The organism is Serratia sp. CY40230, from assembly GCF_052168835.1.
In the GTDB taxonomy this organism is placed as follows: Bacteria; Pseudomonadota; Gammaproteobacteria; order Enterobacterales; family Enterobacteriaceae; genus Serratia; species Serratia nematodiphila.
Window position 1 is genome coordinate 395,159 of the sequence record NZ_JBJNLX010000004.1, and the last position, 57,671, is coordinate 452,829.

Annotated in this window: 46 protein-coding genes and 1 riboswitch (2 of these 47 running past the window's edge); of the genes, 24 read left to right on the forward strand and 22 right to left on the reverse strand. The window is 60.8% G+C overall.

Going from position 1 to position 57,671, the window contains the following annotated elements; genetic code table 11:
- The 4 genes in view from ileS to ispH are tightly spaced (at most 13 nt apart) and all read left to right on the forward strand, a layout consistent with a single transcriptional unit that may run on beyond the window.
- On the forward strand, window positions 1-2,663 hold the 3' portion of the coding sequence (gene ileS / locus ACJ8IJ_RS16510) for an isoleucine--tRNA ligase (RefSeq protein ID WP_131165205.1). 154 nt of this gene lie to the left of the window's left edge; only the last 2,663 of its 2,817 coding nucleotides appear in the window; the start codon falls outside the window, past its left edge; it ends in the stop codon at window positions 2,661-2,663.
- A 13-nt stretch (window positions 2,664-2,676) separates the two neighbouring features.
- A complete protein-coding gene (gene lspA / locus ACJ8IJ_RS16515) occupies window positions 2,677-3,186 on the forward strand; it encodes a signal peptidase II (RefSeq protein WP_004932951.1) in 510 nt (169 codons plus the stop codon).
- A gap of 1 nt (window position 3,187) precedes the next feature.
- Window positions 3,188-3,658 carry an FKBP-type peptidyl-prolyl cis-trans isomerase gene (gene fkpB / locus ACJ8IJ_RS16520; protein WP_004932949.1) on the forward strand — a complete coding sequence of 157 codons (471 nt, stop codon included), beginning with the start codon at window positions 3,188-3,190 and terminating at the stop codon, window positions 3,656-3,658.
- Window positions 3,639-4,592: a 4-hydroxy-3-methylbut-2-enyl diphosphate reductase gene (ispH, locus tag ACJ8IJ_RS16525; RefSeq protein WP_004932946.1), complete on the forward strand. Its 954-nt coding sequence runs from the start codon at window positions 3,639-3,641 to the stop codon at window positions 4,590-4,592. Before fkpB ends, ispH begins: the two co-directional genes overlap by 20 nt.
- 271 nt (window positions 4,593-4,863) lie before the next feature.
- Here the strand turns inward: ispH and ACJ8IJ_RS16530 are convergent, their stop codons facing one another.
- The gene (locus ACJ8IJ_RS16530) at window positions 4,864-5,790 is read right to left on the reverse strand and encodes a LysR family transcriptional regulator (protein ID WP_004932941.1); all 927 of its coding nucleotides are present in this window, start codon (window positions 5,788-5,790) and stop codon (window positions 4,864-4,866) included.
- Between the two features lie 192 nt (window positions 5,791-5,982).
- Between ACJ8IJ_RS16530 and pvcA the strand changes: the two genes are divergently transcribed.
- The 8 genes from pvcA to kefC all read left to right on the forward strand — a co-directional run bounded on the left by pvcA (window position 5,983) and on the right by kefC (window position 17,715).
- Complete coding sequence (gene pvcA / locus ACJ8IJ_RS16535; RefSeq protein WP_004932937.1) at window positions 5,983-6,951, forward strand: L-tyrosine isonitrile synthase; 969 nt, start codon at window positions 5,983-5,985, stop codon at window positions 6,949-6,951.
- A gap of 96 nt (window positions 6,952-7,047) precedes the next feature.
- Entirely contained in the window at window positions 7,048-7,911 is an 864-nt protein-coding gene (locus ACJ8IJ_RS16540) for a TauD/TfdA dioxygenase family protein (protein ID WP_016929131.1), read from the forward strand.
- Window positions 7,912-7,935: 24 nt separating this feature from the next.
- Window positions 7,936-9,195 (forward strand): glycosyltransferase, encoded by a 1,260-nt coding sequence (locus tag ACJ8IJ_RS16545; protein ID WP_442518855.1) that lies wholly within the window; start codon window positions 7,936-7,938, stop codon window positions 9,193-9,195.
- Window positions 9,196-9,458: 263 nt separating this feature from the next.
- Window positions 9,459-10,280, forward strand: coding sequence for a 4-hydroxy-tetrahydrodipicolinate reductase (dapB, locus tag ACJ8IJ_RS16550; RefSeq protein WP_154870135.1), 822 nt, complete (start codon window positions 9,459-9,461; stop codon window positions 10,278-10,280).
- Window positions 10,281-10,750: 470 nt separating this feature from the next.
- Complete coding sequence (carA, locus tag ACJ8IJ_RS16555; RefSeq protein ID WP_131165207.1) at window positions 10,751-11,899, forward strand: glutamine-hydrolyzing carbamoyl-phosphate synthase small subunit; 1,149 nt, start codon at window positions 10,751-10,753, stop codon at window positions 11,897-11,899.
- A 16-nt stretch (window positions 11,900-11,915) separates the two neighbouring features.
- Window positions 11,916-15,140, forward strand: coding sequence for a carbamoyl-phosphate synthase large subunit (carB, locus tag ACJ8IJ_RS16560; RefSeq protein WP_280630942.1), 3,225 nt, complete (start codon window positions 11,916-11,918; stop codon window positions 15,138-15,140).
- A gap of 171 nt (window positions 15,141-15,311) precedes the next feature.
- Window positions 15,312-15,869 (forward strand): glutathione-regulated potassium-efflux system oxidoreductase KefF, encoded by a 558-nt coding sequence (gene kefF / locus ACJ8IJ_RS16565; protein ID WP_004932911.1) that lies wholly within the window; start codon window positions 15,312-15,314, stop codon window positions 15,867-15,869.
- Window positions 15,862-17,715, forward strand: a complete 1,854-nt coding sequence (kefC, locus tag ACJ8IJ_RS16570; protein WP_021505358.1) for a glutathione-regulated potassium-efflux system protein KefC — start codon at window positions 15,862-15,864, stop codon at window positions 17,713-17,715. Before kefF ends, kefC begins: the two co-directional genes overlap by 8 nt.
- A gap of 35 nt (window positions 17,716-17,750) precedes the next feature.
- Here the strand turns inward: kefC and ACJ8IJ_RS16575 are convergent, their stop codons facing one another.
- Window positions 17,751-18,365: a LysE family translocator gene (locus tag ACJ8IJ_RS16575; protein ID WP_015376619.1), complete on the reverse strand. Its 615-nt coding sequence runs from the start codon at window positions 18,363-18,365 to the stop codon at window positions 17,751-17,753.
- A 128-nt stretch (window positions 18,366-18,493) separates the two neighbouring features.
- On the opposite strand from ACJ8IJ_RS16575, the gene ACJ8IJ_RS16580 reads away from it, so the two are divergent.
- The 4 genes from ACJ8IJ_RS16580 to ACJ8IJ_RS16595 all read left to right on the forward strand — a co-directional run bounded on the left by ACJ8IJ_RS16580 (window position 18,494) and on the right by ACJ8IJ_RS16595 (window position 22,451).
- On the forward strand, window positions 18,494-19,294 hold the full coding sequence (locus tag ACJ8IJ_RS16580; RefSeq protein ID WP_015376620.1) for a threonine/serine ThrE exporter family protein: 801 nt from the start codon (window positions 18,494-18,496) through the stop codon (window positions 19,292-19,294).
- Window positions 19,291-19,755, forward strand: coding sequence for a threonine/serine exporter (locus tag ACJ8IJ_RS16585; protein WP_015376621.1), 465 nt, complete (start codon window positions 19,291-19,293; stop codon window positions 19,753-19,755). The genes ACJ8IJ_RS16580 and ACJ8IJ_RS16585 overlap by 4 nt, the downstream gene beginning before the upstream one ends.
- Before the next feature lie 143 nt (window positions 19,756-19,898).
- Window positions 19,899-20,381, forward strand: a complete 483-nt coding sequence (gene folA / locus ACJ8IJ_RS16590) for a type 3 dihydrofolate reductase (protein WP_016929122.1) — start codon at window positions 19,899-19,901, stop codon at window positions 20,379-20,381.
- A gap of 180 nt (window positions 20,382-20,561) precedes the next feature.
- On the forward strand, window positions 20,562-22,451 hold the full coding sequence (locus tag ACJ8IJ_RS16595) for a PhoX family protein (protein WP_442518822.1): 1,890 nt from the start codon (window positions 20,562-20,564) through the stop codon (window positions 22,449-22,451).
- 48 nt (window positions 22,452-22,499) lie between these two features.
- Here the strand turns inward: ACJ8IJ_RS16595 and apaH are convergent, their stop codons facing one another.
- The 6 genes from apaH to lptD all read right to left on the reverse strand — a co-directional run bounded on the left by apaH (window position 22,500) and on the right by lptD (window position 29,270).
- Window positions 22,500-23,351 carry a bis(5'-nucleosyl)-tetraphosphatase (symmetrical) ApaH gene (apaH, locus tag ACJ8IJ_RS16600; RefSeq protein ID WP_442518823.1) on the reverse strand — a complete coding sequence of 284 codons (852 nt, stop codon included), beginning with the start codon at window positions 23,349-23,351 and terminating at the stop codon, window positions 22,500-22,502.
- A 2-nt stretch (window positions 23,352-23,353) separates the two neighbouring features.
- Complete coding sequence (apaG, locus tag ACJ8IJ_RS16605) at window positions 23,354-23,731, reverse strand: Co2+/Mg2+ efflux protein ApaG (RefSeq protein WP_015376624.1); 378 nt, start codon at window positions 23,729-23,731, stop codon at window positions 23,354-23,356.
- Between the two features lie 12 nt (window positions 23,732-23,743).
- Window positions 23,744-24,562, reverse strand: coding sequence for a 16S rRNA (adenine(1518)-N(6)/adenine(1519)-N(6))-dimethyltransferase RsmA (gene rsmA, locus ACJ8IJ_RS16610; RefSeq protein ID WP_004932881.1), 819 nt, complete (start codon window positions 24,560-24,562; stop codon window positions 23,744-23,746).
- Complete coding sequence (gene pdxA, locus ACJ8IJ_RS16615) at window positions 24,555-25,556, reverse strand: 4-hydroxythreonine-4-phosphate dehydrogenase PdxA (RefSeq protein ID WP_440484869.1); 1,002 nt, start codon at window positions 25,554-25,556, stop codon at window positions 24,555-24,557. The genes rsmA and pdxA overlap by 8 nt, the downstream gene beginning before the upstream one ends.
- Window positions 25,534-26,835 (reverse strand): peptidylprolyl isomerase SurA, encoded by a 1,302-nt coding sequence (gene surA, locus ACJ8IJ_RS16620; RefSeq protein WP_004932876.1) that lies wholly within the window; start codon window positions 26,833-26,835, stop codon window positions 25,534-25,536. The genes pdxA and surA overlap by 23 nt, the downstream gene beginning before the upstream one ends.
- 65 nt (window positions 26,836-26,900) lie before the next feature.
- Window positions 26,901-29,270 (reverse strand): LPS assembly protein LptD, encoded by a 2,370-nt coding sequence (gene lptD, locus ACJ8IJ_RS16625; protein ID WP_004932872.1) that lies wholly within the window; start codon window positions 29,268-29,270, stop codon window positions 26,901-26,903.
- Between the two features lie 228 nt (window positions 29,271-29,498).
- On the opposite strand from lptD, the gene djlA reads away from it, so the two are divergent.
- On the forward strand, window positions 29,499-30,320 hold the full coding sequence (djlA, locus tag ACJ8IJ_RS16630) for a co-chaperone DjlA (RefSeq protein ID WP_015376627.1): 822 nt from the start codon (window positions 29,499-29,501) through the stop codon (window positions 30,318-30,320).
- A 45-nt stretch (window positions 30,321-30,365) separates the two neighbouring features.
- Here djlA and rluA read toward each other — a convergent pair whose 3' ends face one another.
- The 3 genes from rluA to ACJ8IJ_RS16645 form a co-directional block, all read right to left on the reverse strand.
- The gene (gene rluA / locus ACJ8IJ_RS16635; RefSeq protein WP_004932866.1) at window positions 30,366-31,016 is read right to left on the reverse strand and encodes a bifunctional tRNA pseudouridine(32) synthase/23S rRNA pseudouridine(746) synthase RluA; all 651 of its coding nucleotides are present in this window, start codon (window positions 31,014-31,016) and stop codon (window positions 30,366-30,368) included.
- A gap of 57 nt (window positions 31,017-31,073) precedes the next feature.
- Entirely contained in the window at window positions 31,074-33,980 is a 2,907-nt protein-coding gene (gene rapA, locus ACJ8IJ_RS16640) for an RNA polymerase-associated protein RapA (protein WP_442518824.1), read from the reverse strand.
- A 247-nt stretch (window positions 33,981-34,227) separates the two neighbouring features.
- Complete coding sequence (locus ACJ8IJ_RS16645; protein ID WP_442518825.1) at window positions 34,228-36,594, reverse strand: DNA polymerase II; 2,367 nt, start codon at window positions 36,592-36,594, stop codon at window positions 34,228-34,230.
- 214 nt (window positions 36,595-36,808) lie between these two features.
- Between ACJ8IJ_RS16645 and ACJ8IJ_RS16650 the strand changes: the two genes are divergently transcribed.
- Window positions 36,809-37,579, forward strand: a complete 771-nt coding sequence (locus tag ACJ8IJ_RS16650) for a DedA family protein (protein ID WP_004932860.1) — start codon at window positions 36,809-36,811, stop codon at window positions 37,577-37,579.
- A gap of 28 nt (window positions 37,580-37,607) precedes the next feature.
- On the opposite strand, the gene ilvN is transcribed toward ACJ8IJ_RS16650, so the two are convergent.
- The 7 genes from ilvN to sgrR all read right to left on the reverse strand — a co-directional run bounded on the left by ilvN (window position 37,608) and on the right by sgrR (window position 45,048).
- Window positions 37,608-37,901: an acetolactate synthase small subunit gene (ilvN, locus tag ACJ8IJ_RS16655; RefSeq protein WP_004932856.1), complete on the reverse strand. Its 294-nt coding sequence runs from the start codon at window positions 37,899-37,901 to the stop codon at window positions 37,608-37,610.
- Window positions 37,902-37,904: 3 nt separating this feature from the next.
- On the reverse strand, window positions 37,905-39,599 hold the full coding sequence (gene ilvB / locus ACJ8IJ_RS16660) for an acetolactate synthase large subunit (protein WP_440484649.1): 1,695 nt from the start codon (window positions 39,597-39,599) through the stop codon (window positions 37,905-37,907).
- Window positions 39,600-39,710: 111 nt separating this feature from the next.
- Entirely contained in the window at window positions 39,711-39,824 is a 114-nt protein-coding gene (ivbL, locus tag ACJ8IJ_RS16665; protein ID WP_154747116.1) for an ilvB operon leader peptide IvbL, read from the reverse strand.
- 88 nt (window positions 39,825-39,912) lie between these two features.
- Window positions 39,913-40,617 (reverse strand): thiamine ABC transporter ATP-binding protein ThiQ, encoded by a 705-nt coding sequence (thiQ, locus tag ACJ8IJ_RS16670; protein ID WP_197753550.1) that lies wholly within the window; start codon window positions 40,615-40,617, stop codon window positions 39,913-39,915.
- A complete protein-coding gene (gene thiP / locus ACJ8IJ_RS16675) occupies window positions 40,604-42,211 on the reverse strand; it encodes a thiamine/thiamine pyrophosphate ABC transporter permease ThiP (RefSeq protein WP_442518826.1) in 1,608 nt (535 codons plus the stop codon). The genes thiQ and thiP overlap by 14 nt, the downstream gene beginning before the upstream one ends.
- Window positions 42,187-43,173 (reverse strand): thiamine ABC transporter substrate binding subunit, encoded by a 987-nt coding sequence (gene thiB / locus ACJ8IJ_RS16680; RefSeq protein ID WP_004932842.1) that lies wholly within the window; start codon window positions 43,171-43,173, stop codon window positions 42,187-42,189. Before thiB ends, thiP begins: the two co-directional genes overlap by 25 nt.
- Window positions 43,174-43,230: 57 nt before the next feature.
- Window positions 43,231-43,349: riboswitch (TPP riboswitch) on the reverse strand.
- Window positions 43,350-43,386: 37 nt separating this feature from the next.
- Window positions 43,387-45,048, reverse strand: a complete 1,662-nt coding sequence (gene sgrR, locus ACJ8IJ_RS16685; RefSeq protein ID WP_442518827.1) for an HTH-type transcriptional regulator SgrR — start codon at window positions 45,046-45,048, stop codon at window positions 43,387-43,389.
- A gap of 90 nt (window positions 45,049-45,138) precedes the next feature.
- On the opposite strand from sgrR, the gene sgrT reads away from it, so the two are divergent.
- The 3 genes from sgrT to ACJ8IJ_RS16700 all read left to right on the forward strand — a co-directional run bounded on the left by sgrT (window position 45,139) and on the right by ACJ8IJ_RS16700 (window position 48,280).
- The gene (sgrT, locus tag ACJ8IJ_RS16690) at window positions 45,139-45,312 is read left to right on the forward strand and encodes a glucose uptake inhibitor SgrT (protein WP_004932838.1); all 174 of its coding nucleotides are present in this window, start codon (window positions 45,139-45,141) and stop codon (window positions 45,310-45,312) included.
- A gap of 154 nt (window positions 45,313-45,466) precedes the next feature.
- On the forward strand, window positions 45,467-46,663 hold the full coding sequence (locus ACJ8IJ_RS16695) for a sugar efflux transporter (protein ID WP_049188008.1): 1,197 nt from the start codon (window positions 45,467-45,469) through the stop codon (window positions 46,661-46,663).
- A 144-nt stretch (window positions 46,664-46,807) separates the two neighbouring features.
- A complete protein-coding gene (locus ACJ8IJ_RS16700; RefSeq protein WP_350982469.1) occupies window positions 46,808-48,280 on the forward strand; it encodes a DASS family sodium-coupled anion symporter in 1,473 nt (490 codons plus the stop codon).
- Window positions 48,281-48,317: 37 nt separating this feature from the next.
- Here ACJ8IJ_RS16700 and leuD read toward each other — a convergent pair whose 3' ends face one another.
- Genes leuD through leuA form a run of 4 tightly spaced genes read right to left on the reverse strand, consistent with a single transcriptional unit; the run spans window position 48,318 to window position 53,000 of the window.
- Entirely contained in the window at window positions 48,318-48,920 is a 603-nt protein-coding gene (gene leuD, locus ACJ8IJ_RS16705) for a 3-isopropylmalate dehydratase small subunit (RefSeq protein WP_442518828.1), read from the reverse strand.
- Between the two features lie 9 nt (window positions 48,921-48,929).
- A complete protein-coding gene (leuC, locus tag ACJ8IJ_RS16710; protein WP_197753555.1) occupies window positions 48,930-50,330 on the reverse strand; it encodes a 3-isopropylmalate dehydratase large subunit in 1,401 nt (466 codons plus the stop codon).
- 1 nt (window position 50,331) lies between these two features.
- Window positions 50,332-51,423, reverse strand: a complete 1,092-nt coding sequence (gene leuB, locus ACJ8IJ_RS16715; RefSeq protein WP_004932823.1) for a 3-isopropylmalate dehydrogenase — start codon at window positions 51,421-51,423, stop codon at window positions 50,332-50,334.
- A 2-nt stretch (window positions 51,424-51,425) separates the two neighbouring features.
- On the reverse strand, window positions 51,426-53,000 hold the full coding sequence (leuA, locus tag ACJ8IJ_RS16720; protein ID WP_004932820.1) for a 2-isopropylmalate synthase: 1,575 nt from the start codon (window positions 52,998-53,000) through the stop codon (window positions 51,426-51,428).
- 874 nt (window positions 53,001-53,874) lie between these two features.
- On the opposite strand from leuA, the gene leuO reads away from it, so the two are divergent.
- From leuO to ilvI, 3 genes are all read left to right on the forward strand, one after another.
- A complete protein-coding gene (gene leuO, locus ACJ8IJ_RS16725) occupies window positions 53,875-54,822 on the forward strand; it encodes a transcriptional regulator LeuO (RefSeq protein ID WP_004932811.1) in 948 nt (315 codons plus the stop codon).
- A 465-nt stretch (window positions 54,823-55,287) separates the two neighbouring features.
- Window positions 55,288-57,096 (forward strand): AMP-dependent synthetase/ligase, encoded by a 1,809-nt coding sequence (locus tag ACJ8IJ_RS16730; RefSeq protein WP_049188014.1) that lies wholly within the window; start codon window positions 55,288-55,290, stop codon window positions 57,094-57,096.
- Window positions 57,097-57,413: 317 nt separating this feature from the next.
- On the forward strand, window positions 57,414-57,671 hold the start of the coding sequence (gene ilvI / locus ACJ8IJ_RS16735) for an acetolactate synthase 3 large subunit (RefSeq protein ID WP_442518829.1). 1,476 nt of this gene lie beyond the right edge of the window; 258 of the gene's 1,734 nt are visible here — the first part of the coding sequence; the start codon lies at window positions 57,414-57,416; its stop codon lies off the right edge, out of view.

Below are 57,671 nucleotides of genomic sequence, written 5' to 3' on the forward strand. Positions count from 1 at the left end.
TTTTGCATGACGGCCCTCCGTATGCGAACGGCAGCATTCACATTGGTCACTCGGTTAACAAGATTCTCAAAGACATTATCATCAAGTCGAAAGGGATGGCCGGCTTCGACTCGCCTTATGTGCCGGGTTGGGACTGCCACGGCCTGCCGATCGAACTGAAGGTTGAGCAACTGTACGGCAAGCCGGGCGAGAAGCTGACGGCGGCCGAGTTCCGCCAGAAGTGCCGCGAGTACGCGGCCGAGCAGGTTGAAGGCCAGAAGAAGGACTTCATCCGTCTGGGCGTGTTGGGCGACTGGGATCGTCCGTACCTGACGATGGACTTCAAAACCGAAGCCAACATCATCCGCGCGCTGGGCAAGATCATCAGCAACGGCCACCTGCTGAAAGGCGCCAAGCCGGTTCACTGGTGCACCGACTGCGGCTCGTCGCTGGCGGAAGCGGAAGTGGAGTACTACGACAAGACTTCGCCGTCGATCGACGTGAGCTTCCATGCGGCCGACGCGGCTGCCGTGGCGGCCAAGTTCGGCGTGAGCCACTTCAACGGCGCCATCTCGCTGGTTATCTGGACCACCACGCCGTGGACCTTGCCGGCCAACCGCGCGATCTCGCTGCACCCGGACTTCACCTATCAGCTGGTGCAGGTTGACGGCCAGTGCCTGATCCTGGCGGCCGAACTGGTGGAAAGCGTGATGAAACGCGCCGGCATCACCGAGTGGACAGTGCTGGGCAGCTGCAAAGGCGCTGATCTGGAGCTGCTGCGCTTCAAACACCCGTTCATGGACTTCGACGTGCCGGCGATCCTCGGCGAGCACGTGACGCTGGACGCCGGTACCGGTGCGGTGCATACCGCGCCGGGCCACGGCCCGGACGACTTCGTGATCGGCCAGAAATACGGCCTGGAAGTGGCCAACCCGGTAGGGCCGAACGGCTGCTACCTGACCGGCACCTATCCACTGCTGGACGGCAAGTTCGTCTTCAAGGCCAACGATCTGATCGTCGATCTGCTGCGTGAGAAAGGCGCGCTGCTGCACGTCGAGAAGTTCCTGCACAGCTATCCGTGCTGCTGGCGCCACAAGACGCCGATCATCTTCCGCGCCACGCCGCAATGGTTCATCAGCATGGATCAGAAAGGCCTGCGTCAGCAGTCGCTGGAAGAGATCAAGGGCGTGCAGTGGATCCCGGATTGGGGCCAGGCGCGCATCGAAATGATGGTGGCCAACCGCCCGGACTGGTGCATCTCGCGTCAGCGCACCTGGGGCGTGCCGATGTCGCTGTTCGTGCATAAAGAGACCGAACAGCTGCATCCGCGCAGCGTTGAGCTGATGGAAGAAGTGGCCAAGCGCGTCGAGCAAGACGGCATTCAGGCCTGGTGGGATCTGGACGCGGCCGACATCCTCGGCGCGGAAGCCGCCGACTACGTGAAAGTGCCGGATACGCTGGACGTGTGGTTCGATTCCGGTTCCACCCACGCCTCGGTTGTTGACGTGCGCCCTGAATTTAACGGCCACGGCGCCGACATGTATCTGGAAGGCTCCGACCAGCATCGTGGCTGGTTCATGTCCTCGCTGATGATTTCCACCGCGATGAAGGGCAAGGCGCCGTACAAGGAAGTGCTGACCCACGGCTTCACCGTCGACGGCCAGGGCCGCAAGATGTCCAAGTCGATCGGCAACACCGTCAGCCCGCAGGACGTGATGAACAAGCTGGGCGGCGACATTCTGCGTCTGTGGGTGGCGTCGACCGATTACACCGGCGAGATCGCGGTGTCCGACGAGATCCTCAAGCGTTCTGCCGACGCTTATCGCCGCATCCGCAACACCGCGCGCTTCCTGCTGGCCAACCTGAACGGGTTTGAGCCAAGCACCGATTGCGTGGCGCCGGAAGACATGGTGGTGCTGGATCGCTGGGCGGTCGGCCGCGCGCTGGCGGCGCAGCAGGATATCGAGCAGGCTTACGCCAACTACGATTTCCACGAAGTGGTGCAGCGCCTGATGCAGTTCTGCTCGGTCGAGATGGGCTCCTTCTACCTGGATATCATCAAGGATCGTCAGTACACCGCCAAGAGCGACAGCGTCGCTCGCCGCAGCTGCCAGACCGCGCTGTATCACATCGTCGAAGCGCTGGTGCGCTGGATGGCGCCGATCATGTCGTTCACTGCGGACGAGATCTGGGGCTTCATGCCGGGCAAACGCGCGCAGTACGTGTTCACTGAAGAGTGGTACGACGGCCTGTTCGGGCTGGCGGAAGGCGAGGCGATGAACGACGCTTTCTGGGCTGAGCTGCTGAAAGTGCGCGGTGAAGTGAACAAGGTGCTGGAGCAGGCGCGTGCCGACAAACGCCTCGGCGGTTCGCTGGAAGCGGCGGTGACGCTGTATGCCGACAGCGAGTTGGCGGCGCGTCTGAACAGCCTGCAGGATGAGCTGCGCTTTGTGCTGCTGACCTCTGCGGCAAGCGTTGCGCCATTGGCGGAGGCACCAGCCGATGCGCAGGCCTCCGAGCTGCTGAAAGGGCTGAAGATCGCCTTCAGCACAGCGCCGGGTGAGAAGTGCCCGCGCTGCTGGCATTACACCACCGATATCGGTCTGGTGGCGGAGCATGCAGACATCTGCGGCCGCTGTGTGAGCAACGTCGCCGGTGACGGCGAGAAGCGTAACTTTGCCTGAGAACTTGCGCCTGATGAGTAAACCAATTTGTTCGACCGGCCTGCGTTGGCTGTGGGTTGTAGTGGCGGTGCTTGCGCTGGATTTCGGCAGCAAACAGTGGATCCTCGCTAACTTTACGCTGGGCCAGTCCCAGCCGTTGATCCCGTCGTTCAACCTGTTTTACGCGCGCAACTACGGCGCCGCGTTCAGCTTCCTGGCCGACCATGGCGGTTGGCAGCGCTGGTTCTTTGCCGGCATCGCCATCGCCATCGTCGCGGTGCTGCTGGTGATGATGTACCGCAGCACCGCGCAGCAGAAGCTGAACAACATCGCCTACGCCTTTATTATCGGCGGGGCGTTGGGCAACCTGTTCGATCGCCTGTGGCACGGTTTCGTGGTCGACTTCATCGACTTCTACGTCGGTGATTGGCACTACCCGACCTTCAATCTGGCGGACAGCTTTATCTGCGTGGGTGCGGCGATGATCGTGCTGGAAGGTTTCCTGTCGCCGGCGAGCAAAGGCGCAAAGAGTAAAGGTGAGTAATATGACGGCTCAGGTTATCAGTGACAGCGCGGTGCTGGTTCACTTCACGCTGAAACTGGAAGACGGTTCGACCGCCGAATCCACCCGCAGCAGCGGCAAACCGGCGCTGTTCCGCCTGGGTGACGGCAGCCTGTCGGCGCCGCTGGAAGAGCAACTGCTCGGCCTGCGCGCGGGCGACAAATGCGCCTTTACCCTACAGCCGGAAGCGGCGTTCGGCGCGGAGAACCCGGATCTGGTCCAGTTCTTCTCGCGCCGCGACTTCGCGGAAACCGGCGTGCCGGACGTGGGCACCATCATGCTGTTTACCGCCATCGACGGCAGTGAAATGCCGGGCGTGGTGCGCGCGGTGGCGGAAGATTCGATCACCGTCGATTTCAACCATCCGCTGGCGGGCCATCCGGTGACCTTCGACATCGAAGTGCTGGAGATTGATCCGCAGCAGGAGGAGACGCATGCAAATATTGCTGGCTAACCCGCGCGGCTTCTGCGCCGGGGTTGATCGTGCGATCAGCATCGTGGAACGCGCGCTGGAGCTGTATGGTGCGCCGATCTACGTACGGCATGAAGTGGTGCACAACCGCTACGTGGTCGACAGTCTGCGTGAGCGCGGCGCCGTGTTTATCGAAGAGATCGCCGAAGTGCCGGACGGCTCTATCCTGATCTTTTCGGCGCACGGCGTTTCTCAGGCGGTGCGCGCCGAAGCCAAGGCGCGCGATCTGACCATGCTGTTCGACGCCACCTGTCCGCTGGTGACCAAGGTGCATATGGAAGTGGCGCGCGCCAGCCGCCGCGGCACCGAAGCGATTCTGATCGGTCACGCCGGGCACCCGGAGGTGGAAGGCACCATGGGCCAGTACAGCAATCCGCAGGGCGGCATGTACCTGGTCGAGTCGCCGGATGACGTGTGGAAACTGCAGGTGAAAGACGAAAACAACCTGTGCTTCATGACGCAGACCACGCTGTCGGTGGATGATACCTCGGACGTGATCGACGCGCTGCGTCAGCGCTTCCCGAGCATTATCGGTCCGCGCAAGGATGACATTTGCTACGCCACCACCAACCGTCAGGAAGCGGTGCGCAACCTGGCCGGCGATGCGGACGTGGTGCTGGTGGTGGGGTCGAAGAACTCCTCCAACTCTAACCGTCTGGCGGAACTGGCGCAGCGCGTCGGCAAACCGGCTTATCTGATCGATTCGGCGGCGGATATTCAGGAAAGCTGGCTGAGCGAAGCGCGCAATATCGGCGTTACCGCCGGCGCCTCGGCACCGGATGTGCTGGTGCAGGAGGTGATCTCCCGCCTGAAAGCGCTGGGCGGCCTGGACGTGCATGAAATCAGCGGGCGTGAAGAGAACATCGTGTTCGAAGTGCCGAAAGAGCTGCGCGTGGACGTCCGTCAGATTGACTGAGGTGCGTGAGTGAATGACAACGGGGAGCTTAGACTTCCCGTTTTTTTTGGAATGCCAACGGCATTAAAAATAAAATGCTGAGTATATTCAAATTTTCTGCTAACTAAAGTCAAATTTATTCTGAGTATTTGAAATAGCGGTGGCGTCATTAATTATATAGGCTGAATGAAGTCATTAAATAGAATATCATTAGGCTGCAATCTAAATAGGGCCTGGTGTCGTCAACGTGATTACAATAATTACAATAGTAGTCTTGCAGATGTTTCTTATTTTATTCTTGTCGAATCTGTTCTAGGTCGTTTAATCCTTTCTCCTTTAAATAGAGCTTCATATGCTCCAGCAATCGCCGGACTTTTAATGGCTGGATCTCCCGTCGCGGCATAATGGCATAGCAATTAATTTCCGGTAATCGCCAGTCGGGCAATATTTCAATCAGCTCGCCGCTGCGCAACTCTCGCTCGACGTTGGCGAAGAAATTGCGAATGATGCCTTTGCCGGTCAGCGCCAGCTCCTTCATCGCCATGCCGCTGTTGGTGAACAGTCGCCCGGTCATGCGCATGCGGTGCTCGCCGCCGTCGCGATGGATCAGGCGAACAAACTGCGGATTGCCGAGCGGCGTAAAGGTGACCCAATGGTGATGGGTCAGCGCCTGAGGCGAATCCGGCACCCCGTGGTGTGCCAGGTAGGCCGGGGAAGCGCACAGCACTTCGCGGCAGCGCGCCAGCCGCGTTGAGACGTAGCTGGAGTCAGCCAGCGCGCCGCCGCGTATTGCCAGATCGATGCGTTGCGCGATGAGGTCTATTCTCTCATCGTGGATTTCCAACCGCAGCGTGATGCGCGGGTGTTCGTCGAGGAAGCTCTGCAGCGCCGGCACCAGATAATGGGTGGCGAATTCGGTCGAGGTGGCGACGCGCAGTTCACCGACCAGCTCGCCGCGCAGCGCGGCGATCCGCTGTTGCCCGCGCTCGGCGGCGTGGATCATCAGCAGACAATCTTCATAAAAGCACAATCCGGCTTCGGTCAGGCTCAATGAGCGCGTCGATCGCAACAGTAATTGAATGCCCAGATGTTCCTCCAGCTGGCGAATATGCTGGCTGACGGCCGATGTCGTCATGCCCAATTCTTTTGCCGCCATGCTGAATGCACCACAATCGACCACTTTTGAGAAAATGGCCATGCGTTTTAAAATATTGCTCATAGTTTGTTAAGCACAACTTAACCTAGATTGTGAGTTATACGGGCTAATAATATAGCACCATCTTTCCTATATTGCCTGAAGCATATAAACGACGGGCTGATTATTATTTTGCATGCGCTTTATCTCTTTTTTGATAAATCTTATTGCGCTTGCCAATAATACACCCGCGCCACATCGCAACAGGAGCTCATTGTGGATAGCGCACAGAAAAAAGAAGAAATAGCATTAAAAATCCTACGTGAATTATTGCAATATCGACGTCGCCTCATCGCCGACGATGCTTCTCTGGCTGAAGAAGAGCGGCAGGTCACTCAGGTGCAATTGCCGCGCATTCGGGCATTCATTGAAAACGACCAGCGCATCGAATTCGTGCTGCCGGCTTTTCCGACCAAGTCACCCAACGCCAATAAGGTGATAGGCGCGGTGCCGGACATGGCGGAGCGGCTGTCGCTGATCTTCCTCAACTCGCTGTGCCAGCGCATTCAGCTCTATTACCCGCCGGGCGCGCATATCGTTATCTGTTCCGACGGCCACGTGTTCGGCGATCTGATCCGCGTCAGCGACGAAGCGATCAACCATTATCAGCGCGAGATTGAAAGCCTGCTGCATGAAGTAGGCGCGACGCATCTTAGTGTATTCAACCTCGGCGACGTCAAAGGCCTGGCGGAGCATACCGATGACTACGATCTGCTGCGCCGGCTGTTGGTGGACGGCTATGCCGAATCGGAAGAGGCGATCAAGCGCCAGCTGATGCAGGACGAGCAGGGATTAATGCTGTATCGCGCCATCACGCGCTTCTTGTATGAAGACAGCCTCCTGCCGGGCTACAGCGGTTCCAACGCCGCGCTGCAAAAAGACGCCAAACGGCGCGCCTGCGGCGTTATCCAGCGCAGCTGGGCCTGGGGCAACCTGCTGGCCCAGCACTTCCCGGCGGCGATCCGCCTGTCGATTCACCCGCAGCCGGCCGACAGCCTGAAGATAGGCATCCACATGATGCCGACCAAAGACGACTGGCTGACGCCGTGGCATGGCGTGGCAGCCAACGTGAACGGCCAGTTCGTGCTGATGAAGCGTAAAGATGCGCAGAGCCTGGACGGCGAATTGGTTGAGATCCGCGGCACGCCGAGCCATTACCTGATCGAACAACCGCAGATGGCCTGAGGCCGCTGCAGGCTTTTGCGCCCGAAATCCTGGCGGACGCGTTTTTGACGGCACGTTGCCGTGTGAGCAGCACATTCGATGCAAGGAGAATCACCGATGAATAACCAACCGCTTAATTGCCATATTCAACCGAATACCCCGTTTGGCGCGATCCTGACGCCGCAGCATCCGGGGCAAAAGATCGGCGAACTGCCGGTGGCAGCGCTGCGGGCGCTGGCGCAGGAGCATCACTTGCTGGTGCTGCGCGGATTCGACTCCGGTTTCAGCGATGGGGAGGTTCTGACGCGCTACGCCGAGCAGTGGGGCGAGATCATGATGTGGCCGTTTGGCGCGGTGCTGGACGTGAAGGAACATCCGGACGCCAAGGATCATATTTTCGACAGCAGCTACGTCCCGCTGCATTGGGATGGCATGTATAAGCCGACTATTCCCGAGTTCCAGCTGTTCCACTGCGTGGCGGCGCCGTCGCCGGACGAAGGCGGATGCACTACCTTCGTCGACACCACGCGCTTGCTGGCCAATGCGGACGAAGCGTTGTTGGATCAGTGGCTGTCGGTCTCGATCACCTACCGCATCAAGCAGGTGGTGCACTACGGCGGTGAAGTCTGTTCGCCGCTGGTGGTGCAGCACCCGAACGGCAGGGGCTTGATCATGCGCTACAATGAACCGCCGACGGAGGGGAAAAAATTCCTCAATCAACATGCGCTGGAATATCACGGCGTGCCGGAACAACAGCAGGAACAGTTCCACCACACTCTGCAGCAGCATCTGTACGATCCGCGTCACTATTATGCCCACCAATGGCAACAGGGCGACGTGGTGGTGGCGGACAACTTCTCGCTGCTGCATGGGCGTGAGGGCTTCACCGCCCGTTCCGCGCGTCATTTGCAGCGCGTGCATATTCAGAGCAACCCGGTGTGCGCCAATCTGGCGCTGAAGCCGGCTAACGCAGAAGCGTAAAGGAGCATTATGGCAAGGATATTGATGGCGGCAGTCGCCACTCCGGGGCACGTTTACCCGATGTTGGCCATCGCTCGCCACCTGATTGCCCAAGGGCATCAGGTGCGGGTGATGACCGGCGCGCTGTTCCGCGAACGCGCCGAGGCGGTGGGCGCGAGCTTCGTGCCGTTCGACGCGCAGGTGGATTTCGATTACCGCCACCTGGAGCAGCACTTCCCCGAGCGCGCCGCCCTGCCGCCGGGCAATGCACAGATGGCGCTGGCGCTGAAAGATTTCTTCGCCGCGCCGATCCCGCTGCTGGATCGGCAACTGCGTGCGACTATCGCTGCCGAAGACACCGATCTGCTGATGGTGGAGAACTGCTTCTACGGCGTGCTGCCGCTGCTGCAGTCTGCCGAACGGCCGCCGGTCTTCGGTATCGGGGTCACGCCGCTGTCGTATTCCTCGCGCGATGCTATTTTTTATGGTCCGCGCATCCCGCCGGCGCTGCTGCCGCAGGCGCTGACCCGTGAGCAGCTGGTGGATGAAGAAACGCGCGTGCTGCTCGATGAAGTACAGCAGAGCTTCGATGCGGCGCTGGTGCAGGCGGGGGGACGGGCGCTGGATTGCCCGTTCACCGACGCGCTGATCGGCGGCTGCGAGCGTTTCCTGCAGCTGGCTACCACGGCGCTGGAATATGAGCGTGACGATCTGCCGAGCGGCGTGCGCTTCGTCGGCCCGCTGCGCAGCGGCGGCCAGCCGGCGGCGGAAGAAACGCTGTGGGAGGCGGACGATCGTCGGCCGCTGGTGATTGTGACGCAGGGCACGTTGGCCAATGTCGATCTGCAACAGCTGATCGTGCCGACGCTGCAAGCGCTGGCTCATCTGCCGGTGCGGGTGTTGGCCACCACCGGCGGGCGGGCGACGGAAGGACTGATGGACGCGCTGCCGGCCAATGCCAGAGTGCGGGAGTTTATCTCCTTCGAACGCTGGTTGCCGGAGACGGCGCTGCTGATCACCAACGGCGGTTACGGCTCGATCAACTATGCGCTGAACAGCGGCGTGCCGCTGATCGTCGCCGGCACCGGCGAAGACAAACTGGAGGCGGCCGCGCGCGTGGTCGCCGCCGGGTGCGGCATCAGCCTGCACACCAGCACGCCAAGCCCTGAACAGATCCTGGCGGCGGCGACGCGCATTCTGCAGCAGCCGATCTATCGCCAGCGCGCGGCACTGGTGCGTGAGGACTATGCCCGCCACGATGCGCTGACGGCGATCGCCAACGAAGTGGCCGCCATTACCGCCTGACCTCGCTGTGATCCTTTCCCCAGGCGCCGTTTTCGGCGCCTTTTTTCTGCATTTTTTTGCCATGGAAACTGCATGATTATGTACAATCGTCGCAGGCCGCCAAATCGGTTGAATGTTAATCTCACGACAGCGCCGCTGATGAAAGCGGGGGAATATCATAATTTTCTAATTATGAAATGAATCCTCTGGCGGCGCTGCAGCGGGGCAGTTACCCTGAATCGATAGCCTAATGGGATAGGCGTCAAATCAAGAAGAGAGCAAGCATGAGTGATTCACAAATCCGCATTGCGATTGCGGGCGCCGGCGGCCGGATGGGCCGTCAGTTGATCCAGGCGGTGCAGCAGGCGGAAGGCGTGGTGTTGGGCGCGGCGCTGTCGCGCCCGGGTTCAAGCCTGATCGGCGTCGACGCCGGCGAGTTGGCGGGCATTGGCGCGCTGGGCGTCAAGGTAAGCGACAGCCTGGAGAAAGTGGCGAGCGAGTTCGACATTTTGATCGACTTCACCCGCCCGGAAAGCACGCGGAACTACCTGGATTTTTGCGTGGCGCACCACAAGGCGATGGTGATTGGCACCACCGGCTTCGATGACGCCGGCAAGCAGGCGATCCGCGCTGCGGCGCAGCATATCGGCATCGTGTTCGCCGCCAACTTCAGCGTCGGCGTCAACCTGGTGCTGAAACTGCTGGAGAAGGCCGCGCAGGTGATGGGCGACTATACCGATATCGAAATCGTCGAGGCGCACCACCGCCACAAAGTGGATGCGCCGTCGGGCACGGCGTTGGCCATGGGCGAAGCGATCGCCGGCGCGCTGGGGCGCGATCTGAAAAGCTGTGCGGTCTATGCGCGCGAAGGCCATACCGGCGAACGCGATCCCCAAAGCATCGGCTTTGCCACCATTCGCGCCGGCGACATCGTCGGCGAGCACACGGCAATGTTCGCCGACATCGGTGAACGGGTGGAAATTACCCATAAGGCTTCCAGCCGCATGACTTTTGCCAGCGGTGCGGTGCGCGCGGCTGCCTGGCTGCATAACCGGGATAAAGGTTTGTTTGATATGCGCGACGTGTTGAATTTGGACCAGTTATAATTGATTTGCATACCATCGTGATGTGGTTGTATTGATCATAATACTATGATAATCGGGCAATAATTTTATTGTCCTTTTTTTTAACATGATAAATATCGTGTTGATTTTATTTCATTGCTTAAGCTGTTGTTTATCTGTATTTACTTTGCTAATCATCTCCTTTTTTTCCACCCTAGGCTTTTTTAGCGTCTTTTTTGTCCCATTCCGGCGCTATTTTCCGTCATTCTTCCCCGCAACCGTTTTCCAGCCCCGGTTTTCTGTGTTTTTATCGGCGCTCAAGCCGCATGAGCGCCGAGAACTGCAAAAATAAAACAAAAAACGGCAGTTTGGGTAGACAAGCCAGGCACTCATCATTAAAATGCGCCCAATTTGCCAAAAATTGGCCTCGCGGACGGTTTTTGCATTGATTTAGATCGCGATATCTGAATTAATATGCAAATATTGTGATTGATTATTCCTTGGAGGGTGTTTTGATAAAGTCAGCGCTATTGGTTCTGGAAGACGGAACCCAATTCCACGGTCGGGCCATCGGGGCAGAGGGAACGGCAGTGGGGGAAGTGGTCTTCAATACGTCGATGACCGGTTATCAAGAAATCCTCACTGATCCTTCCTATTCCCGCCAGATCGTTACTCTTACTTATCCTCATATCGGCAATGTCGGCACCAATGCTTCCGACGAAGAATCCTCCGCAGTACACGCCCAAGGCCTCGTCATTCGCGACCTCCCGCTGATCGCCAGCAACTACCGCAACGAAGAAAGCCTGTCCGACTACCTCAAGCGTCACAACATCGTGGCGATCGCCGATATCGATACCCGCAAATTGACCCGCCTGCTGCGCGAGAAGGGCGCCCAGAACGGCTGCATCATCGCCGCCGATTCGCCGGACGCCGCGCTGGCCCTGGCCAAGGCGCAAGGTTTCCCGGGGTTGAAGGGCATGGATCTGGCGAAAGAGGTCACCACCCAAGAGGCCTACAGCTGGCAGCAAGGCAGCTGGACGCTTGAAGGCGACCTGCCCGAAGCCAAAACCGCCGCGGAACTGCCGTTCCACGTGGTGGCTTACGACTACGGCGCCAAGCGCAACATCCTGCGCATGCTGGTGGATCGCGGCTGCCGCCTGACCGTGGTGCCGGCGCAGACCCCGGCCGACGAGGTGCTGAAAATGAATCCGGACGGCATTTTCCTGTCCAACGGCCCGGGCGATCCGGAGCCGTGCGACTACGCCATCACCGCCATCAAACAGTTCCTGGAAACCGACATTCCGGTGTTCGGCATCTGCCTGGGCCACCAGCTGCTGGCGCTGGCCAGCGGGGCGAACACCATGAAGATGAAGCTCGGCCACCACGGCGGCAACCACCCGGTGAAGGATCTGGACAACAACACCGTGATGATCACCGCGCAGAACCACGGCTTTGCGGTAGATGAGAACAATCTGCCGGCGAACCTGCGCGTGACGCACAAATCGCTGTTCGACCACACGGTGCAGGGCATTCACCGCACCGACAAAGCGGCGTTCAGCTTCCAGGGCCACCCGGAAGCCAGCCCAGGCCCGCACGACGCCGCGCCGCTGTTCGATCACTTTATCGAACTGATTGAGACTTACCGTTCTAACGCCAAATAATCAGGAGCAGTAAAAAATGCCAAAACGTACAGACATAAAAAGCATCCTGATCCTCGGCGCTGGCCCGATCGTTATCGGCCAGGCGTGTGAGTTCGACTACTCGGGTGCCCAGGCGTGTAAAGCGCTGCGCGAAGAGGGTTACCGCGTCATTCTGGTCAACTCCAACCCGGCGACCATCATGACCGACCCGGAAATGGCCGATGCGACCTACATCGAGCCGATCCACTGGGAAGTGGTGCGCAAGATCATCGAAAAAGAGCGCCCGGATGCGGTGCTGCCGACCATGGGCGGCCAGACGGCGCTGAACTGCGCGCTGGAACTGGAGCGTCAGGGCGTGCTGGCCGAGTTCGGCGTTACCATGATCGGCGCCACCGCCGATGCGATTGACAAGGCCGAAGACCGTCGCCGTTTCGATGTGGCGATGAAGAAAATCGGTCTGGATACCGCGCGTTCCGGCATCGCGCACACCATGGAAGAAGCGCTGGCGGTGGCCGCTGACGTCGGCTTCCCGTGCATCATCCGTCCTTCCTTTACCATGGGCGGCACCGGCGGCGGCATCGCCTACAACCGCGAAGAGTTCGAAGAAATCTGCGAACGCGGCCTGGACCTGTCGCCGACCAACGAGCTGCTGATCGATGAATCGCTGATCGGTTGGAAAGAGTACGAGATGGAAGTGGTGCGTGATAAGAACGACAACTGCATCATCGTCTGCTCCATCGAAAACTTCGACGCCATGGGCATCCACACCGGCGACTCGATCACCGTCGCGCCGGCCCAGACCCTGACCGACAAGGAATACCAAATCATGCGCAACGCCTCGATGGCGGTGCTGCGTGAGATCGGCGTTGAAACCGGCGGCTCCAACGTGCAGTTCTCGGTCAACCCGAAAACCGGCCGCCTGATCGTCATCGAAATGAACCCGCGCGTATCGCGCTCTTCGGCGCTGGCGTCGAAAGCCACCGGCTTCCCCATCGCCAAGATCGCCGCCAAGCTGGCGGTGGGTTACACCCTCGATGAGCTGATGAATGACATCACCGGCGGCCGCACCCCGGCGTCGTTCGAGCCGTCCATCGACTACGTCGTGACCAAGATCCCGCGCTTCAACTTCGAGAAGTTCGCCGGCGCCAACGATCGCCTGACTACCCAGATGAAGTCGGTCGGTGAAGTGATGGCCATCGGCCGCACCCAGCAGGAATCGCTGCAAAAAGCGCTGCGCGGCCTGGAAGTGGGCGCCACCGGTTTCGACCCGAAAGTGAGCCTGGACGATCCGGAAGCGCTGACCAAAATTCGCCGCGAGCTGAAAGACGCCGGTTCCGACCGCATCTGGTACATCGCCGACGCCTTCCGCGCCGGTTTGTCGGTAGACGGCGTGTTCAACCTGACCAACGTCGACCGCTGGTTCCTGGTGCAGATTGAAGAGCTGGTGCGCCTGGAAGAGCAGGTTGCCGACGCGGGCATCAACGGCCTGAACAAAGAGTTCCTGCGCACCCTGAAGCGCAAAGGCTTCGCCGATGCGCGCCTGGCCAAGCTGGCCGGCGTCGCCGAGAGCGAAATTCGCAAGCTGCGCCACAGCTACGGTTTGCACCCGGTGTACAAGCGCGTGGATACCTGCGCGGCGGAATTCGCCACCGACACCGCCTATATGTACTCCACCTATGAAGAAGAGTGCGAGTCCAACCCGACCAACGACCGGCCGAAAGTGATGGTGCTGGGCGGCGGGCCGAACCGTATCGGCCAGGGCATCGAGTTTGACTACTGCTGCGTGCACGCTTCGCTGGCGCTGCGTGAAGACGGCTACGAGACCATCATGGTCAACTGTAACCCGGAAACCGTCTCCACCGACTACGACACCTCAGACCGCCTGTACTTTGAGCCGGTAACGCTGGAAGACGTGCTGGAAATCGTGCGCATCGAGAAGCCGAAGGGCGTGATCGTGCAGTATGGCGGCCAGACTCCGCTGAAGCTGGCGCGCGAGCTGGAAGCCGCAGGCGTGCCGGTTATCGGCACCAGTCCGGACGCCATCGACCGCGCCGAAGACCGCGAGCGCTTCCAGCAGGCGGTCAACCGTCTGGGCCTGAAGCAACCGGCCAACGCCACCGTGACCGCCATCGAACAGGCGGTGGAGAAGGCGGCGGCCATCGGCTATCCGCTGGTGGTGCGTCCTTCCTACGTGCTGGGCGGCCGGGCGATGGAAATCGTTTACGACGAAACCGACCTGCGCCGCTACTTCCAGACCGCGGTCAGCGTATCCAACGATGCGCCGGTGCTGCTGGATCGCTTCCTGGACGACGCGGTGGAAGTGGACGTCGACGCCATCTGCGACGGCGAACGCGTGCTGATTGGCGGCATCATGGAGCACATCGAGCAGGCGGGCGTGCACTCCGGCGACTCCGCGTGTTCGCTGCCGGCGTACACCCTGAGCCAGGAAATTCAGGACGTGATGCGTCGTCAGGTGGAAAAACTGGCGTTCGAGCTGCAGGTGCGCGGCCTGATGAACGTGCAGTTCGCGGTGAAAGACAACGAAGTCTACCTGATTGAAGTCAACCCGCGCGCCGCGCGCACCGTGCCGTTCGTCTCCAAAGCCACCGGCGTGCCGCTGGCCAAGGTGGCCGCGCGCGTGATGGCGGGCAAAACGCTGGTCGAGCAGGGCGTTACCGAAGAGATCATCCCGCCGTACTATTCGGTGAAAGAAGTGGTGCTGCCGTTCAACAAATTCCCGGGCGTCGACCCGATTCTGGGGCCGGAAATGCGCTCTACCGGGGAAGTGATGGGCGTGGGCCGCACCTTCGCGGAAGCCTTCTCCAAAGCGATGCTGGGCAGCAACTCGGGCATGAAGAAGCAGGGCCGCGCGCTGCTGTCGGTGCGTGAAGGCGATAAAGCCCGCGTGGTCGATTTGGCCGCCAGCCTGCTGAAGCAGGGCTTCGAGCTGGACGCCACCCACGGCACCGCGGTGGTGCTGGGCGAAGCGGGCATCAACCCGCGCCTGGTCAACAAGGTGCACGAAGGGCGTCCGCACATTCAGGACCGTATCAAGAACGGCGAGTACACTTACATCGTCAACACTACGGCAGGCCGTCAGGCGATTGAGGACTCCAAGCTGATTCGCCGCAGCGCACTGCAGTACAAGGTGCACTACGACACCACGCTGAACGGCGGCTTCGCCACCGCGATGGCGCTGAAAGCGGATCCGACCGAGCAGGTGACGTCGGTGCAGGAAATGCACGCGCGCATCGGCAAGTAACCGCGCGATAACGCAACGTAAGGGGCGCTGCAGATGCAGCGCCCTTTTTTATTCAGCGAATTTGTCGGCTGGCGTTAAAAATTTCCGCTATCAATCAGTGGGCAAACTGTCACTCTGTGTGATTGGTATATGCTTGGTGTATTGGCAAGGAACGAAGGAACGACGATAACAATGATTCTGATAATTTATGCTCACCCGTATCCCCGGCATTCGCATGCCAATCACCGCCTGCTGCAGGCGGTGAAGGATCTCCCCGAGGTGGAGGTGCGCTCGCTGTATGAGCTGTACCCCGATTTCAATATCGACATCAACGCCGAGCAGCGGGCGGTGGAGCGCGCCGACCTGGTGGTGCTGCAACATCCGATGCAGTGGTACAGCTTCCCGCCGTTGTTGAAGCTGTGGATCGACAAAGTGCTGGAGCACGGCTGGGCCTACGGCCACGACGGCAATGCGCTGGTGGGTAAAGATTGCCTGTGGGCGGTGACCAGCGGCGGTGACGAGCACCACTTCGAGCTGGGCGACTTCCCCAACTTCGCCGCGCTGGCGCAGCCGCTGCAGGCCACGGCGATCTATTGCGGCATGACCTGGCTGCCTTATTTCGCCGTGCACAATACCTTTACCTGCAACGAGCCGGCGCTGCTCGCCGCCGGCGAAGCCTACCGCCAGCGGCTGGTCGACTACCTGATGGAACATGCCGAAGCGGAAACCCGGGAGGCCAGCCATGGATAATCACCACATGATGATCGAAGGGCTGATCTACCTCGGCTCCGCGGCGCTGTTTGTACCGATCGCGGTGCGCCTGGGACTGGGCTCGGTGCTCGGTTACCTGATCGCCGGCTGTATCATTGGCCCCTGGGGGCTGAAGCTGGTGTCGGACGCTGAATCGATCCTGACCTTCGCCGAGATCGGCGTGGTGCTGATGCTGTTTATCATCGGCCTGGAGCTGGATCCTAAACGGCTGTGGACGCTGCGTGCCTCGGTGTTCGGCGGCGGCAGCATTCAGATGGTGGGCTGCGGCCTGGCGCTGAGCGCCTTCTGTTACTTCCTTGGCCTTAACTGGAAGGTGGCGTTGCTGATTGGCCTGACGCTGGCGCTCTCATCCACCGCCATTGCCATGCAGGCGATGAGCGAACGCAATCTGACGCCGTCGCCGATCGGCCGTAGCGCGTTTGCGGTGCTGCTGTTCCAGGATATCGCGGCGATCCCGCTGGTGGCGATGATCCCGCTGCTGGCCAGCAGCGGCGCCACCACCACGCTGGGCGCTTTCATGCTGTCGGCGGCCAAGGTGGTGGGCGCGTTGACGATGGTGGTGTTGCTTGGCCGCTACGTCACCCGCCCGCTGCTGCACTTCGTCGCCCGTTCGGGCATGCGCGAAGTGTTCAGCGCCGTGGCGTTGTTCCTGGTGTTCGGCTTCGGCATCCTGCTGGAGATGGCCGGACTGTCGATGGCGATGGGGGCGTTCCTCGCCGGGGTGCTGTTGGCGAGCTCGGAATACCGCCACGCGCTGGAGAGCGATATTCAGCCGTTCAAGGGATTGCTGCTGGGGCTGTTCTTCATCGGCGTCGGCATGTCGATCGACTTCGGCACGCTGTTCCATCATCCGTTGCTGATCGCCTCGCTGCTGCTGGGCTTTATGCTGATCAAGGCGGCGTTGCTGTGGCTGATTGGGCCGCTGCTCGGCGTGCCGAAGCGCCAGCGCGGCCTGTTCGCCATTCTGCTGGGGCAGGGCAGTGAGTTCGCCTTCGTGATTTTCAGCGCCGCACAGCTGGCCGGCGTCTTGCCGGTTGAATGGGCCAAGTCGCTGACGCTGGCGGTGGCGCTGTCGATGGCGGCCACCCCGCTGCTGTTGGTGATCGCCGCGCAGCTGGAGAAAAATGCGCCGAAAGAGGATCGCCCGGCTGACGTCATTGATGACGAGAATGCCAGCGTGATCATCGCCGGCTTCGGCCGTTTCGGCCAGATCGCCGGTCGTTTGTTATTGGCCAACGGCGTGCACACCGTGGTACTGGATCACGATCCGGACCATATCGAAACGCTGCGCAAATTCGATACCAAGGTGTTCTACGGCGACGCCACGCGCGCCGATCTGCTGGAGGCCGCCGGCGCCGCTCACGCCAAGGTGCTGATCAACGCCATCGACGACGTGGAGGACAGCCTGGCGTTAACCGAGCTGGCCAGGCAGCACTTCCCGCATCTTAAGGTGGTGGCGCGGGCGCGCGACGTCGATCACTGGTATCAGCTGCGGCAGCTGGGGGTGGAAAAACCGGAGCGCGAAACCTTCGAAAGCTCGCTGCGTGTCGGCCGTGAAACGCTGGAGTTGCTGGGGCTGGACGCCTATGAGGCGCGCGAGAAAGCGGACACTTTCCGCCGCTATAACCTGAAGATGCTGGAAGATACGCTGGATAATTACCAGGATACCGAGTTCCGTATCGCCAGCCTGCAGCGGGCCAAGGAGATGCTCAGCGCGGCCATCGAGCAGGATCAGAATCGGCTGGCGCGGGTGCAGCAGACCGGTTGGCGCGGCAGTATCGACGGCAAGGCGCCGGAGGATGAAGTGGTGGAAGCCAAAGGATAAGGGGAGGGGCGCCGTGATGGCGCCCCTTTTTTTGCTTAGCTCAGCGCAACCTTGATGCCCAGCGCGATCAACATGCCGCCCAGCAATTTGTCGACGATCTTCTGCGTCTTTTCCAGCCCGCGGCGCACCGGCCCGCTCTGGATCAAAAATACCAACAGCGGCCACCAGATGACCGACAGGCCGAGAATAATCCCCGCGTACCACAGCTTGTCACCCAGACCGGAATCGATCTGCAGCACCTGGGTGAAGACCGCCAGGAAGAACAGGGTGGCTTTCGGATTCAGCAGGTTGCACAGGTAGCCTTGCGCAAAGGCGCTCTTCAGGCTGACCTGCTGCTGCGGCAGATTGCTGACGTTCATTTTGCCGCCGCCGCGCGACAGCAGCGCCTGGATGCCGATCCACACCAGATAGACTGCCCCGGCGTATTTCAGCAGGTTGAACAGCCACGGCGTGGTGGTGATCACCACCGCCAGCCCGGCGACGCAGTAGGACATGTGGGTGGCGACGCCGCAGATCACGCCGAAGGCGGTCATCATGGCGGCCAGCCGCGGGTAGCGGGCGGCGTTTTTGATCACCAGGAAAAAATCCGGGCCGGGGGAGAGCATGCCGAGGGCGGCAATGCCGGCGACGAACAGTGAAGTTTCAAGCATGGTAGGCGTCTCGCGCAAAAGGCAGCAATCTGGCGATAATAACGCCGCTTCCTCTGATGCGCATCAACCCAATGAGGTATTGTTAGGCTCTATGATAATAATTCATCTACCGCCCGCGACGGAGCACCATGCAGCAGACTACCGCCACAGACAGGCCGGAACCGCACCGGCAACAGCGTGAAATCACCCGACTGTGCATTCAATGCGCGTTGCTGCTGTTGCAGCACGGCGCCGAGAGCACGGTGGTGGAACAGTTATCAACTCGCCTGGGACTGGCGCTGGGCATGGACAGCGTGGAAAGTTCGATCTCCGCCAATGCGGTGGTATTGACCACTCTTAGCCATGGTGCCTGTCTGACCACCACCCGTAAGAACGTCGATCGCGGCATCAATATGCAGGTGGTGACCGAAGTGCAGCATATCGTGATCCTCGCCGAGCATCGCCTGGCGGATGCGCACGACGTGGCGCGCCGCTTTGAAAGGATCCGGCCGCTGCGCTACCCGCGCTGGCTGGTGGTATTGATGGTGGGGCTGTCCTGCGGGTGCTTCAGCATGCTCAACGGCGGTGGCGGCGACGCCTTCCTGGTGACCTTTATCGCCAGCGGCACGGCGATGTTGGTGCGCCAGATCCTCACCGCCCGCCAGATGAATCCGCTGATCAATTTCTGCCTGACGGCATTTGTCGCGACGTCGATCTCCGGACTGCTGCTGCGCCTGCCGGCGTTTAAAGACACCTCGAGCGTGGCGATGGCCGCCAGCGTGCTGCTGCTGGTGCCGGGCTTCCCGCTGATCAACGCGGTGGCCGACATGTTCAAGGGGCATGTGAATACCGGGCTGGCGCGCTGGGCGATGGCCAGCCTGCTGACGCTGGCGACCTGTATCGGCGTGGTGATGGCGATGTCGCTGTGGGATCTGCGGGGGTGGTCATGAATCTGCTGTGGGCCTTGTTGCAGGAGATGCTGTTGGCGGCGGTGCCGGCGCTGGGCTTCGCCATGGTGTTTAACGTGCCGCTGCGTGCGCTGCGCTATTGCGCATTGCTCGGGGCTATCGGGCGCGGTTCGCGCATGCTGATGATGCATGCCGGCATGAACATCGAGTGGGCCTCGCTGCTGGCGGCGATCCTGATCGGCATCATCGGCATCTACTGGTCGCGCTGGCTGCTGGCGCATCCGAAGGTGTTCACCGTGGCGGCGGTGATCCCGATGTTTCCCGGCATTTCCGCCTATACCGCGATGATAACTGTGGTGGAGATCTCGCATCTGGGCTACAGCGAGGCCCTGATGGAGACCATGATCACCAACTTCCTTAAGGCCAGTTTTATCGTCGGTGCCTTGTCGATCGGCCTGTCGTTACCGGGCCTGTGGCTGTACCGCAAACGCCCCGGCGTGTGAAATTTCCCGGCGGAAGAACGTTGGTTATTAGATATGCTGATAAGAGCTATCTTATATATTCATCTTGCTTGATTAGCCTATCGACGGCACTCAGGCCTTTACGTATAGTGTCACCAATTTTGCTGCCTACACAGGGTTAAACAATGATTATCAGCCTGATCGCTGCCTTGGCGGCGGATCGCGTTATTGGCATGGAAAACGCCATGCCGTGGCACCTGCCGGCGGACCTTGCGTGGTTTAAACGCAACACGTTGAATAAGCCGGTTATTATGGGCCGCAAGACCTTCGAGTCCATCGGCCGCCCGCTGCCGGGCCGCCACAATATCGTTTTGAGCAGCCGCCCGGGCAGCGAAGCCGGGGTGACCTGGGTAACCTCGCTGGATGAGGCGCTGGCCGCCGCGGGCGACGTGGAGGAAGTGATGGTGATCGGCGGTGGGCGCATCTATACCCAGTTGCTGCCGCGCGCCGACCGTCTGTACCTGACGCACATCGACGCCGAAGTCGGCGGCGATACCCACTTCCCGGATTATGAGCCGGACGAGTGGGAAACCACGTTCAGCGAATTCCACGACGCCGACAATCTGAACTCGCACAGCTACTGTTTCGAAATCCTGCAGCGCCGCTAATCTCAGCGCGTTAGCCAGTTATCCCCGGGGGCGCAAGCAATTGCGCCCCCGGTCTTTTTACGCCGGTCATTCGTAACCTTTCCGTCACATTACCTGATTAGTATGAAGCCCAACTCCGAGCGCCACGGCAACTCTGGTGAATCTTGACCGCGGCGCCATAACTAAAAAGGTAACCACGTTATGACCAAGCAAATTGAGCAATTAGACGCCGACCGCCTGATCGATCCCACTCGCCGCAAGCTGTTGCTCGGCAGCGCCGGCGCCGTCGGCCTTGCCGGCTTTCTCGGCGGTGGCATCTGGTCGGTCTCCGCCGAGGCGTTGGCCGAGGATCTGCCACCGAACAGGCTGCTGGGCTTTCAGGGCATCGCCGCATCTACCGCCGACGAGGTGACCATCGCGCCGGGCTACCGCGCGGAGGTGCTGATCTCCTGGGGCGAGCCGCTGGTGGACGGCGCGCCGGCCTTCGATCCGCAGGGCAACAACAGCGCCGCCGATCAGGAAAAACAGTTTGGCGACAACAATGACGGCATGAGCTTCTTCCCTATTGATGACAATCACGGCGTGATGGCCATCAATAACGAATACGTCAACGAACAGTATCTGTTCGCCCACGGCGGCGCCAAAGCCACCAGCCTGGAAGAGGTGCGCAAGTCACAGGCGGCGCACGGCGTCTCCATTGTGGCGGTCAAGCGGGTCGGCGACGGCCAGCGCTGGGAGGTGGAACGCCCGTCGCGCTATAACCGCCGCATCACCGCCAACAGCGAAATGCAGTTCAGCGGCCCGGCCGCCGGGCACCCGCTGCTGCAGACCGCCGCCGATCCGAGTGGCCGCAAGGTGTTGGGCACCTTCGGCAACTGCGCCAACGGCAAGACGCCGTGGGGGACCTATCTGACCTGCGAGGAAAACTTCGATACCTATTTCGGCACCCGTCAGGCCGATTATCGCACCACGCCGGAACAGAAGCGCTACACGCTGAAGGCCAGCGAACCGGAGCGCAACTGGCCGGACTATGATGAGCGCTTCGATGTGGCGAAGAACCCTAACGAATTCAACCGCCACGGCTGGATCGTCGAGATCGATCCGTTGAATCCGGCCTCGACGCCCATCAAGCACACCGCGCTCGGCCGCTTCAAACATGAAAACGCGGCGGTGACCGTGGCCAAAGACGGCCGTCTGGTAGTGTATATGGGCGACGACGAGCGCGGCGAACATATCTATAAATACGTCTCCAAAGGCGTGGTCGACGCCGCCAATCCGGCCAACAATCGCACGCTGCTGGACGAGGGGACGCTGTACGTGGCGCAGTTCGACGGCGATGAGGCCGGCACGCCGCTGAAGGGCAAAGGGCGCTGGATTGCGCTCGAGTTCGGCAAGAACGGCCTGACGCCGGAGAACGGCTTCCGCGACGAGGCCGAAGTGCTGATCTTCGCCCGCAAGGCGGCGCAGCAGGTCGGCGCCACCAAAATGGATCGCCCGGAGTGGATCGCGGTGAACCCGCATGACGGCCGCGCGTACTGTACGCTGACCAACAACAGCAAGCGCGGTGAGGAAGGGATGCCGCTGAACGCCGCCAACCCGCGGCCTAACAATATCTATGGCCAGATCATTCGCTGGGATGAAGGTGGCGACGCTACCGCCGACGTCTTCACCTGGGACATCTATGCGCTGTGCGGCAACCCGATCGCCCACCCCGAAGGCGTCAACCGCGGCACGCCGAACATCACGGCGGAAAATACCTTTAACAGCCCGGACGGGCTGGGCTTCGATCGCGCCGGCCGCCTGTGGATCCTCACCGACGGCAAGTACAGCAACAAGGGCGATTATGTCGGGCAGGGCAACAACCAGATGCTGGTGGGCGATCCGATCAGCGGCGAGATCCGCCGTTTCATGGTGGGGCCGAAGTCCTGCGAACTGACCGGCATCACTTTCACCCCGGACTACAAGACGATGTTCGTCAACGTGCAGCATCCGGGAGAAGAGGGCGATTCGCACTTCCCGAACAACAGCCCGCGCCCGCGTTCATCGGTATTGATGATCACGCGTGAAGATGGCGGGGTGATTGGGGCGTAAGGCGATAATATAGAAAACAAAGGCGGCCACGGGGCCGCCTTTGTATTTTCAGGATGCGGCCAGTCTGCCGGCGTGGTCAGACGCCTCGCCCCGATTGGCGGGCTGCGTGAAGTAACGGTGGTCTTCCCAGCGCAGCATCGTCAGGTCGCCGCCCCAGCAGCAGCCGGTATCCAGCCCGATCACGCCTTCCGGCGTGCCCTTGCCTTCGAGCGAGGCCCAGTGGCCGAAGATGATGGTGTATTCCGGGTCCACCAGGCGCGGCAGTTCGAACCACGGCTTCAGCGGCGCCGGCGCGCTGCCCGGCGCATCTTTGCAGATCATGTCGAGCTGGCCGTTGGGGAAGCAGTAGCGCATGCGCGTGAACGCATTGGTGCTGAAACGCAGGCGCGCCAGGCCGCTCAGCTCCGGCGCCCAGTTGTTCGGCATGTCGCCGTACATGGCGTCGAGGAACAGCGGATAGCTGTCGCTGCTCAATACCGCTTCCACTTCGCGCGCGCACATTTTCGCGGTGTCGATATCCCACTGCGGGGTGATGCCGGCGTGCGCCATCACCAGCTTTTGCTCATCATCCACCTGCAGCACCGGTTGGCGGCGCAGCCAGTTGATCAGCTCGTCGACGTCAGGCGCCTCCAGCAGCGGGGTGATGCGATCTTTGGGTTTGTTGCGGCTGATGCCGGCGTAGACCGCCAGCAGGTGCAGATCGTGGTTGCCCAGCACCATGCGCACCGCCGGACCGAGCGAGCGCACGTAGCGCAGCACGTCCAGCGAGGCGGGGCCGCGCGCCACCAGATCGCCGGTCAGCCACAGTTGATCGCGCTCGGGATCGAACGCAACCTGAGCCAGCAGCGACTTCAGTTCATCGAAACAGCCGTGAACGTCGCCGATAAGGTATGTCGACATAATTAATGGATCAGCGTTGGAATGGCTAAGCGAAAAACGGGAATAGCGGTGCGGAACGGCTGACCCTGATGGTCAACCATTTCGTAATGGCCTTCCATGGTGCCCAGCGGCGTTTCCAGAATGGCGCCGCTGGTGTACTGAAACTCTCCACCAGGCGGAATGACGGGCTGTTCGCCGATCACGCCTTCGCCCTGGACTTCGGTTTGGCGGCCGTTGCTGTTGGTGATCAGCCAGTAACGGCCCAGCAGTTGCACGTTGGTCCGCCCCAGATTGCGGATGGTGATGGTATAGGCGAAGACGTAACGCTCTTCTTCAGGGATCGACTGTGATTCCACATAGATGCTCTGAACCTGAATACACACGCGGGGCGAATCAATCATGACAACAACTCCTTATTGCTGCGGCGCCGGATTGGCTGACAGCCAGTTCGCCAGCTTGCAGTACTGCGCCACAGAAATATTCTCTGCTCTGAGCGAAGGATCGACGCCCAGCTCCGTCAGCTGCTCCGGCGTGAACAGGTCGCCCAGGCTGTTGCGGATGGTTTTCCGCCGCTGGTTGAACGCCTGCGTGGTGATGCGGCTCAGCATGCGCACGTCGCCCACCGGGTTCGGCAGCTCGGTGTGCGGGACCAGGCGCACCACGGCGGAATCGACCTTCGGCGGCGGCGCGAACGCGGTCGGCGGCACTTCCAGCACCGGAATGACGTTGCAGTAGTACTGCGCCATCACGGTCAAACGCCCGTAGGCCTTGCTGTTCGGGCCGGCCACCAGACGGTTGACCACCTCTTTTTGCAACATAAAGTGCATGTCGCGGATTGCCTGAGTATAGCTGAAAAGGTGGAACATCAGCGGCGTCGAAATATTGTACGGCAGGTTACCAAATACGCGCAGCGGTTGGCCAGCTTCCTCGGCCAGTTCGGCGAAATTCACCGTCATGGCGTCCTGCTGGCGGATGGTCAGCTTGTCTTTCAGCCGCGGGTGGTTCTCCAACCGGGTGGCCAGATCGCGGTCCAGTTCGATCACCGTCATGCGGTCCATGCGTGCGCCAACCGGCTCGGTCAAGGCGCCGAGGCCGGGGCCGATCTCGACCACCGCTTCGCCCGGCTGCGGGTGAATGGCGGAGACAATGCTATCGATGACAAACTGATCGGTTAAAAAGTTTTGTCCAAAGCGTTTGCGGGCAAAGTGCCCTTGGTGGACTCTGTTATTCATTACAATTAATTATCATTTTAATGGCGAGATTCAGGGCCGTTTGGAAACTGCCGACATCGGCGGTGCCGGTGCCGGCCAGTTCCAGAGCGGTACCGTGGTCGACCGAGGTGCGTATGAAAGGCAAACCGAGGGTGATATTCACCGCGCGGCCGAACCCTTGGTATTTTAGCACCGGCAGCCCCTGATCGTGATACATCGCCAGCACCGCATCGGCATCTTGCAGATATTTGGGCTGGAACAGGGTGTCCGCCGGCAGCGGGCCGATCAGATGGATACCGTCAGCGCGCAGCGCGTCGAGCGCCGGGATGATGGTGTCTATCTCTTCGCGCCCCATATGGCCGCCTTCCCCAGCGTGGGGATTCAGACCGCAGACGTAAATGTGCGGCTGAGCGATGCCAAATTTGGTTTTCAGATCGTGGTCGAGAATGCGAATGACTTCGAACAGGCTCTGCTGCGTGATGGCGCCCGGCACCGCCAGCAGCGGCAGGTGGGTGGTCGCCAGCGCCACGCGCAGCTCTTCGGTCGCGAGCATCATCACCACGCGATCGCAGCGGCTGCGATCGGCAAAGAATTCGGTATGGCCGATAAACGGCACGCCGGCGTCGTTGATCACGCCTTTGTTCACCGGGCCGGTGATCAGAGCGGCAAATTCGCCGTTCAGGCAGCCGTCGCAGGCGCGCGCCAGGGTTTCCACCACGTAGGCGCTGTTGCCGACGTTCAGTTCACCGGCGGTGACCGGCTGAGCGAGCGACACCGGCAGCACGGTCAGCGTGCCGGCGCGTTGCGCCTCGGCCGGTTGCTGCGGTTGGTAGTGGCGCAGCGTCAGCGGCAGGCCCAAGCGCCTGGCGCGTTCAAGCAGCAGGGCCGGATCGGCGCACACCACCAGCTCAACAGGCCAATCCTGTTGCGCCAGGGCGGCTACCAAATCCGGCCCCACCCCGGCGGGTTCGCCGGGGGTAATGACGACGCGTTTATTGCTGTGCATCGCTGCCATCGAGGATCTTCACGTAAGCCTGGGCGCGCTGTTCCTGCATCCAGGTCTGCGCCTCTTCGGCGAACTTACGGTTGAACAGCATGCGGTAAGCGCGATCTTTCTGCGCGGCGTCGGTTTTATCCACCTGACGGGTATCCAGCAGCTGAATCAGGTGCCAACCGAAGGAAGAGTGGACCGGCGCGCTGATTTCACCTTTGCTCAGCTTCAGCAACGCATCGCGGAAGGCCGGATCGTAGATGTCCGGGGAGGCCCAGCCCAGATCGCCGCCCTGCATGGCGGAACCCGGATCCTGCGACAGCTGTTTGGCCTCGTCGGCGAATTTGGCGCGGCCGCTCTTGATGGCTTCCGCAACGGATTGCAGCTTGGCGCGTGCTTGATCGTCAGTCAGCACCACCGAAGGCTTCAGCAGGATGTGACGGGCGTGCACTTCGGTGACCGACACCGACTGGCTGGCGCCGCGGATATCGTTGACTTTCAGGATGTGGAAGCCGACGCCGGAACGGATTGGGCCGACGACGTCGCCTTTCTTGGCGCTCACCAGACGTTCAGCGAACAGGGTCGGGATCTCTTGCAGCTTGCCCCAGCCCATGTTGCCGCCTTTCAGCGCCTGAGAATCGGCGGAGTAGGTGATCGCCAGCTTGCCGAAGTCGGCACCGCTGTTGATCTCACCCACCAGGCGTTTGGCCAGCTCTTCGGCTTTGTCGACCTGCTGCTGCGACGGGTTTTCCGGCAGCGGGATCAGGATGTGGCTGATGTTCATTTCGGTGTCGCTGCCGTTCTGCGCGCCCACCTGTTTGGCCAGCGCGTCCACTTCCTGCGGCAGGATGGTGACGCGGCGGCGCACTTCGTTGTTACGCACTTCGGAAATCAGCATCTCTTTGCGGATCTGCGAACGGTAGGTGTTGTAGTTCAACCCTTCGTACGACAGGCGGCTGCGCAGCTGATCGACGTTCATGCGGTTCTGCGCGGCGATGTTGGCGATCGCTTTGTCCAGCTCGGCGTCGGACACGGTAATGCCCATTTTCTTGGCCATCTGCAGCTGGATGTTATCCATGATCAGCCGTTCGATGATCTGATGGCGCAGCGTCTTGTCGTCCGGCAACTGTTGGCCGGCCTGCTGGGCGTTGAGCTTGACTGACTGCAACAGACCGTTGACGTCGCTTTCGAGTACCACGCCGTTATCCACGACGGCGGCGACTTTATCCACTTCTTGGGGTGCTGCGAACGCGGCATTGGCGCAAACCACCAATCCGAGAATAAGCGTTCTCCAGTTCTTCATACATTTCCCATTATGTAATCCGCAAATGCGGGTGAAAGTTCTCGTTTTCAAAGTGTTGCAAAGCGTCAGAATGCGCGCTGATACGGCAGAATGCCGGAGCGCAGCATTTCTGCGGAGCCGAGACTATGATCGCTGCTCAGGCCGCGCAGTTCGACGTTGAACGAAACTCTGTTGTCGTAAACGCTGGTATTGTTGCTGTTGTTCCAGTCGGTGATCTTGCGCTCATAGCCCAGGGTCACCGCCCAGCAGCAGGTGTTGTACTTCAGCCCCACCAGTTGATCGGCGGATTGTTTGGCGCGGGTATCGTAGTAGTACGCCCCGACGACCGCCCAACGATCGGCGATCGGCCAACTGCCGGTGATGCCCACCTGCGAGATGCCGTCCTGGAAGGCCGGAACCGTTTTGGTGTTCAACGCCGTCTGGATGTATTCCGGCGTGGCGTAACGGTAGTTCAGCTGCACCACGCGCTCGGCATCCTGGCGGTATTCCACCACGCCGTTGCCCAGCGAGACGCTGTTCAGGCGGGTGTCATACTGCAGGCCACCGCGCAGGCCCCAACGATCGTCGATTTTCCAATAGGTATCGCCGGCCCAGGCCACGCTGCCGGTGTCGTCGTTGTTGTCGTAACCGGTCATCTGGTCACCGGTACGCGAACGGCTGAAGTAGTAGATTTGACCCACGGAAGCGTTAAAACGTTCCACCAGCGCGTCATCATAAATGCGCGTAGTCAAACCGGTAGAGACGCGGTTCTGCGAAGCGATGCGATCCAGGCCGCTGTAGGTGCGGTCGCGGAACAGGCCGGAGTAGTCGGTCTGCAACAGCGTGCTGTCGTAGGTGTAGATGTTGCTCTGGTCGCGGTACGGCACGTACAGGTACTGCACGCGCGGCTCCAGCGTCTGGGTGGCGCCTTCGGCCCAGATCATCGGCCTCTCGAACACCAGCTTGCCGTCTACCTTGAACTGTGGCAATACGCGGTTGACCGAGTCGTCGAGCTTCGGTGCGTCGGCTGCGCTTACTTGATTACGCATGGCGTAGTTAGCGGCGAAACCGTCAGGAATATCCTGCTGGTAGTGGGTCGCCATCAGCTTGGCTTCGGTGTTCAGGCTGGCCCAGCCGTTGGTGAGCGGCAGACTCAGCGTCGGCTCCATGTGCAGACGGGTGGCGTCCGGGCTGTACGGGTTGACGCTGGTGAACTTGGCCGCCTGGCCGTAAATATGGAAATCGAACGGGCCGAGGTCGTTCTTGTAGTAGTTCAGATCCAGCTGCGGCTGTACCTTGTAGGTCTGCGACCAGGTACGATCGGTATTGTCGAAAATCTGGAACTGTTTGGAGCTCAGCGTGGCGTTCCAGTTCTCGTTGGCGTAGCCGAGGCTGAATTTCTGCGTGGCGTAGCCGTCGGTAGTGGAGCCGTACTTGGAGTCCAGATCGGTGAAGTATTTGTAATCGCTGACCTTGGTGTAGTCGACGTTGAAACGCCACACCTGATCCATAACGCCGTTGTGGTTCCAGTAGAACAGCCAGCGTTTGCTGTCGTCATTATCTTTACCGTATTCCTTGTCGTCCGGCAGCCAGTCGAACTCCATCAGGCCGAGGCCCGGCTGCACCAGATAGCGGAACTCGGTCTGCCACTGCAGGCCGCGTTTGGACATATAGTGTGGCGTGATGGTGGCATCGTAGTTCGGCGCGATGTTCCAGTAGTACGGCAACATGAACTCGAAGCCGTTGTTGCTGCCGTACTTGGCGTTCGGGATCAGGAAGCCGGAACGGCGCTTGTCGCCGACCGGCAATTGCAGGTATGGGCTGTAGAACACCGGCACGCCGCCGATGCGGAAGCGGGCGTTCCACACTTCCGCCACCTGCTCTTCGCGATCGTGGATCACTTCGGAGCCGACCACGCTCCAGCTGTCGTCGCCCGGCAGACAGGAGGTAAAGGTGCCGTTTTCCAGAATGGTGTAACGGTTGGCGCCGCGCATTTTCATCTTGTCGGCGTCGCCGCGCCCCTGACGGCCGACCATCTGGTAGTCGCCTTCATAGACGTCGGTATCTTTGGTATTCAGGTTCGACCAGGCCTTAGGGCCTTTCAGTTTGATCTGATTGTCGCTGTAGTGCACGTCGCCGGTGGCGGTGACGGTGCGCACCGGTTCCGTCTGGCCAGGGTTTTGCGTCTGGTTCAGCTCGACTTCTTTGGCGGTCAGGGTGCTGTTGCCTTGCTCGATATGCACGTTGCCGCTGAACAGGGCGCTTTTCGGGTAGTCGGCGCGCGAGTCATCGGCATTGATGGTCACCGGCTGGCTGTTCGGATCGCCGCTGACCAAAGGCTTGTCGTAAACGGGAACGCCAAGCATGCATTGCTCGGCCAGATCAGCCAGCGCATGCTGACTGTAGAGTGCCGTCCAAATCATCGTGGCCAGCAGTGTTGGGAAACTTTTTTTCATACGCGGTTTTGGTGTTCCGTCATCAGAGGCGTCGTGTCCGGCAAACGGTCAGAGACTATATTACTCATCTGCGTTGCGCTAGTGCTAAATCCAGCCGTTTACTTGCGTCGTCGTTAGGCGCAAAGATAAATGACAGGTATGATAATCCAAATTCTAGGAAAAATCGCCTGCGCCCTTTCCTGAAGCGAAGGAGAGCGGGCGGCTTTCGGCATGATAATTGAGGAGTATATGCAGTATTGGGGAAAACTGCTCGGCGTCATCGTCGCCATCTGGTCTGGCGCGGGATTCTGGGGTGTAGTTCTGGGGCTGATTATCGGTCATATGATCGATACGGCGCGCAGCAACAAGCGCAGCCGGGGGTTTTTCACCGACCAGCAAACGCGGCAAACGCTGTTTTTCCGCACCACTTTTCAGGTGATGGGCCACCTGACCAAATCCAAAGGGCGCGTCACCGAGGCGGATATCCAGATCGCCAGCCTGTTTATGGATCGCCTGCAGCTGCACGGCGAAGCCCGCACCGCGGCGCAGCAGGCGTTCCGCGAGGGCAAACAGAGCCAGTTTCCGCTGCGTGAGACGCTGCAGCAGTTCCGCAGCATCTGTTTCGGCCGCTTCGATCTGATTCGGATGTTTCTGGAAATTCAGATTCAGGCGGCGTTTGCCGACGGCTCGCTGCACCCGAACGAACGTCAGGTGCTGTATGTCATCGCCGAAGAGCTGGGCATTTCGCGCGCGCAGTTCGATCAGTTCCTCAGCATGATGGAGGGCGGGCGTCAGTTCGGCGGCGGTCAGCAGGGCGGGTATTCGCAGGGCGGCTATCAGCAGGCTCAGCGCGGCCCGACGCTCGACGATGCGTGCAAGGTGCTCGGCGTGCGCAGCAGCGACGATGCCGCCACCATCAAACGTGCCTACCGCAAGCTGATGAGCGAACACCATCCGGATAAGCTGGTGGCGAAAGGCTTGCCGCCGCAGATGATGGAAATGGCCAAGCAGAAAGCGCAGGAGATCCAGGCGGCGTACGACCTGATCAAACGCGAGAAAGGTTTTAAATAAGCGATGAAAGCGGGCCCGGTATGCCGGGCCCGTTGGGTTTTAGCCTTAGAAATCCGGCTCGGCGCGAAAGTGCATCGGCGTCTGGAAGGCGGGGTGGGTGATGCGCAGCTCTTGCGCATGCAGCTGTAGCCGTGGTGCCATCGCCTTAGCCTCCGGCGGGGCGTAGAAACCGTCGCCGAGGATCGGGTGCCCCAGCGCCAGCATGTGCACCCGCAGCTGATGCGAGCGGCCGGTGATCGGCGTCAGCTTCACGCGCGTGCTGCCATCGGCGTCTCGCGACAGCACCAGATACTCGGTTTGCGCCGCTTTGCCGGTGTCAAAACACACCTTTTGCAGCGGCCGGTTCGGCCAATCGCAGATCAGCGGCAAATCCACCAGTCCTTCGTCATGTTCCATATGCCCCCAAACGCGGGCGATATAGGATTTCTTCGGCTCGCGTTCGCGGAACTGACGCTTCAGCTCACGCTCGGCGGCCTTGTTGAGCGCCACCACGATCACCCCGCTGGTGGCCATGTCCAGCCGGTGCACCGATTCGGCGGCCGGATGATCGGCCTGAATGCGGGTCATCAGGCTGTCTTTGTTTTCCGGCGCGCGGCCGGGCACCGACAGCAAGCCGCTGGGCTTGTTGACCACCATGATGTGTTCATCCTGATACAGGATGTGCAGCGGGTCCTGCGGGGGATTGTAGGGTTCCATCTTGGCTCCGCGAAAAGGGCCGAACGGGGAGACGGTGGCCTCCCCATGTCGCGCCGGTTACTGGTGGGTGACCACCACCAGACGAATGGCGTCCAGGCGCCAGCCGGCTTCATTGAGGTTGGCCAGCACCTGACGGCGGTTGAACTCCAGCGCTTCGACTTCGTCGTCGCGGATGTTCGGGTTGACCGCCTTCAGCGCTTCCAGACGCGCCAGCTCGGCGCTCAGCTTGTCGTCCGCCTCTTGCTTCGCCTGTTCGATAAGCGTGCGCGCCTGCGCTTCCACCAGGCTTTCCGCCTGCTGCAGCATGGCGTGCACGTCTTGCTGCACGGCATTGACCAGCTTGCTGGAGGTGTGGCGGTTGACCGCGTTCAACTGGCGGTTGAAGCTTTCGAACTCGACCTGCGTCGCCAGGTTGGTGCCCTTGCGATCCATCAGCATGCGGATCGGCGTCGGCGGCAGGAAGCGGGTCAGCTGCAGGTGCTTCGGCGCCTGGGCTTCCACCACGTATACCAGCTCAACCAGCAGGGTGCCGACCGGCAACGCTTTGTTTTTCAACAGGGACACCGCGCAGCTGCCGGTATCGCCGGACAGGATCAGATCCAGGCCGTTGCGGATGATCGGGTGTTCCCAGCTGACGAACTGAGCGTCTTCGCGCGACAGCGCCCGATCGCGATCGAAGGTGACGGTGCAGCCGTCCTGCGGCAGGCCTGGGAAGTCCGGCACCAGCATATGGTCGGACGGCGTGAGCACGATCAGGTTGTCGCTGCGATCTTCCTGATTGATGCCGACGATGTCGAACAGGTTGAGCGCGAAGCCCACCAGGTTGACGTCGTTATCCTGCTCGGCGATGGCGGCGGCCAGCGCCTGGGCTTTGTCGCCGCCGTTGGAGTGCATCTCCAGCAGGCGATCGCGGCCCTGTTCCAGCTGCGCTTTCAACTGGTCATGCTGCTGGCGGCAGGCGTGGATGAATTCGTCCAGGCCTTCCTGCTCGGTCGGCGCGGCCAGATAGCCGATCAACTGCTCGTAGCAGCTGTCGTAGATGGTGCGGCCGGTCGGGCAGGTGTGTTCGAAGGCATCCAGCCCTTCGTGGAACCAGCGACCCAGCACCGCCTGCGCGGTGTGCTCCAGGTAAGGCACCATGATTTGGATATCGTGCATCTGGCCGATACGGTCCAGACGGCCGATACGCTGCTCCAGCAGATCCGGGTTGAACGGCAGATCGAACATCACCAGCTGGCTGGCGAACTGGAAGTTGCGGCCTTCGGAACCGATCTCGGAACACAGCAGCACCTGCGCGCCTTCTTCTTCGGAGGCGAAGTAGGCGGCGGCGCGGTCGCGCTCGATGATCGACAGCCCTTCGTGGAACACCGCGGCGCGGATCGCTTCACGTTCGCGCAGCACCTGCTCCAGCTGCAGCGCGGTGTCGGCTTTGGCGCAGATCACCAGCACTTTTTCGTTGCGGTTGGCCAGCAGGTAATCCAGCAGCCACTCGACGCGCGGATCGAAGTTCCACCAGGTGGCGTTTTCGCCTTCGAATTCCTGATAGATCTGCTCCGGGTACAGCATGTCGCGCGCACGGGCTTCGACGGACTTTTTGGCGCCCATGATGCCGGACACTTTGATCGCGGTCTGATATTGGGTTGGCAATGGCAGCTTGATCTGGTGCAGGTTGCGGTGCGGGAAGCCCTTCACGCCGTTACGGGTGTTGCGGAACAGCACGCGGCTGGTGCCGTGGCGATCCATCAGCATCGAAACCAGCTCCTGGCGCGCCTGCTCGGCGTTGTCGCCTTCGCTGTTGGCGGCCTTGAGCAGCGGCTCGATGTCCTGCTCGTCGATCAGCTCGCCCAGCAGGTTAAGCTTGTCGTCGGCCAGGCGTTCACCGCTCAGCAGCAGGGTGACGGCGTCGGCCACCGGACGGTATTTCTGCTGCTCGGCGACGAACTCGCCGTAGTCGTGGAAACGGTTCGGGTCGAGCAGGCGCAGGCGCGCAAAGTGGCTCTGTTGACCGAGCTGTTCCGGGGTGGCGGTCAGCAGCAGCACGCCGGGGATATGCTCGGCCAACTGTTCGATCACCTGATATTCGCGGCTCGGCGCTTCTTCGCTCCAGGCCAGGTGGTGCGCTTCATCGACCACCAGCAGATCCCACTGGGCGTCCGCCAGCTCTTCCAGACGCTGCTTGTTGCGGCGCACGAAGTCCAGCGAGCAGATCACCAGCTGTTCGGTCTCGAACGGGTTGCTGCTGTCGAGCTTGGCTTCGGCGTAGCGGCTGTCGTCGAACAGCGAGAAATAGAGGTTGAAGCGGCGCATCATCTCCACCAGCCACTGGTGCTGCAGCGTTTCCGGCACCACGATCAGCACGCGTTCGGCGCGGCCCGCCAGCAGCTGCTGGTGGATGATCATGCCGGCTTCGATGGTTTTGCCGAGGCCGACTTCGTCCGCCAGCAGAACGCGCGGCGCATGGCGCTGGCCGACTTCATGAGCGATGTGCAGCTGGTGCGGGATCAGGCTGGCGCGCATGCCGCGCAGGCCGGCGAACGGCAGGCGATACTGCTCGCTCTGGTATTTGCGGGCGCGAAAACGCAGCGCGAAACGGTCCATGCGGTCGATTTGGCCGGCGAACAGGCGATCCTGCGGTTTGCTGAAGGTCAGCTTACTGTCCAGCAGCACTTCGCGCATCGCCACGCCGCTTTCCTGAGTGTCCTGGCGGGTGCCGATATAGGTCAACAGACCGTTTTCCTCTTTCACCTCTTCCACCTGCAGCTGCCACCCCTCGTGGCTGCTGACGGTATCGCCCGGGTTGAACATCACACGGGTGATCGGCGAATCGTTTCTGGCATAGAGGCGGTTTTCACCGGTGGCGGGGAAAAGCAGGGTAATCATGCGCGCGTCCAGCGCCACGACGGTGCCCAGTCCTAATTCGCTTTCCGTGTCGCTGATCCAGCGTTGACCAAGAGTAAAAGGCATATATTGTCGGCTCGATTCTTTGTAAGTAAGTCTTGTTACCGGGCGGGAAGGGCCGCGGCACCTGTACTGAACGTCTGCTAATCCCGGTTTGTTTTAAATTTGGCGGGCAATAGCCGTTCACGCCATGCAGACGTCGCGAGACGGCAGGGCTAAGCGTGGTTCAGTTTTGGGAAGGGCGCTATGGTAATGGAAGGCGGCGCGTTCGTCACCTGCAAAACCGGATGATTTTTCTTAACCTGGCGCAATCTCAAAACAGCCCCATCTGCCCGGTGACCAGCGTGGTGAAATCGTCGTGCAAGAAAGGGAGTATAGCGTCTGCCACCGGTTGCAGCTGGCGTTCAAGGTAATGCTGATAGTCGATGGGCGAATGGCGGGTTTCCAGCGGTTCCGGCCCGGCCACGGTCATCACGTAGCTGATCCAGCCGCCGTTCTGATACTGCAGCGGCCGCCCCTGGCTGCGGTTGTAGTCGTCGGCGATGCGCGCGGCGCGTGCGTGCGGCGGCACGTTGCGCTGATAGTCATCGAGCTTTCTGCGCAGCCGCTTGCGGTACACCAGTTGATCGTCGAGGTCGCCGCTCAGGGTTTTACCGACGTAATCGCGCACATAGTCCTGATAAGGTTGCCGTTTGAAGATGCGCTGATAGAGCTGCTGCTGGAACTGCTGCGCCAGCGGCGTCCAGTCGGTGCGCACCGTTTCCAGCCCTTTGTACACCATCTCTTCCTCGCCGTCGGCGCGCGCGATCAGGCCGGCGTAGCGTTTTTTGCTGCCCTGTTCGGCGCCGCGAATGGTCGGCATCAGGAAGCGGGAATAGTGGGTTTCGAACTCCAGTTCCAGCGCGTTCTCTAGCCCGAACTGCTGCTGCAGATGCTGCTGCCACCAGGCGTTAACCCGCTGCACCAGCGCCCGGCCGATCTGCGCCGCCTGCTGCTCGTCATGCGGCTGTTTCAGCCACACGAAGGTGGAGTCGGTGTCGCCGTAAATCACCTGATAGCCTTCGGCTTCGATCAGCTCGCGGGTTTGGCGCATGATCTCGTGGCCGCGCAGGGTGATCGACGACGCCAGCCGCGGATCGAAGAAGCGGCAGCCGCTCGATCCCAGCACGCCGTACAGCGCGTTCATGATGATCTTCAGCGCCTGCGACAGCGGCTTATTGTGCTGGCGTTTGGCGGCCTCGCGCCCCTGCCAGATCTGTTCGACGATCGCCGGCAGGCAGTGTTTACTGCGCGAGAAGCGGGCGTTGCGAAAGCCGGGCACCGAGTCGGCGTCGCTTGGGTGGCGCATGCCTTCCACCAGCCCGACCGGATCGATCAGGAAGGTGCGGATGATCGACGGGTACAGGCTTTTATAGTCCAGTACCAACACCGAATCGTACAGGCCGGGCCGGGAGTCCATCACGAAGCCGCCGGGGCTGTGCTCTTCCGGCTGTTCGCCGAGGTTGGGGGCAACAAAGCCCAGGCGATGCATGCGCGGCATATAGAGGTGGCTGAAGGCCGCCACCGATCCGCCGCTGCGGTCGGCCGCCAGCCCGGTGACGGTGGCGCGCTCCAGCAGGAAGTTGAGCAGGTCGGCCTTGGCGAAGATGCGCGTCACCAGCTCACAGTCCTTCAGGTTGTAGCGAGCCAGCGCCGGCTTGTCTTCGGCGAAGCGCCGGTCGATCTCCGCCATGCGTTGATAAGGATTGTCGATCGCCTTGCCTTCGCCCAGCAGTTCCTGCGAAACGTATTCCAGGCTGAAGGAGGGAAAGTTCCAGGTGGCGGATTTCAGCGCCTCGATGCCATCGATGATCAGGCGGCCGGCGGCGGCGGCGAAAAAGTGATTCTGCTTGAAGCCGTGCTCGCGCCACTCCAGCAGGTTACCGCCGCGCCCCAGCCGCAGCGGGATTTGGTAGCGCTCGGCGTGCTTCTGCAGCACCCGCAGATCGAACTGCACCAGGTTCCAGCCGATGATGGCATCGGGATCGTGCCGCTCCAGCCAGGCGTTCAACCGCTCCAGCAGCTGAGGGCGGCTGGCGCAGTACTCCAGAGCGAAATCCAGCGGCGCATCGTCGCCGTTGGCCGGCCCCAGCATATAGACCTGACGCTGGCCGCAGCCTTCCAGCGCGATGGAGTAAAGCTCGCCGTGGGCGGTGGTTTCGATATCCAGCGACACCAGTTTTAGCGTTGGGCGGTACTCTGGCGCCGGCTTCATTTGGCCGCTGAGCAACGGCCCATTGCCGTCGCCCTGGCCGTTGAACCATACCGGCGCGGTGATGAAGCGTTCCATCAGGTAGCGCTCGGGTGGGCGAATGTCGGCCTCGTAGACCGCAACGCCGCCTTCCCGCAGCAGTTTTTCCAGCTTGATGAGCTGACGGTGCTGGCGGCAGTACAGCCCCAGCATCGGCCGGTGATGAAAATCCGTCAGCGCCAGCGGTTTCAGTTCGATTTGCCGTTCTTCCCGCAGCAGCAGTTCCGCGCGCTGCCTTTGTTCGGCGGGGATAAACGCCACCGAGGTTTGCGGCGGCAGGCGCAGCTGACGCGGGCCGGCGTCGGTCGCCAGCCAGAATTCGACCTCGGTGCCGGCGGGCGTGTCGCGCCAGTGGCGAGTGAGCAGGAAACCCTGTTGCAGTGCTGTCATAACCCCTTCGTCTTCCGCCGGGCGGCGGGCGCGACATTCAGCGAGATGTCGGTTTTGGCGCTAATATAGATAAATTATAGTATGGGTTTTTATACAGTGATTGTCCATTGCCGCGCGGCGTTGCCAAATACGCATACAATTGATCGATTGACTCGTCTGCGGCGGCACTGGAAAATCCTCCGCCCGTTTGGCCCGAATAATCCACAGAGGTGTAATGGAAGCCTATTTACAAGATTTGATCACCCAGTCACTGGCTTTCACCCTGATGGTCGTCCTGCTGGTCGCTTTTCTGGAGTCGCTGGCGCTGGTGGGGCTGCTGCTGCCCGGTACGGTGATGATGGCCAGCATCGGCGCGTTGATCGGCAGCGGCAAGGTGGACTTTTACTACGCCTGGGCGGCGGGCATCGTCGGTTGCCTGCTCGGCGACTGGATCTCTTATTTCGTCGGCCGCGCGTTCAAGGGGCCATTACACCGTTGGTCTTTCCTGAAGAAAAACAAGGCGCTGCTCGACAAAACCGAGCACGCCTTGCACCAGCACAGCATGGCGACCATTCTGATCGGCCGTTTCGTCGGCCCGACGCGCCCGCTGGTGCCGATGGTGGCCGGCATGCTCGATCTACCGCCGTACAAGTTCGCGCTGCCGAACATCATCGGTTGCCTGACCTGGCCGCCGGTTTATTTCTTCCCCGGCATTCTGGCGGGCGTGGCGATCGATATTCCCGCCGGTGCCGACAGCGCGATGTTCAAGTGGCTGCTGCTCGCGGCGGCGTTGCTGGTCTGGCTGGCGGTATGGTTGAGCTGGCGCTGGTGGCGTGAGGGCAAGCGCAACGCCGATCGACTGAGCCGTTGGCTGACGCCGCTGCGGCTGCGCGTGGTGTGCGGATTGAGTTGGCTGGCGGCGCTGGCGGCCGGTTATGCGCTGAGCCAGCAGCCGCTGATGCCGGTGTATCGCCACCTGCTGTGGCAGGTGTTGTCGGGTCAATGACAAAAGGGGGCGAAAGCCCCCGTTCGCCTTACTGGAAGAACGCTTCCAGCTGTTCAAATACCCGCACGTCCTCGCTGTGGCGCCTCACCTGCAGCACGTCTTCCAGCTTTTCCACCTGGCTGATCATTTGCTCCAGCCGCTGATCGTCGGCGACCAGTAGCCAAATGCGGCTTTGCTGGCCGTCCTTCAACGGCAGGCACAGAATGCCTTCGACGTTGAACGCGCGGCGGGCGAACAGCCCGCAAACGTGCGACATCACGCCGGGATGGTTGCGCACCGCCAGCTCCAGGATCACCTGGGGTTTATCTTGTGGTTGCAGCATGGCTTATTCTCCAATCATGTCGATGTTGGCGGCGCCCGGCGGCACCATCGGGAATACTTTTTCGTTGATATCGATCAGCGCGTGGATCAGGCAGGGACCCGGGCGTTGGATCGCCTCGGCCAGCGCCGCCTGCGGATCTTCCGCGGCGTTCAGATCGCAGGTATCCAGCCCGAATCCGGCGGCGATTTTCAGGAAGTCGGTACGTTTCGGATAGGCGGCGGCGAAGATGCGCTGCTGGTAGAACAGGGTTTGCTGCTGGTGCACCAGCCCCAATGCCTGGTTGTTCATCAAAATGATTTTCACGTCCAGATCGTGCTCGACCGCGGTGGCCATTTCCTGAATGTTCATCATCAGGCTGCCGTCGCCGGAGAAGCACAGCACTTTGCGCTCGGGCTCCGCCAACGCTGCGCCGATCGCCGCCGGCAGACCGAAGCCCATGGTGCCCAGGCCGCCCGACGTCAGCCACTGGCGCGGCCGGCTCAGCGGATAGGCCTGCGCCACCCACATCTGATGTTGACCCACGTCGGTGGTGATGATGGCGCTGTCGTCCACGCAGCGCGCGGCGGCCAGCACCAGGCCGTAATGGCTCAGCGGATCGTCGGCGTTAGGCATGTTGAACGGGAATTCGCGTTTCAGGTCGTTGACGGTGTTCAGCCATTCGCTGCGCGGCTGCGTGTCGATCTGCGGCAGCAGCTGGTGCAGCACCTGGCCGACGTCGGCATGGATCGCCACGTTGGCCTGTTTGACCTTGCCCAGCTCGGCGCGGTCGATATCCACATGAATGATGGCGGCGTTAGGGCAGAACTGCTCGGTTTTGCCGATTGCCCGATCGTCGAAGCGCGCGCCCAGCACGATCAGCAGATCGGCTTCCTGCAGAATGAAGTTGGTGCTGCGCGCCGCGTGCATGCCCAGCATGCCCAGCGACAGCGGGTGTTCCACCGGCATCGCGCCCAGCGCCATCAGCGTCATGGTGGTGGGCAGACCGGCGCGTTCGGCCAGCTCCAGCGCTTGCCGGTGGGCGTCGGCGCAGATGATGCCGCCGCCCAGATAGAGGATCGGGCGCTTTGCCCGGTTGATCATCGCGGCGGCCTGCGAAACCAGCGCCGGATCGAAGCTCGGAGCGGCGTCCGGCACGGCGATCGGCGGCAGCTCTTCCAGGGTGATGGTGGCGGTTTGCACGTCTTTCGGCACATCGATCCAGACCGGGCCGGGGCGGCCGGACTCGGCGATGCGGAAGGCGTCGCCAATCACCTGCGGCAGTTCGCGGATATCGCGCACCAGGTGGTTGTGCTTGGTGATCGGAATGGAAATGCCGTAGGTGTCCACTTCCTGGAAGGCGTCGGTGCCGATCATCGAGGAGGGCACCTGACCGGTGATGCACACCAGCGGAATGGAGTCGAGTTTGGCGTCGGCGATGGCGGTGACCAGGTTGGTGGCGCCCGGCCCGCTGGAGGCGATGCACACCGCCGCCTTGCCGTTGGCGCGCGCCATGCCTTGCGCCATAAAGCCCGCGCCCTGTTCGTGGCGCGCCAGCACGTGGTGAATGCGGGTGCTTTGGCTCAGCGCGTCATACAGCGGCAACGCGGCGCCGCCGGGAATGCCGGCGACGGTGGTGATGCCCTGACGCTCCAGCAGATGAACGATCAATTGTGCGCCGGTGAAGCTGGTGCCCGGTTGAGGCGTGCCCGAAGTTGCCATGTTCCTGTCCTTTCTCAAGGCCGGTGAGCTTTTCTGGGCAGGGTGCTAAAACAAGAAACCCCGCCCGGTTTGCGCCGGCGGGGTTTGGGAATCGATGCGTTGATTCGGACCCTACGGCGCATTGCCGACGACCACCACCACACGCACGACGACCACCGCGGCTGGTAGCGCGGTAACTAGTAGGGTCGAAGTCAGCGAGGATGCGATCACAGGGAACCTTATCATCAGTAAAAAAAGTCAGGTTTTTATAAAAACACAGGCGCAAAATTCGCACAACAGGTTTATTGGCGCAGCATAAAAAACGCGCGTCAGATCACGCTTTGCCCGAAATGCCCAGCACGCGCGCTTCGGGCGCGCTGCCGTCCAATAGGGCCTGCGTCGGGCCATCGTAATAGATGCGGCCGTCGACCACCAGCAGCGTGCGCGGCGCGATGCGTGCGGCGTCGTCGAGGTTGTGCGACACCATCAGCAGCGTCAGGTTGCGCTGTTCGCATACCGTCTGCAGCAGTTGCAGCATCTCGTTGCGCAGCGCCGGATCGAGCGCCGAGAAGGGCTCGTCGAGCAGCAGGATCGGCCGTTGGCGAATCAAACAGCGCGCCAGCGCGGCGCGCTGACGCTGGCCGCCGGAAAGTTGCGACGGCAGGCGCTCCAGATGCTCTTCCAGACCGACCTGACGGGCGATCTGCGCCCGCTGTTGGCGCTGCTGTTCAGTCAAGCGCAGTCCGGGATCCAACCCCAGCCCGATGTTCTGCGCCACCGTCAGATGCGCGAACAGGTTGTTTTCCTGAAACAGCATCGACACCGGCCGCTTGGCCGGCGGCGTGGCGGTGTGGTCTTCGCCGTTCAGCAGCAGCCGGCCGCTGGCCGCCGGCAGAAAACCGGCGATCAGGCTCAGCAAGGTGCTTTTACCGGCGCCGCTGGGGCCGAGCACCGCGACGCGCTCGCCCGGCTGGATGCGCAGATCAAAGCGCATCGGCAGGTGTTCATACAGGTAGGTCAGTTTTTCAAGCGTCAGCATGGCGGCCCGGTAAGCGTTCAATCAGGGTAAACAGCAGGAAGCACAGCAGCAACAACAGCAGCGCGGTCACCGCCCCGTCGTTGCTGCGGTAGGCGCCAATCTGCTGATACAGGTAAAAAGGCAGGGTACGGAAATGCTCGTTGCCAAACAAGGCGACCACGCCGAAGTCGCCGATCGACAGCACGCAGGCGAAGGCCAGCGCCTGTGCCAGCGGGCGGCGCAGGGCGCGCAGTTCGATCAGCCGCAGCCGCTGCCAGCCGCGGATATCCAGCGACAGGCACAGCGGGTTGTAACGTTCGGCGAGGTCGCGCATCGGGTTCTCCAACACCTTCAGCGCGTAGGGCACCGCCATCAGCGCATTGGTGAGGATCACCAGCGCATAGGGCGACTGCGGCAACCCCATTGTATCGCTCAGCAGCAGGAAGAAGCCGGTGGCCAGCACGATGCCCGGCATCGCCAGGATCACCATGCCGCTGAGCTCCAGCGCCTGGCCGCCGCGCAGCTGTTGCCGCAGTTTTAGCTCACGGCTGCTCCACAGCAGCATCATCGTGAGCGTCACGCACAGCAGCCCTGCGCCGAGGGCGATGCGCAGCGACGTGAACAGCCCCTGCCACAGCACCGGCTGGCGCAGCACGCTGACCATAGCCTGATTGGCGCCGTCGGCGATCACCGCCAGCAGAGGCGGCAGCAGCAGCAACAGCGCGGCGGCGATTAGCAGAAAATCGCTGATGCGCCGCCACAGGTTGTCTTCCGGGTTGCGCCAGCGCTGGGCGTGGGTATGCCCTACCGGCAATGCCTGGCTCAGGCGTTGGCTGATCAGCACCAGCCCCAGACAACAGCCCAGTTGGATCAGCGCCAGCAGAGCGGCGCGGCCCAGATCGTAGTCGTAACTCAGCGCCTGGTAGATCGCCAGCTCGATGGTGGTGGCCTGCGGCCCGCCGCCCAGTGACAGCACGGTGGCGAAGCTGGCGAAGCACAGCATGAATATCAGCGCGCCGCTCGGCAGGATTTGGCGGCGCAGCGCCGGCCATTCGACGAAGCGGAACTGCTGCCAGCCGTTCATGCCCAGTTGGGCGGCCAGCTGGCGCTGCTCCACCGGAATGTTCTCCAGTGCCTGCAGCAACAGGCGGGTGGCCAGCGGCAGGTTAAAGAACAGGTGCGCCAGCAGAATGCCCTGCAGACCGTAGGGCGAGAAACCATACTCGACGCCCAGCCAGCCGCACAGCGTCGCCAGCCAGCCCTGGCGCCCATAGACGCTGAGCAGGCCGAATACCGCTACCAGCACCGGCAGCACCAGCGTCATGGCGCACAGCCGCAGCAACAACTGCCGGCCGGGGAAACGGCGGCGATAGAGCGCGCGCGCCAGCAGAATGGCGGGCAGCACCGAAATCAGCGCCGACAGCAGCGCCTGCAGGAAGGTGAAGCGCACCACGTGCCACAGGTAACTGTCCTGCCACAGGCTGCGCCAGTCGCTGTCCGGCGTGTGACGCCACAGTGAGCCCAGCGCCAGCGCGGCGACGAGCAGGATCAGCCCGGCGGCCAGCAGCCCCGGCCAGAGCCAGCGGGGGATCAGCGGCTGACGGCGGTTTGCCATGCCCGGATCCAACCGCTGCGTTGTGTGGCCACCTCTTCGGCGCTGTATTGCAGCGCGGTCTGCGGCACGTTCATCTGCTCAAAGCCGACGGGCAGCGGGGTGTTGATCACCGGGTACATCCAGTTGCCGGTCGGGATGGTGTTCTGGAATGCCGGCGTCACCATGAACCGCATGAAACGCTCGGCCAGCTCAGGCTGTTTGGCGGCTTTCAGCTTGCCGGCCACTTCCACCTGCAGGTAGTGGCCTTCGCTGAATGTGGCGGCGGCGTAAAGGTCTTTTTTCTCTTCGATCAGGTGGTAGGCGGGAGAGGTGGTATAGCTGAGCACCAGATCGCCTTCGCCTTTCAGGAACAGGCCGTAGGCTTCGCTCCAGCCTTTGGTGACGGTGACGGTCTTCTTCGCCAACTGCTGCCAGGCGGCCGGCGCCTTGTCGCCATACACTTTCTGCATCCACAGCAACAATCCAAGGCCCGGCGTGCTGGTGCGCGGATCTTCGTAGATCACTTTCCAGTTGCGGTCGCTGCTGACCAGCTCCTGCAGGCTTTTCGGCGGGTTCTTCAGTTTTTCTTTGTTGTAGACGAAGGCGAAGTACCCGTAGTCGTAAGGCACGAAGGTCGCGTCCTGCCAGCCGCCCGGCACCGTCAGCCTGGCGGTATCGACGCCGCTCGGCGCGAACAGGCCGGTTTGCTGCGCCGCCTGCAGCAGGTTGTTGTCCAGCCCCAGCACCACGTCGGCGGCGCTGTTCTTGCCCTCCATGCGCAGGCGGTTCAGCAACGAGACGCCGTCTTCCAGCGCCACGAACTTCAGTTCACAGTCGCATTCGGCCTCGAAGGCTTTTTTCACCGCCGGGCCAGGGCCCCAGTCGGCGGCGAAGGAATCGTAGGTGTAAACCGTCAGCGTCGGCTTGGCGAACGCCGGCGCGGCGCACAGCAGCAATAAGCAGGGCAGATATTTTTTGACCACGTTGCACTCCTGAAAAATAAGGGGGCAAGGGCATCTGAGGGGGCGAGGCGGCGTCGCCGGTTCGCTGGGCTCAAATCCCTCCGCCGGTATTGACCGGATCAGGTTCGACGGGTGTGCTCTCAGCGGAAAATCAGGCTTATTACGCGGCCTGGCTCTCCGCACCCCGTTGAGACGGCGCTATTGTAAAGATTAACCGACTTGGGCGAAAGGCGCTTATGTCTCCGGCGGGGCAAACCAGGCGGACTTGAAGTCGAACCAGCCGAGGGTGTTCATCCGCACGCCGCGCATGCTGCGCTGGCCGTGCAGCTGCAGCCAGTGGTGGAACAGCGGATGCAGCTGGTGGTTGCTGACCAGACGTTGGCAGAACTCCGCCAGCGGCAGGCGGTTGGCGCGCCACAGCGCCGCGTCCTGCGCCAGATCTTCGTTCATGCAATGCTGCATCAGCGGCAGTTCGTACAGCGTGGCGAACAGCGAAAACTCCAGCGGCAGATAGAAGTTGGCGCTGCCAAGCCACAGATCGCTGCGCGCGTCGCCCTGGTGCCAGGTGGCGTAATCCACGCTTTGCACGATCAGGCGGATGCCGTGCTGCGCCAGCAGCGGCTCGATCGCCTGACGGATGGCGTGAAACTCCGAATGCTCATTGAAGTGGGTCATCGTCAGTTCGGTCAGCCCCGCCGGTTTGGGCTGCTGCGCCAGCGCGCGGTTGTGGTGCCAACGGGGCAGCAGGCCGTACGCCGGCGACCAGTAGCGTTGGTAGAGCGGCCCGGCGTGGCTCAGCAGCGAAATGGGATTGATCAATTCGCACAGCCAGCTGCGAATGGTGGGATCGGCGGCCAGCGGGGAGCGCCGGTCGAACAGCAGGAAATAGCAGCCCTCTTCCAGCCGGCTTTCCAGTTCGTTGTTGCCGGTTTCATCGCCCTGCAGCTGTACGCCGGAATGCACCAGTTCTTCGGAGAACTCCGGCAGCACCCAGATATTCACCTCGTCGATCAGCGCCCGGTAGCCAAAATAGTCGTCGAAGGCGTGGATCTTCATCTGGCTGGGGAGATTGCGCACTACGCGATAGGGGCCGGTGCCGATCGGATGGCGGGCGAAATCCGGCAGTTCGCGCCATTCGCGCGGCAGGATCATGGCGTGCACGCTGCCCAGCAGCCAGGGCAGCCAGTGGTCGGGGCTGCGCAGATGCACGTCAATCACGAATGGCGTCGGCGAGGTGACGCTCTCGATATGCGAGAACAGCGGTTGCGAGGTCAGACGCGAGAGAGAAGTAATGACGTCCGCCATCTCCAGCTCGCGGCCGTGATGAAAATGGATCGCCGGGCGCAGGTAAAATCGCCAGTGCAGTGGCGTCAACGCCTGCCAATGGTGAGACAGATCGGACTCCAGTTCCCCGTTTTCCTCATTTATGCGCGTCAGGCCGTTGAAGATCTGGCGCGCCAGATGGGTTTCCGAACGCCGCAGCGCCGAGCCGGGCAGCAGGTTGTACAACTGCCGGTAGTAGAGCACCCGCAGGATGTGTTTCCCCTGGCGGAAGCTACGCCCCAGCTGTGACAGCAGCATCTGGCGCACCACGTTTTTGTCGCCCACCAGTTGCACCAGCTGATCGATGCGATCCTGTTCCAGCAGCTCCTCGGCCCGCTGTTGCTGCAGCGCCAGGCCGGTGTAGTGGAAGGTTAGCCGCGAACGCTTGCCGCGCCCCGACTCCGCCTGCCAGGTGAGCCAGCCTTCCCGCTGCATGGCGCTCAGCAGGGAGCGCACGTGGCGCCGCGAGCAGCTGAGCACCTCCGCCAGATCCTGCAGCGTGGTGTCGGTGGTTTCACCGTGGCAGCGCTGCCACAGGCGGATGAACTGCTGCTGCAATCTGGACGTGGACATAAAAGAGGAACGCTCCCGCTTCAACTCGTCAATTTTTCTTTCCCTATATTACGCCGATAATTTTCATCAATGAAAGGGGAGGGCGTAATCATGAAAGCTTTCTTATCCAGGCAGTTCTATCAGCGCTATTTCAGCGCGGTGCGCCGCCAGCGAGCCGACTGGCTGAGCGTGGTGCCCGAACAGGCGCGGCTGGCGATGCTGGCGCACCTGACGCAATGGGACATTAAAGAGATGACCGATAAGCAGTATCGCGAGCACCTGTAGGGGCTGCGGCAACAAGTTTCTGAGTAATGGTGCTGTTTCACCAGCCAGTGGGGCGACCCACTGGTTTTTTTATGCGCGGTCATGGCGATGTGCTTGCATTTTTCTCGCCGTGGCCTAAGGTTCTTTCTTCTGCTTTGAGGTCAGGGAAGACGATATGCAACGCCTGAGCCGGTTGTCACTGCGTATTAACCCCATCTTTGCCGCATTCCTGCTGATCGCTTTTCTCTCCGGCATCGCCGGCGCGTTGCTGACGCCGACGCTCAGTCTGTTTCTGACCACCGAGGTCAAAGTGCGGCCGCTGTGGGTCGGGCTGTTTTACACCGCCAATGCGGTGGCCGGCATCGTGGTCAGTTTTCTGCTGGCCAAGCGCTCCGACACCCGCGGCGATCGGCGCAGGCTGATCCTGCTGTGCTGCCTGATGGCGGTCGGCAACTGCCTGCTGTTCGCCTTTAACCGCGACTACCTGACGCTGATCACCGCCGGGGTGCTGATGTCCGCCGTTGCCAACACCGCCATGCCGCAGATTTTCGCGTTGGCGCGGGAATACGCCGACAGCGAGGCGCGTGAGGTGGTGATGTTCAGCTCGGTGATGCGCGCCCAGCTTTCGCTGGCGTGGGTGATCGGCCCGCCGCTGTCGTTTGCGCTGGCGCTGAACTATGGGTTCACCGTGATGTTCCTGATCGCCGCCGCCACCTTCGCAGTTTGCGTGCTGCTGGTAGGGTTTATGCTGCCTTCGGTGCCGCGTGCGGCGGAGAATGGGGAGCTGCAGGGCGGGATGTCTGCGCCGATCGCGCCCGCCAGCGCCTGGCGCAATCGCGATGTGCGGCTGCTGTTCATCGCTTCGATGCTGATGTGGACCTGCAATACCTTGTATATCATCGATATGCCGCTGTATATCACCGCCGATCTCGGGCTGCCGGAAGGGCTGGCCGGGGTGCTGATGGGCACTGCCGCCGGGTTGGAAATCCCGGCAATGCTGCTGGCCGGTTATTACGTCAAACGTTTCGGCAAGCGCAACATGATGCTGCTGGCGGTGGCGGCGGGCGTGCTGTTTTATCTCGGGCTGACGGTGTTGGCGACCAAGCCGGCCCTGATCGCGCTGCAGCTGCTCAACGCGGTGTTTATCGGCATCGTCGCCGGTATCGGCATGCTCTATTTTCAGGATTTGATGCCGGGCCGGCCGGGCGCCGCCACCACGCTGTTCACCAACAGCATCTCTACCGGGGTGATCCTGGCCGGGGTGCTGCAGGGCGCGCTGGTGGAGAATTTCGGTCATGGTTCGGTGTATTGGATGGCGGCGCTGCTGGCGCTGGCGGCGCTCGGGATGAGCGCCAAAGTGCGTGAAGTGTGAGGTTAAACGACGGCATTCTTGATGCAAGTCATTGAGAAGGCTAAGCCGGGCGCTCAAGCTGAAGGCATATGGCGCGCGATCGTTGCGCCCACGCCCGTCTCGCTATTGAGATGCCGCCCTGTCGTTTAGAACAGTGGGAACGTTATGGATAAACTCACACCGCTCAAACCGCTTCCTTCCCTGTGCGCCCTTGGCGCCACGCTGATTATCTGGTTCCTCATTCCCGTGCCGGAGGGCGTTGCGCCCAACGCCTGGCAGCTGCTGGCGCTGTTTATCGGCACCATCATCGCCATCATCGGCAAGGCGATGCCGATCGGCGCGGTCTCGGTGATCGCCATCGCTCTGGTGGCGGTGACCGGCGTCACCAACCCCGGCAAGCCGGGCGCCGCGCTGGACGACGCGCTCAGCGGCTTTTCCAACCAGCTGATCTGGCTGATCGGCTTTTCGATCATGATCTCCCTCAGCCTGAACAAAACCGGGCTGGGCGCGCGCATCGGCTACTACTTTATTTCGCTGTTCGGCAAGAAAACGCTGGGCATCGCCTACGCGCTGACGCTGGCGGAAACCACGCTGGCGCCGGTGACGCCGAGCAACACCGCGCGCGGCGGCGGCATCATTCACCCGATCATGAAGTCGATCGCCGACAGCTTCGGCTCCAAACCCGAGCTCAATACCTCCGGCAAAATCGGCCGCTACCTGTCGCTGGTGAACTACAACATCAACCCGGTCACCTCGGCGATGTTTATCACCGCCACCGCGCCTAACCCGCTGATCGTTAGCCTGATCGCCAAAGGTACCCACGGCAGCTTCGAGCTGTCCTGGTCGATGTGGGCGGTCGCCGCCCTGGTACCGGGGCTGTGCTCGTTGATCGTGATGCCGCTGGTTATCTACCTGCTGTATCCGCCTGAGGTGAAAAGTACCCCGGACGCGCCGCGCTTCGCGCGCGAAAAGCTGCAGGCGCTGGGGCCGGTGACGCTGCCGGAGAAAATTACCCTCGGGGTGTTCGCGCTGTTGCTGGTGTTGTGGGCCGGCATACCGGCGATGATCTTCGGCCCGGCGCTGGCGGTCAATCCCACCACCGCGGCGCTGATCGGCCTGGCGGTATTGCTGGCCACCGGCGTGCTGAGCTGGGAGGATGTGCTGAAGCATAAAGGCGCCTGGGACACCGTGGTGTGGTTCTCGGCGCTGGTGATGATGGCCAGCTTCCTCGGCAAGCTGGGGCTGATCGGCTGGCTGTCGCAAACCGTCGGCAACGGCATCGACCGTATGGGCATGAGCTGGGTGGGCGGCACGATCTTGCTGACCCTCATCTATTTGTATTCACACTATTTCTTCGCCAGCACCACTGCGCACGTGACGGCGATGTTCGCCGCCTTCTTCGCTGCCGGCATCGCGCTCGGCGCGCCACCGGCGCTGCTGGGCCTGATCCTGGCGTTCTCTTCTTCGCTGATGATGTCGCTGACGCATTACGGTACCGGCACCGCGCCGATCATCTTTGGGTCCGGCTATGTGACGTTGGGTGAGTGGTGGAAAGCGGGATGGGTGATGAGCGTGGTTAACCTGCTGATCTGGATAGTGATCGGCGGCACATGGTGGAAGCTGCTGGGCTACTGGTGAGGAAAAAATTCACCCGCCGGGCGGCGGGTGAAGGGGATTAATTCAGAAACGCCGGCTGCTGCGCTTCGTAGCGGGAGATGTCCGCTTCATGCTGCAGCGTCAGGCCGATGCTGTCCAGCCCGTTGATCATGCAGTGGCGGCGGAAGCTGTCTATTTCGAACGGATAGCTTTTGCCACCGGCGTTGACCGTCTGGTTCTCCAGATCCACCACGAACTCCGTCCCCTCGTTGGCGTCCACCAGCTTGAACAGCTCATCCACCTGCTGCTCGCTCAGCGTCACCGGCAACAGCTGGTTGTTGAACGAGTTGCCGTAGAAGATATCGGCAAAGCTCGGCGCGATCACCACTTTGAACCCGTAGTCGGTCAGCGCCCAGGGGGCGTGTTCGCGCGAAGAGCCGCAGCCGAAGTTTTCGCGCGCCAACAGGATGCTGGCGCCTTTATAGCGCGGTTTGTTCAGCACGAACGCCGGGTTCGGTTGCTGGCCGGAATCGTCGAGGAAGCGCCAGTCGTTGAACAGGTGCTGGCCGAAACCGGTGCGGGTGACCTTCTGCAAAAACTGCTTGGGAATAATGGCGTCGGTGTCGACGTTGGCCGCATCCAAAGGCACCACTAAGCCGGTATGTTGAGTAAATTTAGCCACGTTAGCCCCTTAGTGAATATCACGGATGTCGGCGAAATGACCGGCGACGGCGGCCGCGGCGGCCATTGCCGGGCTGACCAGGTGGGTGCGCCCACCGCGGCCCTGGCGCCCTTCGAAGTTACGGTTGCTGGTGGACGCGCAGCGCTCGCCCGGATTCAGACGGTCGTTGTTCATCGCCAGACACATTGAGCAACCCGGCAAGCGCCATTCGAAACCGGCTTCGATAAAGATTTTGTCCAACCCTTCGGCTTCCGCCTGGGCCTTCACCGGGCCGGAGCCAGGCACTACGATAGCCTGCACGCCGCTGGCGACCTTGCGCCCCTTGGCGATAGCCGCCGCCGCGCGCAGATCTTCGATGCGTGAGTTGGTGCAGGAACCGATGAACACTTTGTCGATCGGCACTTCGGTCAATTTGATGCCCGGTTTCAAATCCATGTAGGCCAACGCTTTCTCGGCGGAGGCGCGCTCGACCGGATCGCTGAACGATTCCGGCGCCGGGATCGCCTGATTGACGGCGATCACCTGGCCGGGGTTGGTGCCCCAGGTGACCTGCGGCGCGATCTCTTCGGCGCGCAGCGTCACCACGGTATCGAACTGGGCGTCGGCGTCGGACTTCAGCGTGCGCCAGTAAGCGACTGCCTGCTCCCAGTTTTCGCCGGTTGGCGCGAACTGACGCCCCTTCAGGTAGCCGAAGGTGGTGTCGTCCGGCGCCACCAACCCGGCTTTGGCGCCCATTTCGATCGCCATGTTGCACAGGGTCATGCGGCCTTCCATGCTCAACGCTTCGATCGCCTTGCCGCAGAATTCCACCACGTGGCCGGTGCCGCCAGCGCTGCCGGTTTTGCCGATCACCGCCAACACGATGTCTTTGGCGGTGATGCCCTCGGCGGCGTCGCCGGTGACTTCAATCTTCATGGTCTTGGCGCGGCCCTGTTTCAGGGTCTGGGTCGCCAGCACGTGCTCCACTTCCGAGGTGCCGATGCCGAACGCCAGAGAGCCAAAAGCGCCGTGGGTGGCGGTGTGCGAGTCGCCGCAGACGATGGTCATGCCCGGCAGCGTCATGCCTTGTTCAGGCCCAATCACGTGCACGATGCCCTGGAACGGGTGATTCAGGTCATACAGCGAAACGCCGAATTCCGCGCAGTTCTTGATCAACTCCTGCATCTGGATGCGCGCCATTTCGCCGCTGGCGTTGATGTCTTTGGTCTGGGTCGACACGTTGTGATCCATGGTGGCGAAGGTTTTGCCCGGCTGGCGTACCTTGCGGCCCATGGCGCGCAGGCCGTCGAACGCCTGCGGCGAAGTGACTTCGTGCACCAGGTGACGGTCGATATACAGCAACGGCGTTTCGTTCGGCGCTTCGTGCACCACGTGGGCGTCGTACAGCTTCTGGTATAAGGTCTTGGCCATGTTATGCCCCCTGAGCTACAAAGCGAGCGATGATGTCGCCCATTTCATCGGTGCTGACGGCTTTGCCGTCACCGGCCAGATCGGCGGTGCGGTAGCCCTGTTCCAACGCCTGGTTGATGGCGCGTTCTACGGCGTCGGCCGCTTCATCGGCGCCCAGGCTGTAACGCAGCAGCAGAGTGGCGGACAGGATCTGCGCAATCGGGTTGGCGATGCCTTTACCGGCAATATCCGGCGCGGAACCGCCCGCCGGTTCGTACAGGCCGAAACCTTGTTCGTTCAGGCTGGCGGACGGCAGCATGCCCATCGAACCGGTGATCATCGCGCACTCGTCGGACAGGATGTCGCCGAACAGATTGGAGCACAGCAGCACGTCGAACTGGGACGGATCCTTGATCAACTGCATGGTGGCGTTGTCGATATACATGTGCGACAGCGACACGTCCGGGTAATCCCTGGCGACCTGATTGACCACTTCACGCCACAGGATGGAGCTTTGCAGCACGTTGGCCTTGTCGATCGACGTCACCTTGTGGCGGCGCTTGCGGGCGGATTCGAAGGCGATGCGCGCGATGCGCTCAATCTCGAAACGGTGGTACACCTCGGTGTCGAAGGCGCGCTCCTGCATGCCCTGGCCTTCACGGCCCTTCGGCTGGCCGAAGTAGATACCGCCGGTCAATTCGCGCACGCACAGAATGTCGAAGCCGCGGGCGGCGATGTCGGCGCGCAGCGGACAGAACGCCTCCAGCCCTTGATACAGGCGCGCCGGGCGCAGGTTGCTGAACAGTTTGAAGTGTTTGCGCAGCGGCAACAGCGCGCCGCGTTCCGGCTGCTCGGCCGGCGGCAGATGTTCCCATTTCGGGCCGCCTACCGAGCCGAACAGGATGGCGTCGGCCTGCTCGCAGCCGGCGACGGTCGCCGCCGGCAGCGGGCTGCCGTGGCGATCGATGGCGATGCCGCCGACGTCGTACTCGGCGGTGGTGATGCGAATGTCAAAGCGTTGACGCACCGCGTCCAACACTTTGCGCGCCTGAGCCATTACTTCCGGGCCGATGCCGTCTCCGGGCAAGACGGCAATGTGATAAGTCTTCGTCATGTTCACACCGTTTCCTGATTATTTTGATGTTTGTTTTGCTGCAGGCGCTGCTTTTCTTTTTCTACCTGCTGTGAGCGCCAAATATTGTTCAACACGTGCACCATCGCCTTGGCGGAGGATTCGACGATGTCGGTCGCCAGACCCACGCCATGGAAGCGGCGGCCGTTGTAAGAGACCACGATATCCACCTGGCCCAGCGCGTCGCGGCCATGGCCCTTGGCGGTCAACTGGTACTTCACCAGCTCGATCGGGTAGTCGGTGATGCGATTGATCGCCTGATAAACCGCATCGACCGGGCCGTTGCCGGTGGCGGCTTCGGCTTTCTCTTCGCCGCCGCAGATCAGTTTCACCGAGGCGGTGGCCATGATGCTGCTGCCGGATTGCACGCTGAAGTAACCCAGGCTGAAGTGCTCAGGCTCTTCCTGTTGTTTGTTGATGAAGGCCAAGGCCTCCAGATCGTAGTCGAACACCTGGCCCTTTTTGTCGGCCAGCTTCAGGAAGGCGGCGTACAGGGTATCCAGGTTGTAATCCTGCTCCTGGTAGCCCATCTCTTCCATGCGGTGTTTCACCGCTGCGCGGCCGGATCGGGAGGTCAGGTTCAACTGCACGTCTTTCAGGCCGATCGACTGCGGGGTCATGATTTCGTAGTTTTCGCGGTTCTTCAGCACGCCGTCCTGGTGAATGCCGGAGGAGTGGGCGAAGGCGTTGGAGCCGACGATCGCCTTGTTGGCCGGGATCGGCATGTTGCACAGCTGGCTGACGATCTGACTGGTGCGGAAAATTTCCTGGTGATTGATGTTGGTGTGCACATTCATGATGTCCTGGCGCACTTTAATCGCCATGATCACTTCTTCCAGCGAACAGTTGCCGGCGCGTTCACCAATGCCGTTCAGGGTGCCTTCCACCTGGCGGGCACCGGCCTGCACTGCGGCGATGGAGTTGCCGACCGCCATGCCCAAATCGTCGTGGCAGTGCACGGAGATGATGGCTTTGTCGATGTTCGGCACGCGGTCATACAGGGTAGTGATGATGCCGCCAAACTGGTTCGGCGTGGTGTAGCCGACGGTGTCCGGGATATTGATGGTGGTGGCGCCGGCGTTGATGGCGGCTTCGACCACGCGACACAGATTGTCGATCGGCGTGCGGCCGGCGTCTTCACAGGAGAACTCCACGTCGTCGGTGTAGTTGCGGGCGCGTTTTACCGAGCGCACCGCCATCTCCAGCACTTCGTCGAACGAGCGCTTCAGCTTCGATTCGATGTGCAGGGTTGAGGTGGCCAGGAATACGTGGATGCGGAACGCTTCGGCGACGCGCAGCGCTTCGGCGGCCACGTCGATGTCTTTATCCACGCAGCGGGCCAGGCCGCAGACGCGGCTGTTCTTGATCTGGCGCGCGATGGTTTGCACCGACTCGAAGTCGCCCGGCGAAGAGACCGGGAAGCCGACTTCCATCACGTCAACGCCCATTCTTTCCAGCGCCAGCGCAATCTGAATCTTCTCTTTTACGCTCAGGCTGGCCTGCAGCGCCTGCTCGCCATCACGCAGCGTGGTATCGAAAATAATGACTTGTTGGCTCATCGGTGCATTCCTTATCGTGTTGATTTCACGCTAAGCGGGCAAAAAAAAACCCGCGCAGTAGCGCGGGTTTCTTATGGGTGATCGGCTGAGTCAGCTCCGAAGGTCGTCCACAGGCATACCGCGCAAACAAGATGCGTTGAGTAGTAGGCCTAGTAGACGGTGAGTACGGATCATAAGGGTTCAGCTTCTCTTAAATTGGGTGTCTGCCTAATTTGATACGTGATTGGCCTGGCGATGTCAACACCTGATTGAATGCGGGGACAATGCATCAGCCCATTAGCTAAACAGAGGATCATTCGGCAAAAAAACGACGCCTTAGAGAAAAAAACGGGACCAGTTTGCGTGCTGCTTAGCATAAACGAATCGAATATATACTGCGCTAATTGCTTCTGGATTTCGTTGCGTTAAGATTTGTGATGAAAAAAGCAAGAGGGATTAATCACGGGGAGCAATAAAATAACATTTTCAATACAAATGGTTTAAATTGAACTCATATGAATAATTGATTGTTTTAGTCATAATATAACAAAATAATGCGTTTTTACACAAAGTGAGCGGTGTTTTTAGATGGTTTGATTGCTTATGATGTGTTTTTATAGTTTGTCTCATACAGTGCGGCGACGTTGTTCAATTGTATTAATCATTGTTGATACCTAATTATTAGTACTACCCAGGTGGCATTCTTCTCACTGACGGGGGAAGCTGCTGACATGTATTCCATATACGACTTATATCGTGTCGATAACACGAGGTTTTTTATCGATTGATGACGGTAATGGCAGGATTTGTCGTGCAAAGATAAGACAATGCGGCGTTTCATTGTTTGTCGAGCATAAGGATTAGATTATTTACACAGGATTTAGTGGAGTGAAATATGGCTGAATATGATTCAGAAATCGCCATGGTCAAAGAACCGGCGGACATCCATTTGCGCAGCGTCGATCTTAATTTACTGACGGTGTTTGACGCCGTGATGCAAATGCAAAATATTACGCGAGCCGCTAATTCGTTAGGGATGTCGCAGCCGGCGGTGAGCAACGCAGTAGCGCGCCTGAAGGTGATGTTCAACGACGAACTGTTCGTGCGCTGCGGCCGCGGGATCCAGCCCACCATGCGGGCCAGGCAGCTGTTCGGGCCGGTACGGCAAGCGCTGCAGCTGGTGCAGAATGAGTTGCCGGGATCTGAGTTTGAGCCGCTGACCAGCACGCGAGCGTTCTCCCTGTCGCTGTGCAGCCCGCTCGATTTGCGTCTGGGCGCCGGGATAATCAATCACGTCAAACAGATAGCGCCGCAGCTTAACCTGCAAATAAAGTCATACATTAACAATAATATTGAACGTCAATTACGCTATCAGGACGTGGAGTTTGTCATCGGCTACAGTCGTTTCGAGTCGGCGGAGTTTCGCAGCCTGGCGATGTTCGACGACGAATTAGTGCTGGCGGTTGCGCAGGCGCACCCGAGAATAGGCGAGGAGGTGACGCCGGAACACATGCTGGCCGAGCAGCATGCTGCGGTTTCCCTGGAAAGTTTTGGATCGTTCAGTAAACCTTTTTATTTAGACGAACCGATGCTGCGCGCCGTGACGCAGCAGTGCACGGATCTTTACAGCGTGTTGAATATGGTGTCGCAAACGGAAATGGTAGCGATTGCGCCCGCCTGGTTGGTGCGACAGCAGACGGAGGCGTTGAAAATAAAGGCGGTTCCTTTATGTGGCAACGATAATAAAGCCACCTGCTACCTCTCCTGGCATGAATCCTCAGAGCGGGATAAAGGCCACCAGTGGATGAAATCTGTCCTGATTGAGGCGGGTAACCCAAAGTAAAGCGATAAAGATGGGAACCATATAAAGATAATATTCAACTGAGCGTTTTTTTCTCATGATAAAAACTAAGAACTATCTGCGTTTTTATTAAGATATTTCTTGGTTTTGCGGCGATAGAATAACTTATTCTCAGGATAAATTTGTTCATTTAGCGAAAACAATTAATATAAATTAATATTCTGATTTTTACTTTCCAGCTGGAATTTTAAACTAACTCGATGTGGCGGCCCGAACGGGCCGCGTTTTATGGCCGCCATCAAACCTTTTCCTTCCCGTTTTGTCCAACCCATGAAAGCGCGAAAGCCGGCCTGAGTTTTGGCTCACACTTCTACGCTGAAATCGCTTTTCCCTCTGCCTGAGAGTAGGTAGACTGCGCGGAAAAAAGTAAACACGTGTAAGCTGAGATGAGGGCCGCAAGGCATCGTTCAGGCTTAACTGTATGATTCATTTCAGGCTTAGAGCACTATGATCACTAATCTGCTGCAATACCATTTGATCCATCGTATACAGCATCAAATCACCCACCGAGCCGATCGCACAGCATTTCGCCAATGGTCGCCCAACGGCGAGTTTCAACTGACCTGGGGAGCGGCGGCTGCCCGCATTGATCGCATTGCTGCCGGGCTGCTGGCGCTGGGCGCCGAAGTGCAAGAACGTATCGGTATCTTCGCCAATAACACGATGGCCTGGTCGTTGACCGATCTCGCGATCCTGCACCTGCGTGGCGTCAGCGTACCGCTCTATTCCACCAATACGCCGGCGCAGGCGGCCTTCGTCATCAACGACGCTGACATTCGCATCCTGTTCGTCGGCGAGCAGGCGCAGCTGGATGCCGCCATCGCACTGCGTGGCGTCTGCCCACAGCTGAGTCATATCATCGTGTTCGACGAGGGCGCCGATCTGCGCGGCTGCGAGATCGCACAACACCTGAGCGCCTTCGAGCGCGCTGCCGATCCGGCGGCTTTTATCGCTCAACGTCGGCAGCGCATTGAAGAGTGCGACCTGCAGGATCTCTTTACCCTGATCTATACCTCGGGCACCACCGGCGAACCGAAAGGGGTAATGCTGGACTACCGCAACCTGGCGGCGCAGCTCTACCTGCATGATGAGAGACTGACGGTCGGCGAAGAGGATGTGTCGCTCAGTTTCCTGCCGCTGTCGCACGTGTTCGAGCGTGCCTGGAGCTTCTTTGTCATGCATTCCGGCGCGCAGAATGTTTTCCTGCCGAACACCGACTGGGTACGGGAAGCGATGGGGCAGGTGAGGCCGACGTTAATGTGCGCGGTACCGCGTTTCTACGAGAAAATTTTCAGCGCGGTGCATGAAAAAGTGGCGCGTGCCCCTTGGCTGCGCCGTGCGTTGTTCCACTGGGCGATCGTCTGCGGGGAGCGCAAGTTCCTGCAAGAGCGGGCCGGCAAACCGTTGGGCAAACTGTTCGAACTCTCTCACCGCTGGGCCGACAAGCTGGTATTGAGCAAGCTGCGCGGCATTCTCGGTGGCCGGGTGCGTTTCTTGCCGGCAGCGGGCGCCAAGCTGGATGACAATGTGATCCTGTTTTTCCAGGCGATGGGCGTCAACATCAAGTACGGCTACGGCATGACCGAAACCTGTGCGACCGTGTCCTGCTGGGAAGAGGGGCATTTCCGCTTCGGCTCTATCGGTAAACCGCTGCCGGAGGTCGAGGTGCGCATCGGTGAAGAAAATGAAATTCAGGTGCGCGGGCCGATCGTGATGCGCGGCTATTTCAACAAACCGTTGGAAACCGCCGCGACCTTTACCGCCGATGGCTGGCTGAAAACCGGCGACGCCGGGGCGATCGATGAAGAGGGCAATCTGTTCATCACCGAGCGCCTGAAAGATTTGATGAAAACCTCCGGCGGCAAATACATAGCGCCGCAGATGCTGGAAGGCACGCTGGCGCAGGACCGCTTTATCGAGCAGGTGGCGATCATCGCCGATGCGCGCAAGTTCGTTTCCGCGCTGATCGTGCCGTGCTTTGAGTCGCTGGAAGAGTACGCGAAGTCAGTCAACCTGAAATACCAGGATCGCCTGGAGCTGCTGCGCAACGGCGAGATCCTCGCGATGTTCGAAAAGCGCCTGCGCGAGATGCAAAAGGAGCTGGCGCGTTTCGAGCAGGTGAAGAAGTTCACGCTGCTGCCGGCGGCTTTTTCCATGGAGTTGGGGGAGTTGACGCCCACGCTGAAGCTGCGCCGCAAAGTGATCCTGCAGCGCTATCAGCGCGAAATCGACTCGATGTACCAGGAACAGGCCTGACGACGCCGCCGGGCCATGTGCCCGGCGAAAAAAGCGGCATATCCATCACCTGATTTAGTTCTGTAATTTCCCTCCTGTTCGAAACAATGCCTAGCCCGACAACCCTGAGGCTAGCGCATTGTTTTTATAAAGCTGCGATCTCCAGCCGCTTGGCAATAACCCCGCCACCGTTAAGCCATTTTGCCGTTTGCCTGCCCCATATTCTGACGTTATGTTAATTCGATAGCGACAACCCATAAAAACTTTGGGGCATTGCCCCCGCAGCAGGCGCTACGTTCCGGCGCCAGAGAAGAATAAGCAAGCCTGGAGGCAAACCCATGGAGATGTTGTCAGGAGCCGAGATGGTCGTCCGATCGTTGATCGATCAGGGCGTTAAACATGTATTCGGCTACCCCGGCGGGGCGGTGCTCGATATCTACGACGCCCTGCATACGGTCGGAGGGATCGATCATATTCTGGTGCGCCACGAGCAAGGTGCGGTGCACATGGCCGACGGTTATGCGCGCGCCACCGGCGAAGTGGGCGTGGTGCTGGTGACCTCCGGCCCCGGCGCCACCAACGCCATTACCGGCATC

What these genes read in the sequence shown, in the direction of transcription:
- lspA (WP_004932951.1), top strand. Translation starts at nt 2,677, where the DNA reads ATGAGTAAACCAATTTGTTCGACCGGCCTGCGTTGGCTGTGGGTTGTA.
- fkpB (WP_004932949.1), top strand. Translation starts at nt 3,188, where the DNA reads ATGACGGCTCAGGTTATCAGTGACAGCGCGGTGCTGGTTCACTTCACG.
- ispH (WP_004932946.1), top strand. Translation starts at nt 3,639, where the DNA reads ATGCAAATATTGCTGGCTAACCCGCGCGGCTTCTGCGCCGGGGTTGAT.
- ACJ8IJ_RS16530 (WP_004932941.1), bottom strand. Translation starts at nt 5,790, where the DNA reads ATGAGCAATATTTTAAAACGCATGGCCATTTTCTCAAAAGTGGTCGAT.
- ACJ8IJ_RS16540 (WP_016929131.1), top strand. Translation starts at nt 7,048, where the DNA reads ATGAATAACCAACCGCTTAATTGCCATATTCAACCGAATACCCCGTTT.
- ACJ8IJ_RS16545 (WP_442518855.1), top strand. Translation starts at nt 7,936, where the DNA reads ATGGCGGCAGTCGCCACTCCGGGGCACGTTTACCCGATGTTGGCCATC.
- dapB (WP_154870135.1), top strand. Translation starts at nt 9,459, where the DNA reads ATGAGTGATTCACAAATCCGCATTGCGATTGCGGGCGCCGGCGGCCGG.
- carB (WP_280630942.1), top strand. Translation starts at nt 11,916, where the DNA reads ATGCCAAAACGTACAGACATAAAAAGCATCCTGATCCTCGGCGCTGGC.
- kefF (WP_004932911.1), top strand. Translation starts at nt 15,312, where the DNA reads ATGATTCTGATAATTTATGCTCACCCGTATCCCCGGCATTCGCATGCC.
- kefC (WP_021505358.1), top strand. Translation starts at nt 15,862, where the DNA reads ATGGATAATCACCACATGATGATCGAAGGGCTGATCTACCTCGGCTCC.
- ACJ8IJ_RS16575 (WP_015376619.1), bottom strand. Translation starts at nt 18,365, where the DNA reads ATGCTTGAAACTTCACTGTTCGTCGCCGGCATTGCCGCCCTCGGCATG.
- ACJ8IJ_RS16580 (WP_015376620.1), top strand. Translation starts at nt 18,494, where the DNA reads ATGCAGCAGACTACCGCCACAGACAGGCCGGAACCGCACCGGCAACAG.
- ACJ8IJ_RS16585 (WP_015376621.1), top strand. Translation starts at nt 19,291, where the DNA reads ATGAATCTGCTGTGGGCCTTGTTGCAGGAGATGCTGTTGGCGGCGGTG.
- folA (WP_016929122.1), top strand. Translation starts at nt 19,899, where the DNA reads ATGATTATCAGCCTGATCGCTGCCTTGGCGGCGGATCGCGTTATTGGC.
- ACJ8IJ_RS16595 (WP_442518822.1), top strand. Translation starts at nt 20,562, where the DNA reads ATGACCAAGCAAATTGAGCAATTAGACGCCGACCGCCTGATCGATCCC.
- apaH (WP_442518823.1), bottom strand. Translation starts at nt 23,351, where the DNA reads ATGTCGACATACCTTATCGGCGACGTTCACGGCTGTTTCGATGAACTG.
- apaG (WP_015376624.1), bottom strand. Translation starts at nt 23,731, where the DNA reads ATGATTGATTCGCCCCGCGTGTGTATTCAGGTTCAGAGCATCTATGTG.
- rsmA (WP_004932881.1), bottom strand. Translation starts at nt 24,562, where the DNA reads ATGAATAACAGAGTCCACCAAGGGCACTTTGCCCGCAAACGCTTTGGA.
- pdxA (WP_440484869.1), bottom strand. Translation starts at nt 25,556, where the DNA reads ATGGCAGCGATGCACAGCAATAAACGCGTCGTCATTACCCCCGGCGAA.
- surA (WP_004932876.1), bottom strand. Translation starts at nt 26,835, where the DNA reads ATGAAGAACTGGAGAACGCTTATTCTCGGATTGGTGGTTTGCGCCAAT.
- lptD (WP_004932872.1), bottom strand. Translation starts at nt 29,270, where the DNA reads ATGAAAAAAAGTTTCCCAACACTGCTGGCCACGATGATTTGGACGGCA.
- djlA (WP_015376627.1), top strand. Translation starts at nt 29,499, where the DNA reads ATGCAGTATTGGGGAAAACTGCTCGGCGTCATCGTCGCCATCTGGTCT.
- rluA (WP_004932866.1), bottom strand. Translation starts at nt 31,016, where the DNA reads ATGGAACCCTACAATCCCCCGCAGGACCCGCTGCACATCCTGTATCAG.
- rapA (WP_442518824.1), bottom strand. Translation starts at nt 33,980, where the DNA reads ATGCCTTTTACTCTTGGTCAACGCTGGATCAGCGACACGGAAAGCGAA.
- ACJ8IJ_RS16645 (WP_442518825.1), bottom strand. Translation starts at nt 36,594, where the DNA reads ATGACAGCACTGCAACAGGGTTTCCTGCTCACTCGCCACTGGCGCGAC.
- ACJ8IJ_RS16650 (WP_004932860.1), top strand. Translation starts at nt 36,809, where the DNA reads ATGGAAGCCTATTTACAAGATTTGATCACCCAGTCACTGGCTTTCACC.
- ilvN (WP_004932856.1), bottom strand. Translation starts at nt 37,901, where the DNA reads ATGCTGCAACCACAAGATAAACCCCAGGTGATCCTGGAGCTGGCGGTG.
- ilvB (WP_440484649.1), bottom strand. Translation starts at nt 39,599, where the DNA reads ATGGCAACTTCGGGCACGCCTCAACCGGGCACCAGCTTCACCGGCGCA.
- ivbL (WP_154747116.1), bottom strand. Translation starts at nt 39,824, where the DNA reads ATGATAAGGTTCCCTGTGATCGCATCCTCGCTGACTTCGACCCTACTA.
- thiQ (WP_197753550.1), bottom strand. Translation starts at nt 40,617, where the DNA reads ATGCTGACGCTTGAAAAACTGACCTACCTGTATGAACACCTGCCGATG.
- thiP (WP_442518826.1), bottom strand. Translation starts at nt 42,211, where the DNA reads ATGGCAAACCGCCGTCAGCCGCTGATCCCCCGCTGGCTCTGGCCGGGG.
- sgrR (WP_442518827.1), bottom strand. Translation starts at nt 45,048, where the DNA reads ATGTCCACGTCCAGATTGCAGCAGCAGTTCATCCGCCTGTGGCAGCGC.
- sgrT (WP_004932838.1), top strand. Translation starts at nt 45,139, where the DNA reads ATGAAAGCTTTCTTATCCAGGCAGTTCTATCAGCGCTATTTCAGCGCG.
- ACJ8IJ_RS16695 (WP_049188008.1), top strand. Translation starts at nt 45,467, where the DNA reads ATGCAACGCCTGAGCCGGTTGTCACTGCGTATTAACCCCATCTTTGCC.
- ACJ8IJ_RS16700 (WP_350982469.1), top strand. Translation starts at nt 46,808, where the DNA reads ATGGATAAACTCACACCGCTCAAACCGCTTCCTTCCCTGTGCGCCCTT.
- leuC (WP_197753555.1), bottom strand. Translation starts at nt 50,330, where the DNA reads ATGGCCAAGACCTTATACCAGAAGCTGTACGACGCCCACGTGGTGCAC.
- leuB (WP_004932823.1), bottom strand. Translation starts at nt 51,423, where the DNA reads ATGACGAAGACTTATCACATTGCCGTCTTGCCCGGAGACGGCATCGGC.
- leuA (WP_004932820.1), bottom strand. Translation starts at nt 53,000, where the DNA reads ATGAGCCAACAAGTCATTATTTTCGATACCACGCTGCGTGATGGCGAG.
- leuO (WP_004932811.1), top strand. Translation starts at nt 53,875, where the DNA reads ATGGCTGAATATGATTCAGAAATCGCCATGGTCAAAGAACCGGCGGAC.
- ACJ8IJ_RS16730 (WP_049188014.1), top strand. Translation starts at nt 55,288, where the DNA reads ATGATCACTAATCTGCTGCAATACCATTTGATCCATCGTATACAGCAT.